The following is a 57,449-nucleotide window of genomic DNA, read 5'->3' as shown; positions in this document are numbered from 1 at the left end:
CACCTGCGGCAGCCGGCCCTGGACGTCCTTCCAGAGCCTGGTCAGCGACCAGGCGGCGTGCAGCGGGGTCCGGTCGTAGCCGAGCTCCACCGAGCCCGGCCGGGCGATGTCGTCGGCGATCCCCGGCAGGCTCGGCACCAGGTGACGCAGCACCGGCAGCAGCACGCTCGCGGGGTTGTCGGAGCGCACCGACGGGTTGACCAGCACCAGCCCGGAGACGGCCGGCCCGTGCAGCGCGGCCAGCCGCAGCGCCAGCGAGGAGCCCATCGACAGGGCGAGGACGAAGACCTGCTCACACTCGGCGGACAGCGCGAGCAGCTCGCGCTCCACCTCGGCGTACCAGTCCTCCCAGCGCGTCACCTGCATGTCCTGCCAACGGGTTCCGTGCCCCGGCAGCAACGGCAGCGAGACGGTGAATCCGGCCGCCGCGAGGTCCTCGGCCCACGGCCGCAGCGACTGCGGCGAGCCGGTGAAGCCGTGGCAGAGCAGGACGCCCACCGGACCGCCCCGGTGGCGGTAGGGTTCGGCACCGGGCAGCGGCGGCATGACGGGCTCCTTCGCGGGCGGGGACGCTGGAGGACGAGGACGCGGGGCCCGACGGGGTCGGCCGGGGGCGGCGCAGGAACGGCAGGCTGCGGGAACCCGATCGTCCCACGGGCCCGCCCACGTCGTACAGCCCCACCGGACGCCCCGCCGGGGCGGGGCGGGGCGCGGGCGGCCGCCGCGGGGCATTAGGATCGACCGGTCCGCATAACAGGAGGCCCGGGTTGTTCTACCGACTGATGAAGATGATCGTCGCGCCACTGCTTCGGATCTTCTTCCGGCCGTGGATCGAGGGTGAGGAGAACATCCCCGCCGAGGGTGCCGCGATCATCGCGAGCAACCACCTCTCCTTCTCGGACTCCTTCTTCTTCCCCGCGCTGATCAAGCGCCGGGTGACCTTCATCGCCAAGGCCGAGTACTTCAACACGCCCGGCGTGAAGGGCAAGCTGACGGCCGCCTTCTTCAAGGGCGTCGGCCAGCTGCCGGTGGACCGCTCGGGCGTGCGCGGCGCCGGTGAGGCGGCGATCCGCTCCGCGATCGCGGTGCTGGACCGCGGCGAGCTCTTCGGCGTCTACCCGGAGGGCACCCGCTCGCCCGACGGCAAGCTGTACCGCGGCAAGGTCGGCGGCCTGGCCCGCGTCGCGCTGGCCACCGGTGCGCCGGTGATCCCGGTCGCGATGATCGACACCGAGAAGGTGCAGCCGCCCGGCCAGGTGATCCCCAACTTCGGCATCCGCCCGGGCATCCGGATCGGCCGGCCGCTGGACTTCTCCCGCTACCACGGCATGGAGAACGACCGCTTCATCCTCCGTTCGGTGACGGACGAGGTGATGTACGAGATCATGCGGCTCTCCGGCCAGGAGTACGTCGACATCTACGCGACCGCCGCCAAGCGGCAGATCGCCGACGACAAGAAGCGCGCGGACGCCGAGCGCAAGGCGGTCCAGAAGGCCGAACAGGCCGCCGCCAAGGCCGAGAAGGCCGAGGCGGAGAAGGCCCAGAAGGCCCTGGAGCAGGAGCAGAAGGCCGCGGAGCAGGAACAGAAGGACAACGGGCCGGCCTGAGGCCCGCCGCCGGGGGAGGGGCAGGGACGATGACGGACGGCAGTAGGACCGGCGCGGTGGGCGGGGCGGTCGCGGCCGGCGGCATGTCCGTCGAACTGCCGCTCTGGCGCGCCATCTCCTTCTTCCGGGTCCTGGCGCTCGGCTACGCCCTGCTGCGCTTCCTCAACTCCTACCTGGAGTTCCTGCACCCCGTCGCGGGCTGGATCTACCTCGGTGCGCTGACGCTCTGGACGCTGGCCAGCACCCGCGCCTTCGCCGGGCCGCAGCGCTGCACCTGGTACGTGCTCGGCACCGACCTCACGCTCGTCGTCACCGGCATCGTGATGAGCGGCCTCACCGACTCCCCGGCCAGGATCAGCCACGGCGCGCCCACCCTGCCCACCATCTGGGCGGCCGGCACCGTGCTCGGCTTCGCGGGCAAGGGCGGCTGGCGCTGGGCGGCGGCGGCCGGTTCGGTGATCGGGGTGGCCAACATCCTCGGCCACGGCGGTCCGACCGGCGACAACATCCACAACATCGTGCTGCTGATGGTGACCGGCTGCGCGATCGGCTACGTGATCGAGCTCGCCCGGGCCAGTGAGGCGACCCTCACCCGGGCCCTCCAGGTGGAGGCGGCCACCCGCGAGCGCGAGCGGCTCTCCCGGGACATCCACGACGGCGTGCTCCAGGTGCTGGCGCTGGTCCAGCGCCGGGGCGGCGAGCAGGGCGAGGGCCGGGGCGGCGACTTCGCCGAGCTCGGCCGGCTGGCCGGCGAGCAGGAGCGCGCGCTGCGGGCGCTGATGAGCGGCGGCCCGCTGCCGGCCCAGCGCGCGGCCCTGGAGCCGCAGGACCTGCGAACCCTGCTCGGCCCGTACACGGACGAGCGGATCACGCTCTCCGCCCCCGGCACGCCGGTTCTGCTGCCCGCCCCGGCCGCCGGTGAGCTGGCCGCGGCGGTCGGGGCCGCCGTGGACAACGTCCGCAAGCACGCCGGCGCCGGGGCCCGCGCCTGGATCCTGGTCGAGGACGAGCCGGAGGCCGTGACGGTGAGCATCCGCGACGACGGCCCGGGCTTCGTCCCCGGGCGGCTCGGCGAGGCGGAGCAGGCCGGCCGGCTCGGCGTCTCCCAGTCCATCCGCGGCCGGCTGCTGGACCTCGGCGGCACGGCCGAGCTGTACTCGGTGCCCGGGGAGGGCGTCGAGGTGGAACTCCGCGTCCCGCGTCCCGAGGAAGGCCCCCGATGACCGACCAGCCGATGACCGACCAGCCGACGACCGGCGCGCAGGCCGAGCAGCCGGTGCGCGTCATGGTCGTCGACGACCACCCGATGTGGCGCGACGCCGTCTCCCGCGACCTCGCCGAGGCCGGGCTGGACGTGGTGGCGACCGCGGGCGACGGCGAGGAGGCCGTCCGCCGGGCCCGCGCCTGCGCCCCGCAGGTGGTCGTGCTGGACCTCAACCTGCCCGGGCTCTCCGGCGCCGAGGCCTGCCGTCAGGTGGTGGCCCAGGACCCGTCGGTGCGCGTCCTGGTGCTCTCGGCGAGCGGCGAGCACGCGGACGTGCTGGAGGCGGTGAAGTCCGGCGCGACCGGGTACCTGGTGAAGTCGGCCGGCCGGGACGAGCTGCTGGACGCGGTGCGCCGCACCGCCGTCGGCGACGCCGTCTTCACCCCCGGCCTGGCCGGCCTGGTGCTCGGCGAGTTCCGCCGGCTGGCCGCCGAGCCCGCCGCGCCGACCGCTCCCGCCGTCCCGCAGCTGACCGCACGGGAGACCGAGGTGCTGCGGCTGGTCGCCAAGGGCCTGTCCTACCGGCAGATCGCCGACCGGCTGGTGCTCTCCCACCGCACGGTGCAGAACCACGTCCAGAACACCCTGGGCAAGCTCCAGCTGCACAACCGGGTCGAGCTGGTCCGGTACGCGATCGAGCAGGGGCTGGACGACGAGATCTGAGCGGTGCGCCGCCGCCCGGGCGGCGGCGCACCGGCCGGGGGGCCTCAGCCGCGTACCGCCGCCGCCTCCCGGAGCAGCCCGGCGACGATGTCCACCCCGTCCCGGGTGAGGACCGACTCCGGGTGGAACTGCAGTCCGGCGAAGCCCGGGCCGCGCAGTGCGTGGACGTCGCCGGTCAGCGGGTCGCGGGAGACCTCGACGCCCCCGGCGGCCAGCCGGGCGGCGTCCTCGTCCGAGCAGCGCGCGGTGAACGTGTTGTAGAAGCCGACGGTGCGCTTCGTCCCGAACAGGTCGACGCTCTCCTGGGCGCCCTGGAACGGCACGGCCTTGCGGGCCAGCGGCAGCCCGAGGGCGTCCGAGAGCAGCTGGTGGCTGAGGCAGACGGCGAGCAGCGGCGCGGTGCGGGCACCGGAGCGGACGGCGGCCAGCGCGTCGGCGACGACCGGGCGGAGCACGGCCATCTTGGGGTCGTCCGCCGCGGCCGGGTCGCCCGGGCCGGGGCCGAGCACCAGCGGGCCGCGGTGGGCGGCGACGCGCTCCCGCAGGCCGGGCTCGTCGAAGCGGGCGACCGTGACCCGGTGGCCGAGCGAGGTCAGCAGGTGGGCGAGCATCGAGGTGAAGGTGTCCTCGCCGTCCACGACCAGGGTCGGCCCGGCCTCGGTGACCCGGGCCGGCTCCTGCATCCGCAGCCAGAACGGGGCCAGGTTGGCACGCCGGGCGTCCAGCGCCGCCTGGACGCGGTGGTCGTCGGCGAGCCGCGGGCCGGACCGCTGCTGGTGCCGGGCGGGCGCCGGCCGGGCGCCGATCGCGGTGAGCACCCCGGCGGCCTTGGCGTGCGTCTCGGCCACCTCCGACTCCGGGTCGGAGTGGCGGACCAGGGTCGCGCCGACCCGGACCACCAGCCGGCCGGTGGCCGGGTCGATGTCGGCGGCGCGGATGCAGATCGGGGAGTCCAGCTGCTGGCCGCCGCTGGCGGAGCGGCCGATCAGGGCGAGCGCACCGGCGTAGTAGCCGCGCCCGCCGCGCTCGTACCGGCTGATCACCCGGGTGGCGTTCTGCACCGGGCTGCCGGTGACGGTGGCGGCGAACATCGTCTCCTTCAGCACCTCGCGGACGTCCAGCGAGGTGCGCCCGCGCAGCTCGTACTCGGTGTGCGCGAGGTGGGACATCTCCTTGAGGCGCGGGCCGAGGACCTGGCCGCCGAGGTCGCCGACGGTGCACATCATCTTGAGCTCCTCGTCGACCACCATGGTGAGCTCCTCCAGCTCCTTGGGGTCGTGCAGGAAGTCGATCAGCGAGTCGAGGTCGGCTCCGGCGGCCGGATAGCGGTAGGTGCCGGAGATCGGGTTCATCACCACGGTCCCGCCGCTCTGCCGGACGTGGACCTCGGGGGAGGCGCCGACCAGGACGCGGTCGCCGGTGTGCACCAGGAAGGTCCAGTAGGCGCCGCGCTCCTGCTCCAGCAGCCGGCGGAAGAGCGAGAGCGCGAGCTCCGGCGAGAACCGGTCGAGCGTGGCGGTGAAGTCCCGCCGGATCACGAAGTTGGCGCCCTCGCCGCGCCCGATCTCGTCCTCGATCACCCGGCGGACGATGCCGGCGTACTCCTGGTCGTCGATGTCGAACGCACCGCCGGCGAGTGAGACCGGCAACTGCGGCAGTACGGGCATCAGTTCGGACAGCGGGAGGGCGTACTGCGAGGTGACGGAGAGGGCCTGCAGCGGGGTGGCGTCGTCGTGCGCCTCGAAGCCGCGCTCGCGGATCTGGCGGTAGGGGACCAGTGCGAGCAGGTCGTGCACCGGGCCGTCGGCCGGCACACCCTCGCGGACCGGCAGGTCGGCCAGCCGCTCGTACGCGCCGACGGTGCCCAGCAGGACCTCGACGGTGTCGGGGGCGAGGCGCGGGGTGCGGCGGTGCAGCAGGGCGAAGGCGGGGGCGTCCGGGCCGGTCAGTCGGGCGAGCAGGTCGGTGGCGGTGGTCACGGTGGCGGCTTCCTTCCGGGTGGAGGCGGGGTGCGGTGCTGTGGTTCCGCTCCCGGGAGGGCCGTCTGCTCATACGCCGACGGCCGCCCCGAGGGGCGGCCGTCGTGTTCGCTCAGGAACGCGCGATCTGTGGGCCACCCGAGGGGTCGGCCCACCACCAGGAGAAGGTGTGCGGCGTGTTCACGCGTCGAGACTAGCGGATGCGGCGGACCGGGTGAGGCCGGTCACGCGATTGTCCGGCATGTGTCTCACCCATCGGGCATCGGTCACAAATCGGTTGTCGCACCCCGTAGCCTTGGCCGTGTGACCGTGACGAATCCCCACCCCTGGCAGTCCCTGCCCGCGGCGCAGCAGCCTGAATGGCCGGACCAAGAGGCTCTGCGCAAGACCCTTGCGGAGCTCGCCTCCTATCCGCCGCTCGTCTTCGCCGGCGAGTGCGACCAGCTGCGCGCCCGGCTCGCTGCCGTGGCGCGTGGTGAGGCGTTCCTGCTGCAGGGCGGCGACTGCGCCGAGGCCTTCGACGGCGTGTCGGCCGAGCACATCCGCAACAAGCTGAAGACCCTGCTCCAGATGGCGGCCGTGCTGACGTACGCCGCCTCCGTGCCCGTGGTGAAGGTCGGCCGCATCGCCGGCCAGTACTCCAAGCCGCGTTCCAAGTCGACCGAGACCCGCGACGGCGTCACCCTTCCGGTCTACCGGGGCGACTCGGTGAACGGCTTCGAGTTCACCCCCGAGTCCCGCATCCCGGACCCGGAGCGCCTGAAGCGGATGTACAACGCGTCCGCCGCGACGCTCAACCTGGTGCGCGCCTTCACCACCGGTGGTTACGCGGACCTGCGCCAGGTGCACGCCTGGAACCAGGACTTCGTGCGCAACTCGCCGGCCGGCCAGCGCTACGAGCAGCTCGCCCGCGAGATCGACAACGCGCTGGCGTTCATGAACGCCTGCGGTGTCGCGCCGGAGGAGTTCAAGACGGTCGAGTTCTTCTCCTCGCACGAGGCGCTGATCCTCGACTACGAGACCGCGCTGACCCGCGTGGACTCGCGCACCGGCGAGCTGTACGACGTCTCCGGCCACATGGTGTGGGTCGGTGAGCGCACCCGGCAGCTGGACCACGCGCACATCGAGTTCGCCTCCCGGATCCGCAACCCGATCGGCGTGAAGCTCGGCCCGACCACCTCGGTCGACGAGGCGCTCACCCTGATCGAGAAGCTGGACCCGGAGCGCGAGCCCGGCCGGCTCACCTTCATCACCCGGATGGGCGCGGGCAAGATCCGCGAGCACCTGCCCACCCTGGTGGAGAAGGTCACCGCCTCCGGTGCGCAGCCGGTCTGGATCTGCGACCCGATGCACGGCAACACCTTCGAGGCCTCCAGCGGCCACAAGACCCGCCGCTTCGACGACGTGCTCGACGAGGTCAAGGGCTTCTTCGAGGTGCACCGCGCGCTCGGCACCCACCCGGGCGGCATCCACGTGGAGCTGACCGGCGACGACGTCACCGAGTGCGTCGGCGGCGGCGACGAGGTGCTGGTCGACGACCTGCACCAGCGCTACGAGACGGCCTGCGACCCGCGGCTCAACCGCAGCCAGTCGCTGGACCTCGCGTTCCTGGTGGCCGAGATGTACCGCGGCGGCCAGTGAGCCGCCGGGCCGCCGCGGCCCCGGCCCGGCCCGGTCGGGCCTGATCGGCGCTGGTCGGCCCTGATGTGACGAAGGCCCCTCCGGATTCGGGATTCCCGAGCCCGGAGGGGCTTTTTCACGCCAGGTTTGCCGGGTAAGGTGAGGCTTAGTGAGCTAAGGCAAGCCTTAGTCAAGATCCACTCCGCTGCACCCCCCCGGGAGAGACCGCGATGTACGTGTGCATGTGTCATGCGGTCACCGAGGCCCAGGTGAAGAACGAGATCGACGCGGGTGCCAACTCCCCGCGCCAGATCGCCAAGGGGTGCAAGGCCGGTACCGACTGCGGCTCCTGCGTCCGGCGCATCCAGGCCCTGCTGGGCGAGCACGGCGCGCGGCCCTGCCCGACCGCCCGGCTGGCCGCGAAGCTGGGGCTCGCCGACCCGGAGGCCGCGCCGTCGGAGGCCGCACCGTCGGAAGCGGTGCCGCTGGCCCCGGTCGCCCCGCTGCGCGCGGCCTGAGCGCCCGGGCGTCCGGCGGGGTCCGGAGCGCGGGACTGGCTCAGGACTCCGGCTGCTCGATCAGCTGGGCGAGGTAGAGCGCCTCCCCGAGCTTCTCCAGCAGTTCCAGCTGGGTGTCGAGGTAGTCGATGTGGTGCTCCTCGTCCTCCAGGATGGCCTCGAAGATGTTGGCCGAGGTGACGTCGTTCTTGGCGCGCATCACCACGATCCCGCGCTTGAGCCGGTCGATCGCCTCGACCTCGACCTGGCGGTCGGCCTCGAACATCTCCTTGACGGTCTGGCCGATCCGGACGTGGAAGAGCCGCTGGTAGTTGGGCAGCCCGTCCAGGAAGAGGATCCGGTCGGTGAGCACCTCGGCGTGCTTCATCTCGTCGAAGGACTCGTGCCGGGTGTACTTGGCGAGCTTGGTCCAGCCGAAGTTCTCCTGCATCTTGGCGTGCAGGAAGTACTGGTTGATGGCGGTCAGCTCGGCGGTGAGCTGCTCGTTGAGGAATTCGATGACCTCTGCGTCGCCCTTCATGGCGCTGCCTTCCTGCTGTGCGTCGGGGAACCCCGGCCGTGCCCGTGGCTGGAACGCATCCTGGCACCGCGATGGGAAGAAATTCCAGTAAGTTCACACTCACTACGACATGTGCCCGAATATCCGATTTGGACGGCTATTGGCCCGTACGGGCGGGCGCACGGCACCGGAAAGGGGCGCGCGCCGGGCGCTGTCCGCCGTCTGTCACCATGGACCCATGGGTCAGCCCGAACAAGAACCGATCCCGCCGTCTGACCCGAGGCTCCCTCCGGGACAGCGCCCGCAACGCGGCTGGCCCGCCCTGCACTACGGACCGGTGCCCCGCTTCAAGCCGCTGGCCTGGGAATTCCAGGTGTTCGGCGCGACCGCCTCGGCGGAGAAGCACAGCTGGGACTTCGCCGGCTTCAACGCCCTGCCGCGCACCACCGTCCGGGCCGACCTGCACTGCGTCACCAAGTTCTCGATGCTCGGCAACGACTGGACGGGCGTGTCGGCCGCGGCCGTGCTGGCGCAGGTGCCCCCGGCGCCCGACGTCACCCACGTGATGGTCTGGGCCGAGTACGGCTACAGCGCCAACCTGCGGCTGGCCGACTTCGCCGACCCGCGGACCGTCTTCGCGACCCACCGCAACGGCGAGCCGCTCACCGCCGAGCACGGCTTCCCCGTCCGCCTCGTCGTCCCGCAGCTCTACGCCTGGAAGGGGCCCAAGTGGGTCCGGGCGGTGGAGTACATGCGGGCCGACCGGCGCGGCTTCTGGGAGGAGCGCGGGTACCACAACCTCGCCGACCCCTGGCGGGAGCAGCGCTACTCCTACCAGGAGGAGCCGGGCGACGGGCCACTGCGGTAGCCGTCAGCCCCTGATGTTCTGGTTGAGGTGGAACAGGTTGCCGGGGTCGTAGCGCTGCTTCAGCTCCACCAGGCGGTCGTAGTTGCCCCGGTAGTTGGCCTCGATCCGGTGCTGGTCGTCGTGGTCCATGAAGCCGATGTAGCCGGCCTCGTCGGAGTGCGGGGCGAGCGCGGCGTAGTAGTCGCGCACCCAGGCCGTGTTCCGCTCGTTGTCGGCCGGGTCCGGCCAGACGCCGGCGATCACGGTGGCGAAGGTCGCGTCCCGGTGGGAGAAGGCCGTCGCGTCGGCGGGCACGCGGTGGCAGGCGCCGTTGATCGGGTAGAGGTGCACCGCCGAGTTGACCGTCGGCACCCGCGGCCCGTACTCCACGTGCGCGGCGATCGCCCCGTCGGTGAGCTCGGTCGCGAAGACGCCCTTCCAGTACTGCTGGAGTCCGGGCGGCAGCAGCGGGTCGAAGGCGGCGGCGAACGCCGGGTACGGTGCCGGGCCGACGCCCTCGGCCACCACCGGCGCCGCGTCCCGCAGCGCGGCGAGCACCTTCTCCGCCTCGGCCGGCGGCCCGGCCCAGCACGGGACCAGCAGGATGAAGGGGTCGCCGACCCGGTCCTCCGGCACGAACGGCAGCGGTGGGGCGAGGTGGAAGCCGGGGAAGAGGCCCAGCTGCTCGGGGGCGTCCCGGATGTACTCGCGGTAGAAGCGCAGCACGTCGGCCGCGTGCTCCAGCTCGTAGACGAACGGCCCGGCGACCACGTCGGCGACCGGGCTCAGCCGGAACTCGAAGGACGTCACCGCGCCGAAGTTGCCGCCGCCGCCGCGCAGCGCCCAGAAGAGGTCCGGCTCCTGCTCGGCGCTCACCGTGCGGAACCGGCCGTCGGCGGTGACCACGTCGGCCGAGATCAGGTTGTCGCAGCTCAGACCCAGTCCGCGGGCCAGGTGGCCGAAGCCGCCGTTGAGGGTCAGCCCGGCGATGCCGGTGGTGGAGATGATCCCCCCGGTGACGCCGAGGCCGAAGGCGTACCCCGCGGTGTTGAGGTCGCCCCAGGTGACGCCGCCCTCGCACTGCGCGGTCCGGCGCTCCGGGTCGATCCGCACGCCCCGCCGCGCGGAGAAGTCGATCACCACGCCGTCGTCGCAGGTGCCGAAGCCGGGCGCGCTGTGGGCGCCGCCGCGGACCGCCAGATCCAGCGTGTTGTCCCGGGCGAAGTCGACGGTGGCCATCACGTCGCCCGCGTTGGCCACCCGGACGATCACGGCCGGCCGGCGGTCCACCATGCCGTTGTAGACCCGGCGCGCCTCGTCGTAGCCCTCGTCCGCGGGGGTGATCACCGCGCCCCGCACGCGCTCCCTCAAGCCGTCGACGGTGGGTCCGCCCATGACGACCACATCCTCGTGGTACCGGCCGCCGCGCAGCCCCGTCCGGAGGTCCCGGTGCCGCAGCCTTCCCGGCTGTGGCGGGCGGGGCCGGGCAGGCCTGGTTCCACGCTACGCCGGGTGCGACCCGAGGGCCTGTCCGTCGGATCCGCCCCAGGGCCGGAAAACCCTCAGAGGAAGGGGAAGTTGACCGTCACCACGGTGTGCTGCGGCCGGCGTTCGCCGGCGGCGGGGGACTGGCTGGAGACCTTGCCGGTGCCGAACAGGTTGACACCGCTGCTCTGCATCGCGAACCCGGCGGCCTGGAGCGTCTTGGCGGCGTCGTCCTTGGACATCCCGGTGACGTCCGGGACGGCCACCATGCCCTTGCTGACCACCAGCGCGACCGGCGAGTTCTCCGGCAGCTGCTGCCCGGCCGCCGGGGAGGTGCTGATCACCGCGCCCTCCGGCACGGTGTCGCTGTACGTCTGGGTGACGTTGCCGCCGGCCAGCTGGGCGGCGGCCAGTGCGGCGACGGCCTGGTCGGCGGGCTTGCCGGCCAGCTCCGGCACGGCGATCCGCTTCGGGCCGCGGGAGACGGTGACGGCGACCGCGTCGCTCTTGCGGGCCCGGGCGCCGACCCCCGGGTCGGTCGAGACCACCTGGCCGGCCGGGACGGTCTCGCTGTACACCTCGCTGAACCGCCCGTGCATGCCCGCGCCGTCCAGGATCCGCTGCGCCTCGGCGCGGTCCTTGCCGAGCACGCCCGGCACCGTCGTGTACAGGGCGCCGGAGAGCGCGTACGTGGTGCCGCCGACCAGCAGCACCAGGGCGGCCAGCACGCAGGCCCAGACCAGCGGCTTGCGGGGGAGGCGGCTCCACGGGCCGGGGCGGCGGGTGCGCGCCGGCGGCGGCTCGTCGTAGGGGCGCGGCTCGGTGAGCAGCTGCTCCATCACGTCCGGCGGGACGTCCAGCACGCTGGTCCGCTCGACCGGCGGCGCGGCGTCCGGGCCGGGGGCCGCCGCGGAGACGGCCGCGTCGGTGACGCCGGGCCGGAGCACCGAGGTCGGCTCGTTGGCCGGGTACCGCGGGCTGTCCAGGGTGGAGGCGGGCGGTTCGGCGTCCAGCTGGGCCGGGGTGAGCGTGCGGCGCACCCGCTGGAGGGCGGCCAGCAGCTCGACCGCGTCGTACGGGCGGGCCTGCGGGTCGCGCGCGCAGGCACCGGCCACTATGGCGTCGAGCCCGGGGACGATGCCCGGCACGGTCAGCGAGGGCGCGGGGACGTCCTCGTGCAGGTGGCGGTACATCACCTGGACGGGGTTCTCGCCGGTGTGCGGGCGGTGGCCGGTGAGCATCTCGTACAGCAGGATGCCGGCGGCGTAGACGTCCACCCGCTGGTCGGTCTCGTCGCCGGGGCGGATCTGCTCGGGGGCGAGGTAGGAGACGGTGCCGAGGACGGTGCCGGAGGTCGCCGTGCCGGAGGTGGCCGCGCCGTCGGCGGCGTTCAGGACCCGGACCAGTCCGAAGTCGGCGACCTTGACCAGGCCGCCGTCGGTGATCAGCACGTTCTCGGGCTTCACGTCGCGGTGGACGAGCCCGGCCCGGTGGGCGGCGCCGAGCGCGGCGAGCACCGGCTCCAGGACGTCCAGGGCGGCGCGGATGGAGAGCGCGCCGCGGTCGCGCAGCAGGTCGCGCAGGGTCCGGCCGGGGACGTACTCCATGGCGAGGAAGACGACCCCGCCGTCCGCGCCCTGGTCGAAGACGTTGACCACGTTGGGGTGCGCGAGCCGGGCGACGGCCTTGGCCTCGCGGATGAACCGGCCGGTGAAGTCCTCGTCGCCGGCCAGCGAGGGGTGCATCACCTTGAGCGCCACGACCCGGTCGAGCCGGGTGTCGGTGCCGCGGTAGACGGTGGACATCCCGCCGGCGGCGATGCGCTGCCCGACCCGGTACCGGCCGTCGAGCAGGGTACCGATCAGGGGGTCGTGCAATGCCATGTCCGCCTTGTCCACCCGGCGAGTCTAGTGGCGCGTACGGGTGAGGGCCCCGGGAGACACCACTCCCGGAGCCCTCTGTGCCCGGCTTGTGACAAGCCCCCCGGGGGCTCAGAACGCCGGGCGCTCGCGGGTGTCGAGGTCGGCCCGGCCGGCCATCGCGGAGGAGGCCTCGGCGTGGAAGCGGCGCGGGATGCGGCCGGCCCGGTGCGCGAGCCGCCCGGCCTCGGCGGCGTACCGCATCGCCTCGGCCATCAGCACCGGGTCCTGGGCGCGGGTCACCGCCGAGGCGAGCATGACGGCGGCGCAGCCCAGCTCCATCGCCAGCGCGACGTCCGAGGCGGTGCCGGCGCCCGCGTCCAGGATCACCGGGACGTTCGCGCTCTCCACGATCAGCTGGAAGTTGTGCGGGTTGCGGATGCCCAGGCCGGAGCCGATCGGCGAGCCGAGCGGCATGATCGCCGCACAGCCGGCGTCCTCCAGCTTCCGGGCCAGTACCGGGTCGTCGTTGGTGTAGGGCAGGACGGTGAAGCCGTCGTCGACCAGCGTCTCGGCGGCGTCCAGCAGTTCGATCGGGTCGGGCAGCAGCGTCCGCTCGTCGGCGATGACCTCCAGCTTCACCCAGTCGGTGCCGAGCGCCTCGCGGGCCAGCCGGGCCGTCAGCACGGCCTCCCCGGCGGTGAAGCAGCCGGCCGTGTTGGGCAGGATCCGGATGCCGTTGCGGGTGAGCACGTCCAGGACGGAGCCCTGCGTGGTGGCGTTGACCCGGCGCATCGCCACGGTGGTCAGCTCGGTGCCGGAGACCCGCAGCGCCTGCTCCAGGACCTCCAGGCTGGGGGCGCCGCCGGTGCCCATGATCAGGCGCGAGCCGAAGGTGGTGCCGGCGATGGTGAGCAGGTCGTCAGCCATGGTCAGCCCCCCTGTACGGCGGTGAGGATCTCGATCCGGTCGCCCGCCGAGAGCTGCGTGAGCGGCCACGAACCACGGGGCACCACGGTCTCGTTGAGCGCGGCGGCGACGCCCGAGGCGGACCGGCTGAGGGTGGCCACCACCTCGGCGAGGGTGGTCGCGGCGGGCACCTGGCGGGGCTCGCCGTTGACGGTGAGGGGGATGTCGCTCATGCGGGGACCTTCGTCGTGGAGCCGGTGGGGGCGAAGCGGGTGGGGGAGAACGGCGCGGCGAGGTCCGGCGTCGTGCCGGTGGCCAGGTACCCGGCGACCAGGTCGGCGGTCACCGGGGTGAGCAGCACGCCGTTGCGGTAGTGGCCGGTGGCGGCGACCAGGCCGGGCAGGGCGGTCGGCCCGAGCAGCGGCGCGTTGTCCGGCGAGCCCGGGCGCAGCCCGGCGGAGGTCTCCACCAGCGGCAGTTCGGTGATGCCGGGGACCAGCTCGTGGGCGTCGCGCAGCAGCTCGTACACGCCGCCGGCGGTGACGGTGGTGTCGTACCCCTGCTCCTCGGTGGTCGCGCCGATCACCAGCTCGCCGTCCTCGCGGGGCACCAGGTAGAGGTGCTGGCCGCGGACCACCGCACGGACGTTGCGGGACAGGAAGGGCCGGTACGCGGGCGGGACGTGCAGCCGCAGGATCTGGCCCTTGACCGGGCGGATCGCCGGCAGCACGCCCTCGGGCAGCCCGGGCAGCAGATGGCTCTGCGGCCCGGCGGCCAGCACGACCTGATCGGCGGTCACGGTCGCGCCGGTGGCGAGCCGGGCGCCGGTGGCGCGGCCGCCGTCGACCACCAGGGCGGTGGCCTCGGTGCGGTGCAGCCGGACGCCGGCCCGCTCGCAGGCGAGGACGAGGGCCTTGGCGAGCCGTCGGCCGTCGACCTGGTGGTCGTCGGTGACGTGCAGGCCGCCGCGGACGCCCGGGGCGAGCATCGGTTCGAGCCTGCGGGCCTCGCGGCCGGTGAGCCACCGCGAGTCCAGGCCGAGCCGCTGGTGGAAGGCGTGCAGCTCGCGGAGCTCCTCGCGGTCGTCCGAGTCGAGGGCGACGGCGATCGTGCCGCACTGGCGGTAACCGGTGTCCTGGCCGCCGCTGGCCTCGGTGAGTTCGGCGGCGAAGGCCGCGTACCGCTCGTTGGAGGCCATGCCGAGGCGCAGCAGCGGCTCCTCGCCGTACTGGAGTTCGGTGACGGGCGCGAGCATTCCGGCCGCGACCTGGGCGGCGCCGCCGCCGGGCCGGGGGTCCGCCACCACGATGTCCTTCAGCCCGTGCTGGGCGGCGCGCCAGGCGACGGCGAGGCCGATGATGCCCCCGCCGATCACCAGCACGCCGGCGTGGGCGTCCGGTGCCGAGCGTGTCAAAGTCGCTGCTCTCCCTTCGCCGGTATGACCCGGATCAGGTTCGGACGGTCGCAGGCCGTGTCAGCCCGCCTCTCAGCCCGGTCCGCCGGGCTCCCGTGATGGTGCCCCCACCTTAACGCCGGGGGTCGGCGCCGCCGAAGGCGTGTACGAGGGGTGGGACGGCGCCCGGCGCCCCCGGCGGGCGCCAGTACAGTGACCGCGTGGCAGAGCTGAGCGGGACGGATCAGGTGGTCGTGGTCGGGGCCGGGCTGGCCGGGGCGCAGTGCGCCTCGGGCCTGCGGCGGGGCGGCTGGCAGGGGCGCATCGTGCTGGTGGGCGACGAGCCGCACGCGCCGTACGACCGGCCGCCGCTCTCCAAGGAGGTGCTGCTCGGCAAGGCCGACGCCACCACCCTGGACATCGACTTCCCGCACCTGGGCATCGAACTGCTCACCGGCCGCCGCGCCACCGGCCTCACCCCCGGCGTGCTGCACACCGACGGCGGCGACCTGCCGTACGGCGCCCTGGTGATCGCCACCGGCGCCGTCCCGCGCGTCCTGCCCGGCGCCGAGCGCGCGCACCTGCTGCACACCCTGGACGACGCCCTGGCCCTGCGCGCCCTGCTCCGCCCGGGCCTGCGCCTGGTGCTGGTCGGCGCGGGCTGGATCGGCGCCGAGGTGGCCACCGCCGCCCGCGCGGCCGGCTGCGAGGTGACCGTGGTCGAGGCGGGCCCGGCGCCCGTCCCCGGCGCGCTGCCCGCCGAGGTCGGCCGGGCGATGACCGCCTGGTACGCCGAGGCCGGGGTCGGGTTGCGCTGCGGCGCCGCCGTCGAGGCCGTCGAGCCCGGCGCGGTGCTGCTGGCGGACGGCTCGCGCCTGCCCGCGGACGAGGTGGTGGTCGGCATCGGCGCCCGCCCGGCGACCGACTGGCTGGCCGGCTCCGGCGTCAGGCTGGACGCGGCCGGCGCCGTCCTGGTGGACGAGGGGCTGCGCACCGCCCTGCCCGGCGTCTACGCGGCCGGCGACTGCGCGAGCTACCCCTCCGCCCGGACGGGCGCCCGGCTGACCGTCCAGCACTGGGACCACGCGCTGCAGTCCGGCGAGGCGGCGGCCGCCGCCGTCCTCGGCGCGGACCTGCCGTACGACCCGGTGCCGTACTTCTGGTCGGAGCAGTTCGGCCGGATGGTGCAGTACGCCGGGCGCCACGGCGACGGCGACGAGCTGCTCTGGCGCGGATCGCCGGCGGACGCCTCCTGGGCGGTGCTCTGGCTGCGCGACGGGGTGCTGCGCGCCCTGCTCGCCGTCGACCGCCCGCGCGACCTCACCCAGGGCCGCCGGCTGGTCGAGCGCGGCGCGGTGCTGGATCCGGCCCGGGCGGCGGACCCGTCGGTGCCGCTGAAGTCGGCCGTCGCGGGCTGACGGGCCGTCCCTTTGGTGCGCGGCGGGCCGCGGAGGTGGCAGTCTGGTGACGTGAGTGAGATCGAGAACAAGATTGAAGCCCTGGTCACCGACTGGATGTACCTGCCCGACATCTCGGAGCAGTGGGGGGTCCGGGTCACCGAGGTGCGTGACCTGGTCAAGAACGGCGGCCTGATCGCCGTCCGGCGCGGCCCGAACAGGTCGCTCCAGGTCCCGGCCGCGTTCATCGACGGTCAGGGGCTGGTCAAGCACCTGTCCGGCACCCTGACCGTGCTGCGCGACTGCGGGTACAACGACGAAGAGATCCTGGAGTGGCTCTTCACCGAGGACCCGTCGCTGCCGGGCAGCCCGATCCAGGCGCTCCAGGAGAACCGCGGCACCGAGGTGAAGCGCCGCGCCCAGGCGATGCTGATCTGATGGCCGCGGACACGCTGCGCCGGCGCCTCGCCGACGCCCGGCTCTACCTGTGCACCGACGCCCGGCGGGAGCAGGGCGACCTCGCCGAGTTCCTGGACGCCGCGCTGGCGGGCGGGGTGGACATCGTCCAGCTCCGCGACAAGGGGCTGGAGGCCAGGCAGGAGCTGGAGGCGCTGGAGGTCTTCGCCGACGCCTGCCGCCGGCACGGGAAGCTGCTCTCGGTCAACGACCGCGCCGACGTCGCGCACGCCGCCCGCCCCGAGGTGCTCCACCTCGGCCAGGACGACCTGCCGGTGCCGGCGGCCCGGGCGATCCTGGGCGAGGACGTGCTGATCGGCCGTTCCTGCCACGCCGAGTCCGAGGTGGACGCGGCGGTCGCCGAGCCCGGCGTCGACTACTTCTGCACCGGGCCGGTCTGGCCCACCCCGACCAAGCCCGGCCGGCACGCGCCCGGCCTCGGCCTGGTCTCGTACGCGGCGAAGCAGGTCACCGACCGGCCGTGGTTCGCCATCGGCGGCATCGACCTGGGCAACCTGGACGAGGTGCTGGCGGCCGGGGCGAGCCGGGTCGTGGTGGTGCGCGCCATCACGGCCGCGGACGACCCGCAGGCCGCCGCCGCGGCGCTGGCCCGGCGGCTGCGCCGGGGCTGACGCCGCGCGGGGCCGCCGCCGTTCCCGGGCTAGTCTCAGTACTTCCGGACGGTGGCGGCCTCGGCCAGCGCCAGCAGCACCTCGCGGGCCCGCGCGTCGGCCAGCGGCGCCGCCTCCAGTGCGGCCAGCGACTGCCGCATCAGCTCCTCGATGCGCAGCTCCACCAGCTCGGGCGCGCCGCTGCGCTCGACCAGCCCGCGCAGCCGGGCCACCTCCTCGGGCGCGAGGTCCGGCGCGCCGAGCCGCTCGTCCAGGTGGCGGGCGTCGGCGGCCGGGAGCCCGCGCATCGCGTGCGCGACCAGCAGGGTCCGCTTGCCCTCGCGCAGGTCGTCCCCGGCGGGCTTGCCGGTGACCGCCGGGTCGCCGAAGACGCCGAGCAGGTCGTCCCGGAGCTGGAACGCCTCGCCCAGCGGCAGGCCGAACGCCCCGTACGCCTCGACCAGTTCCGGCCGGGCGCCCGCGAGCAGCGCGCCGACCTGGAGCGGCCGCTCGATCGTGTACTTGGCCGACTTGTAGTGCAGCACCGTCTGCGCCCGGTCCAGTGCGCCCTCGTCGGTGGAGTCGCCGGCGACCGGCTCCAGCACGTCCAGGTACTGGCCGACCATGACCTCGGTGCGCATCAGGTCGAACACCGGCTTGGCGGCCAGCACCGCCGCCGGGTCCAGGCCCGAGCGCAGGAACAGCTCGTCGCACCAGATCAGCAGCAGGTCGCCGAGCAGCACCGCGGCCGAGGCGCCGTACTGCTCGCGGTCGCCGCGCCAGCCGCTGTCGCGGTGCAGGGCCTCGAAGCGGCGGTGCACCGAGGGCAGGCCGCGCCGGGTGTCGCTGCGGTCCATCAGGTCGTCGTGGACCAGCGCGCTCGCCTGGAGCAGTTCCAGGGCCGCCGCCGCGTTGGCGATGCCCTCGCCGGCCGCCGCGCCGCCTGCGCCGCGCCAGCCCCAGTAGCAGAACGCCGGGCGCAGCCGCTTGCCGCCGTCCAGCAGGAAGTCGCGCAGCGCCTCGGCCGCGGGCGCCAGCTGCGGGGAGATCTTCCCGAGCAGGGCCGCCTGGCCGTCCATGAAGCCGGCGAGGGCCGCGTTGACGCGCCCGCGCACGTCCTCCACGTCAATGGGGTTGGCCGGCCGGTTGCTGGACGAGGTCACGATGAGGCTCCGGAGGTTTGGCTGGGGGTGGGGCAAGCGTAGCCGGGCGGCCGGGAACAGCCGTACGGGCGAGGCCGCGGGCCCTCCCGGGAGCGGTCGTGGACGGAACCGGAATCCCGTCCACCATTTGTCTCAATAAATGGGACCGAGTTGTCCGTGCCCTTCGACCGACGGTTAACCTGCCAGCATGGCACTCGGAATCGCTTCCACCAGAACTGACCGCGCGCTGACGGTCCGCGAGCTTCTGGCGGCCGGCAAGCGATCCTTCTCCTTCGAGTTCATGCCCCCGCGCACCGAGGTCGGCGAGCAGCGTCTCTGGGACGCCATCCGCCGGCTCGAACCGCTCGACCCCAACTTCGTCTGCATGACGTACGGGGCCGGCGGCTCCTCGCGCGAGCGCACCGTCAACATGGTCGGCCGGATCGCCACCGAGACCACCCTGACGCCGGTCGCCCACCTGACCGCCGTCGACCACTCGGTCGCCGAGCTGCGCAACATCATCGGCCAGTACGCCGACCAGGGCGTGCGCAACGTCCTCGCGGTGCGCGGCGACCCGCCCGGCGACCCGATGGGCGAGTGGGTGAAGCACCCGCAGGGGGTCACCTACGCGTACGAGCTGGTCGAGCTGATCAAGGGCATCGGCGACTTCTGCGTGGGCGTGGCCGCCTCGCCGAACATGCACCCGCGCTCGACCGACTGGGACGAGGACATCCGGCACTTCGTGGCGAAGATCCGCTCCGGGGCCGACTACGCGATCACCCAGATGTTCTTCGAGGTCGACGACTACCTGCGGCTGCGCGACCGGGTCGCGGCGGCCGGCTGCGAAACGCCGATCATCCCGGAGATCATGCCGGTGACCAACGCCAAGCAGCTCGACCGCTTCCCGCAGCTGAGCGGTTCGGCCTTCCCGGCCGAGCTGGAGGCCCGGCTGCGGGCCGCCATCGACGACCCGGCGGCACTGCGCGAGGTCGGCATGGAGCACGCGACCGCGATGTCCGAACGCTTGCTTGCCGAGGGCGCCCCCGGCCTGCACTTCATCACGCTCAACCACTCGACGGCGACCCTGGAGATCTACCAGAACCTCGGTCTGCACCGGCGCTGAGCAGCGCCGCCGGCCCGGCCGGGCCGGCGGCCGCAACGGCCCGGAAGCGGTCGCCCTGGGCGGGAACGCGATGCGGTACCCGGGCCGTTGAACGGGTACAGTCGCCGCACACGCGCGGCGCGCGCGGGCACGCGACTGGAGGTAGCGCGCGGATGGGCATCGGATACCTGCTGCTGTACGCCGCGTTGGCGGTGGTGGCGCTCTGGCTGGTGGCCGAGCTGCTGCTGCAGAACCGGGCCCCGGTGCACTGGCGCGCCCTCGCCCTGGCCGGCTTCCTCGGGGTGCCCGCCGGGATGGCGGCCGACTCCGTCGTGGTGATCGGTGCGGGCGCGGCCCTGTTCGCGGTCGGCCAGACCCTCGTCACCCTCTCCGTGAAGCGCGGCTACGCGGCCGGCTGGTCGCTGCGCACCGCCGACGGCGGCCTGCCCGGCCCGCTCGCCAAGGTGCCGCTGCTCGGCGCGCTGACCGGCGGAGCGGTGGTGGCCACCGCGGTGGCGGCCGACCGGATCGGCACGGTCAGCGCGGTCGAGGAGAGCCCCGAGCCGGGGCCCGCGGACGAGGACGTCCCGGCCGTCGAGCAGACCGCGGCCTTCGAGATGCAGGAGATCGCCGCGGACGACGGCGTCTACGCGCCCGGCTACTACGAGCAGCAGCAGCCCCAGCAGCCCCAGCAGGCCCAGCCGGACCCGTACGCCGAGGCCTACCAGGCCGGCTACGACCCCGCCCAGCACCAGGCCGCCTGGGACCACAACGCCCAGCAGCAACAGCAGCAGTGGCAGACCCAGCAGCAGCCGGCCTTCGCCTACGACCAGGGCTACGGCGGCTACCAGCAGCAGGCCGTCCAGCCGGACCAGTACGCGGCCTACCAGCAGCAGCCCGACGCCTACGGCAGCTACCAGCAGCAGGCCGTCCAGCAGCAGTACGGCTACGACCAGCAGGCCCAGCAGCAGTGGCAGCCGCAGCAGGACCAGCAGCAGGGCATCCCGCAGCAGCCGCAGTACGACCAGTACGGCTACCAGCAGCAGAACACCTGGCAGCAGCAGGGCTGAGCCCCTGCGGCCCGGCCGGCCCGCGTGCGGCCGGCCGCCCCGGTCAGGCCGGGCCGATGAGGTTGGCCGCGATGCAGGCCGACATGCCGACCCGGGCCAGCCCGCCACCGGGGTGGGCGGCGCCGCCCACCAGGTAGAGGCCGGGGACGGGGGACTCGTTGGCGGACTGCAGCCAGCGCCCGTCGCCGCCGGCCAGGGCGGGGAGGGTGACGGCACCCATGAACGCACCGGTCTCCCGGAGGGTGTCCTCGGGAGTGCGGACCACCCGCCACAGGACGCGCTCGCGCAGGCCGAGCCCGGCCGCGTCGACGTGCTCCAGCAGGCGGTCCGCGTAGCGCTCGGCCAGGCCGGGCTCCGTCCAGTCGACGTCGCCCTGGGCCGGCACTGTCACGGTCAGCACCACGCTCTCGTGCCCGTCGTCCGGTCGCAGCGACGGGTCGTCGGGGCGCAGGACCTCGACCGTCGGGCGCTCGCAGAGGCCGGTGCTGAGCGTCAGGGCGTTCCATTCGGCCGCGGGGTCGGCGGCGTGCACCACGGTGCGGTGCACGGTGCCCTCCGGCCGGGCCCCGCGCAGGGCCAGCAGCACGCGGAACCGCCCCTTGGGCTCCTCGTTCTGCCGCGCCCACTCGTTCGGGTCGCCGCCGCCCGGCCACTCGGCGACGCGCCGGCGGAACAGCTCCCAGGCGTCCATCGAGGAGACCACCAGGTCGGCGTCGATCCGGCCGTCGGCGGTGTCGACGCCCACGGCGCGGCCGTCCTCGACCGCCACGGCGGTGACCTCGGTGCCGAAGCGGAACTCCACCTTGCGCAGCTCGCAGCGCCGGTACACCGCGTCGGCCAGCGCGCGGACGCCGCCCCTGACGTACCAGACGCCGAAGGACTGCTCCATGTACGGCAGCACGGTGGCGCTCGCCGGGGCGGTGTCCGGGTGGAGGCCGTAACGCAGCGCGTACTCGTTCAGCAGCGCGGTCAGGCCCGGGTGGCCGTCGAGACCGTGGGCGGCCACGCCGGTGAGCGTCCAGGGCGCGGGCCGCAGCAGCCGGGACAGCAGGCCCTTGCGGGGCGGCGCCGGGTACGGGTCGGTGTGCAGCGGCGTCGGGTCCGCCGGGAGCGGCTCCTCCAGCAGCGGGCGGCGGGTGGCCTCCCAGACCGTGCGGCCGTGGTTCATCACCTCGGCCCAGCGCGCGCCCGAGCCCGCGCCGAAGGCGGCGTCCAGCGCCTGGACCACGCCGCCACGGGAGGCGTTGGGCAGCACCAGGTCGGTGCCGTCGGGGAACAGGTGCCGGCTCTCCGGGTCGACCGGCGCCAGCCCGACCAACTGCTCCAACGGCTCCTTGCCGGTCTTCAGCGCGAGGTCGCGGTAGACGGCGGGGAGGGTGAGCAGCCCGGGGCCGGTGTCGAAGGCGAAACCGTCCCGTTCGTACCGGCCGACCATGCCCCCGTACGTCCCGCCCGCCTCGCAGACCGTCACCCGGTGTCCGAGGGTCGCCAGCCGGGAGGCCGCCGCGAGCCCGCTCATTCCTGCGCCGATGATGACGATCCGTGCCATGGGCCGATCCTATGGCTGCGCGGAGTACGCCCCCGCCGCCGGCTGTGCCCGGCCCGCCAGGCGGGCCGCCCTGCGCTCGCGGCGGCGGGCGCGGAAGCGGCGGATGCGGTTGACCGCGAACCGGACCAGCAGCAGGCCGGCGATCAGCAGGGCGGCGGCGATCGAGGCGGCCAGCCACGGGTGGAAGATCGCCAGGGTGACCAGGCCGGCCACCGAGAGGTCCTCGGCGAGGCTGACCGCGATGTTGCTGGCCGGCTCGGGCGAGGTGTTGACCGCCATCCGCAGCGAGGCCTTCACCAGATGGCTGACCAGCGCCGTGGTGCCGCCCACCGCGCCCGCGGCGACCTCGGGCAGCGAACCCGGCTCGGCGCTCGCGATCAGCGCGCCCACCGTGGCCCCGGCGATCGGGCGGATCACCGTGTGGACGGCGTCCCAGACGCTGTCCACGTACGGGATCTTGTCGGCCACCGCCTCCAGCAGGAAGAGCACGGCCGCCACGACCAGCACGTCGGTGCGCTCCAGCGCGGGCGGAACCGAGCCGGCCCCGGCGAACCGGCCCAGCAGGCCGAGCAGCAGCACCACCGCGTACGCGTTGATCCCGCTCGCCAGTCCGCTGGTGAAGATCAGCGGAAGGATGGTCATCCGTTCCTCCTCGGAGTGCCCGCCGGGACCGCCCGGCTCGCCGTACCGTACCGGGACGCCCGCGGCCCGCCCTCCGGTTCCCGGCCCGGGCGGACTGAGTACGGATACTCAGAAACACGGTTGAGTACCTGAGCGGATGGCCTCCGACCTGCGGAGACGGGAGAGTGGTGGCACCGGGACGGCGGCGCGTCGGGCGCTGCCGGACCGGTACGGCGGACAGGTGGGGTCCGCGCCGGTCACGGGGGGCCGGCGGACGCCACCGGCGGGTCCGCACCGGAGCCGGCCGTAGGCCGCGCACCGCCGACACGGGGCGGCGGAGCGGGGCCAGGGGGGACCGGCCACCGGGGACTGGGGGCGCCGACCACGGGGGACGGCGCTCCGGCGGGTGCGGGGCGGTGAGCGCGGGCCGACGGGGGAGCGGCCGGCGGGCGCCGCCCGCACGCACGTCCGGCGCCCGGGCGGACGGGCGACGCCTCCGGGCCGCGTTGTCAGTGGCTCCGTTCACGATGGAGACGCACGGACCGTCCGGCCCGTGCACTGCCTCGGAACGGGGGAGACCATGACCGTCAGCCGTCCTGAGCCCGTCACCGCCCGCCTCCACCACGCCGCCCACCGGCCGACGCCACAGCGGTCGGACGGCCACCAGCCCGGCGCCCACGCCCCCGCCGCCGGGGACGTCCACCCGGTGCTGCGCAGGGGCACCGCCCCGCCCGCCGCGCTCGACCTGCTCGCCGACGCACACCGCACGCTCACCCGGTCCCGCTCCCTGGAGGACCCGCTGGAGCGCTACGCCGCCGCCCACCTCGCCGCGCTGCGCACCGTGGCGGCGGTGCTCGCCGTCCGGGGCCGGCCGGAGAAGAGCCCCCGGCGGCGCCGGGCGATCCGCAGCGCCTGGGAGGTGCTCCCCGAGGTGGCGCCCGAGCTCGCCGAGTGGGCGGTCTACTTCGCGGCCGGGGCCCGCCGCCGGGCCGCCGCCGAGGCCGGGATCAGGGGCGCCGCCTCGGCCCGCGACGCCGACGACCTGATCCGCAACTCCGCGCTCTTCCTCCGCCTGGTCGAGCGGCTGCTCGGCCTGCACCCGGCGCCGCCCGCGCCGCGGCTCCCGCCGGACGACGGTGGCGCCGGCCACGCCCCCGGCCCCGGCGGCGGCCGGGGGAGGGCCTGAGGCGCCCGGGGCGGCCGGGGCGGCCCGTCCGGCGGCCCGCAGTGGCCCGCCTGCCGGCCCGGTCTAAGGTGGAGGCATCCTGATCGATCTGCACGTGCCGAGGAGTCCCGCCTTGTACCCGACGCGTCCCCGCAGCGCCCTGCGTACCGCCGTGGTCTGGGAGGTGGTGCGGGCAGCCCTGGAGAAGCGGGCGGCCGAGCTCGACCGGCCGGTGCTCGACGTGGTCGACACCGGCGGCGGCACCGGCAACTTCGCCGTGCCGGTGGCCCGGCTCGGCCACCGCGTCACCGTGGTCGACCCGAGCCCCGACGCGCTGTTCGCGCTGGAGCGCCGGGCCGCCGAGGCCGGGGTGACCGACCTGGTCCGCGCCGTCCAGGGCGACACCCAGACGCTGCCCGAGCTGGTCGCGCCCGGCACCGTCGACGCGGTGCTCTGCCACGGCGTGCTGGAGGTCGTGGACGACCCGGCCGAGGCGCTCGGCAGCCTGGCCGGCACCCTGCGTCGCGGCGGTTTCGTCAGCCTGCTGGCCGCCAACCGCAACGGCGCCGTGCTGGCCCGCGCGCTCGGGGGGCACTTCAACGACGCCCGGACGGTGCTGGAGGCCGCCGACGGCCGCTGGGGCGACACCGACCCGATGCCGCGCCGCTTCACCGGTGAGGAGCTCGACCGGCTTGCCGTCGCCGCCGGGCTGCGGGTGGACTCGGTGCACGGCGTACGGGTCTTCGCCGACCTGGTGCCGGGCGTCCTGGTGGACGCCGAGCCGGGTGCGCTGGACGCGCTGCTCAAGCTGGAGGAGGCGGCCGCCGAGCAGCCCGCCTTCCACGCCGTCGCGACCCAGCTCCACCTGCTGGCCACCCTGGTCTGACCGGGCGGTCCGCCGCCGTTCTCCGGCGGTCCTCCTCCCCCTCTCCTCCGAAGCTCCCCAGGTCCCGGCCGATTCCACCCGGTCGGGCACTTGTCCGGACCCCGCCGCGTTGAGCCCAGTGCGGCCGGGGACGGCCCGGAGTGGCCCGGCCCGTGCGTGGCCGACCACCCCGTAACGGGCCCGTGGACCGTATGATCTGGGTAAAGCCGGAAAGCATGACAGCCGGACGCTTGGGGCATATGGACGACACGGGCCCGGGCCCCCGCACAGGCGTCCGACCGCGTGTTCTCAAGGCTGATTGGACTTGCCTCCCCGACCGGGGCGGCGGACCGGTCGCACCCGCGACCGACGAGTAGGAGGACTCCGTGCCGCTCTCGGAGCACGAGCAGCGACTGCTCGACCAGATGGAGCGAGCGCTGTATGCCGAAGATCCCAAATTCGCGTCGGCGCTCGAGGGAACCGGGCTGCGCACCTACACCCGTCGCCGGGTCTATCTGGCCGTCGGCGGCTTCGTGGTGGGCATCGGCCTGTTGATGGGCGGCATGGTCGTCCCCGACCAGATCTGGGTCAGCGTCGTCGGCTTCCTGGTGATGCTGGGGTGCGCGGTCTTCGCCGTGACGGGCTGGCGCCGTGGACCGGCCGGCCAGGCGTCCGGGCCCCGTCCGGCCGCCACCCCGCGCCGCAAGGCCGGGATGATGGACCGGGTCGAGCAGCGCTGGCAGCGCCGCCGGGACGAGCAGACCGGCGGGTTCTGAGCCTGCGGCACGAAGGCTCAGGGCAACACGCCTCCGGGCACGGGGCCTGCGGGCCCCACCGCATGAACGCCGAGAGGGCGGGCAGTCGATCCGACTGCCCGCCCTCGGCGCATCCCGTCTCAGGACGCCGGGATCAGGACTCCGTCCCGTCCGTGCCGCCCCGGCGCCGCAGCCGGTCCCAGGCCCGGCGGACCGGACCGGTGACCGTGCCGGCCACCCGGGCCGCCCGCCGGCGGGCCGCGAGCCGCACGCCCAGCACCGCGTCGGAGAGCTTCCACCAGAGCTTGGCCGAGGACGGCGGCAGCAGCACCGCCCTGGTCCGCCCGGCCCGGCTCGCGCCGGCCCGCAGGCCGTCCCGGGCGGTCCGGACGTCCGCCGCCAGCGGCGCCGACACCCGGGCGGACCGGGCGTAGAGCACCCGCTCGGTGGCCAGCGCCACCCGGCCGGCGGCGGCCGCCGACGCCTCGTCCAGCTCGGCGGTCTCGGAGATCCGGCGGGCGGCGGCGCGCGGGGTGCGCGACTCGTCCGGCGGGATGCCGAGGTCCCAGGCGGAGTCGATCAGCTCGTCCCAGGCGGCCAGCACCTGCTCGTCGGTCAGCTCCGCCGGGCCGTCACCGCCGGGCCGGCGCTGGCCGCCCGCGCCGAGCCGCCGGCGGCGCAGCAGCGTCCGCCAGAGCATCGGGGTGAGCAGCAGCGCGATCACCACCAGGACCGCGGCCAGGGTGGACAGCACCTGCCAGGAGAGCAGCCAGGAATCCTCGTGGGCGCCGGCGGCCCCCTTCCGCTGGTCCCCGCAGTCGCCCGTCCGGCGCAGCTTCGGGTCGCAGTCGCTGCTGCTGGAGGGCACCGCGACCGGCGCGGTGCTCTGCGCGGCGGCGGTGGGCGCGGTGGTCGGCGCGCTGGTGGGCGCGGCGACCGGCTCGGTGTAGCGGGGAGCCACCCCGACGCCCTTGGTGGGCTCGAAGCGGGTCCAGCCGAAGCCCTCGAAGTACAGCTCGGGCCACGCGTGGTACATCAGCCCGTTGACCGAGTACAGGTCGCCGCCCTTGGCGTTGCCCGGCGTGAAGCCGACCGCGACGCGGGAGGGGATGCCCAGGGTGCGGGCCATCGCCGCCATGGTGGAGGCGAAGTGCACGCAGAAGCCCTTGCGGTTGCGCAGGAACTCCACGATCGCGTCGTTGCCGGTGCCGGACTTGATCTGGGTGGTGTAGGTGAAGTCGGGGCCGGTGAACCAGTCCTGGAGCGCCAGCGCCTTGTCGTACGCGGTGGACGCCTTGCTGGTGACCGCCTGGGCCTGCTGCCGGACGACGGACGGCAGGTCCCCGGGCAGGCCGGTGTAGTGCCCGGCGATCTGCGGCCGGGCGGGCAGCGCCTGGCGCAGCTCCTCGGCGGTGGGCCGGACGTCGTACGCGGTGACCTGGTAGTGCAGGCCCTTGATCGCCTTCTCCTTGCCGGCGGCCGGTTGGACGGTGCCGGTGAGGGTGTCCACCTTCCAGCTGCCGGGGTTCGGGACGGTGGCGTTCTTGGCCGGGTAGGGCATCGGCAGCCAGGCGGAGTCCAGGTTGTTGGTGACCTGGAAGTCGCCCGGGACCGTCGGGACGCCGAGGTCGCGCAGCCCCTCCGGGGGCGCGAAGGTGCCCTTGAAGTCGGTCGTGGCGGGGCTGCCCAGCTTCCACGCGGCGCCGTCGAACACGTCCAGCGAACCGGTGCGCAGGTAGGCGGTGTCCGCGAGGGTGCTGTCCATCCGGTAGGTGAGCAGCTCGATGTCGCTGGGCTTGGTCAGCGCGGACTCCAGGGTCACCAGCGGGTCGAGGCTGGTGACGCCCCCGGCGCCGGTGCCGGCCGCGGCGCCCTTGGGGCCGGTGTGGATCAGGCCGCCGTCCCAGCGCGGCAGGAACGCCGGTACCAGCAGCGCCAGCGCCAGCGCCAGGACGCCGACGCGCTGGCCGCTGAGGCTGAGCGTGCCGCCCTCGGCGCCGCGCGAGGTGCCGCGGAAGACCCGGCCCCAGCGGGAGACGCGGTCCTGGCCCTCGGCGAAGAGCAGGACCAGGTAGCCGACGGAGGCGAGCCCGAACCAGACCCAGCTGCCCCGGTCGCCCGCCAGTCCGTTACCGACGGAGTAGAGCGCCAGCAGCGGCAGTCCGGCCAGCGCCGAGCGCCGGTAGGTCACCGCGACGGTGTCCACGGCGATGGCGATCAGCCCGACGGAGGTGACCAGGATCAGCCGCAGGCCCGGGTTGGGCGGGGCCGGGATGGCGTACTCCCGGATGTCGTCCAGCCCGTTGCCGAGGACCTGGCCGAGGGTGCGCACCGACTCGGGGCCGGGCAGCATGCCGCCGAAGCGGTTGGTGGCGCTCGCGAAGCCGACCAGCAGCAGGACGAAGAGGACGAGCAGCTGCCCGAGCGGCACCGTCCAGCGGTAGAAGGGCGTCCGGCGCAGGCCCGCGCCGGACCCGGCGACCGCGACGACCACCAGCAGGGCGTAGACGATCCAGCTCTTGCCGGTGAGCAGCGGGGTCAGGCAGAGCGAGGCCAGGGCGGTTGCCAGCGCCGAGTACACGGTCAGTTTGGCCCGGGTGGTCACGCGCCGGCCTCTTCTCGGTAGGGGGAGGACGACCCGGCCGCGTCGGCGGCCTGCCACAGGTCGGGGACGGAGTCACCGGCGCGGACCGGCAGGACCGTCCAGCCGGCCTCGCGCAGCTGGCGGACTCGGGAGCGGAACTCGTCGCCGCCGGTGTCCGGGGCGAGCATCCGCAGGCCGGTCCAGGTGCCGGAGTCGAGCAGGAAGACCACGGCGCCGCCGGTGCGGTTGCGCAGCCGTGCCAGCCGGGCGGTCTGCGCCTCGTCGAGGTCGCCCAGGACGGCGACCAGCAGGCCTTCGCCCGCGGTCCGCAGTGGCTCCTCGGCACGGGAGAGCCCGCCGCCGTCGGAGAGGTCGACCACCGCGAGCGCGTCCAGGATCAGGCCGGAGGCGTCGGCCGCGGTGTTGCCGCCGCCGGCGTCCGGGCCGGGGACGCAGTGGCCGGTGTCGGTGAGCAGCCGGGTCTGGTAGCCGCGCTCCAGGAGGTGCACGGCGACCGAGGCGGCGCAGCCGACCGCCCACTCGAAGGAGGAGGCGGGGCCGCTGCCGCGGTGGCCGGTCTCGCGGGTGTCGAGCAGCACGGTGGCGCGGGCCTTCTGCGGCTGCTCCTCGCGGCGGACCATCAGCTCGCCGTACCGGGCGGTGGACTTCCAGTGCACCCGGCGCAGGTCGTCGCCGTGCCGGTACTCGCGCAGGATGACGTCGTCGTCCCCGGCCAGGGCCAGGGTGCGGGTGCGGCTCTCGCCCTGGCCGACCCACTCGCCGCTGAGCCGCACCTGCGGCAGGGCCTGGACCTGCGGCACCACGGTGAGCACGTCGGAGGCGGAGAACGAGCGGTTCAGCTCGCACATCCCGAACGGGTCGGAGAGCCGCAGCTGGAGCGGCCCGAGCGGGTAGCGGCCGCGCAGGTCGGAGCGGACCCGGTAGGACACCTCGCGGTTGCCGCGCGGCTCGATCCGGTCCAGCACGAACCGCGGGCGCGGCCCGAGCACGTACGGGACCTTGTCCTCCAGCAGCAGCAGGCCGGTCGGCACCCGGGAGACGTTGTCCACCCGCAGGTGGACCCGGGCCTCCTGGCCGGCCACGGCCCGCCGGGGGGAGAGCCGCCGGCCGCTGGCCACCCGGTAGCGGGTGTTGGCCAGCAGCACCGCGGCGGCCAGCGGCAGGGCCGCGAGCAGCACGCCGACGCGCAGCAGCGCGTCCTGGTCCAGCACGTAGGAGCAGACCACCGCGGTGACCCCGGCGGCGAGGAAGGAGCGGCCCCGGGTGGTGAGGCCGCGCAGGCCGGCGCGCAGGCCCGACGGTGCGTCGGACGGCCCCACCTCAGCCCCTCCGGACGGCCGGGCCGCCCTGCGGGCGCGGCAGCGGCAGACGGGCGACGAGGTCGGCCACGATCTGCTCGGACGTGCGGCGGCTGAGCTGGGTCTCGGCGGTCGGCATCAGACGGTGGGCGAGCACCGGGACGGCCAGACGCTGGATGTCGTCCGGGGTGACGTAGTCGCGCCCGTCCAGCGCGGCGGCGGCGCGGGCGGCCCGCACCAGGTGCAGGGTGGCGCGCGGCGAGGCGCCCAGGCGCAGCTCGTGGCTGGTGCGGGTGGCGCCGACCAGGTCGACGGCGTAGCGGCGGACCGGGTCGGCGATGTGGACGGTGCGCACCAGGTCGACCAGCTTGAGGATGTCGGCGGCGTGCGCGACCGGCTGGAGGTCCTCCAGCGGGCTGGCGCCGGCGTGCACGTCGAGCATGGCGAGCTCGGCCTCGGGGCTCGGGTAGCCCATCGAGATCCGGGCCATGAAGCGGTCCCGCTGGGCCTCGGGGAGGGCGTAGGTGCCCTCCATCTCGACCGGGTTCTGGGTGGCCACCACCATGAACGGCGAGGGCAGCTCGTAGCTGGTGCCGTCGATGGTGACCTGGCGCTCCTCCATCGACTCCAGCAGCGCGGACTGGGTCTTCGGCGAGGCGCGGTTGATCTCGTCGCCGACCACGATCTGGGCGAAGATCGCGCCCGGGCGGAACTCGAAGTCGCGCTGGTGCTGGTCGAAGATGTTGGTGCCGGTGACGTCCGAGGGCAGCAGGTCGGGCGTGAACTGGATGCGTCGCACGGTGCAGTCGACGGACCGGGCCAGCGCCTTGGCCAGCATCGTCTTGCCGACGCCGGGCACGTCCTCCAGCAGCAGGTGGCCCTCGGCGAGCAGCACGGTCAGGGCGATCCGGACGGCCTCGGGCTTGCCCTCGATCACGCTCTCGATGTTGGCCCGCACCCGGTCCACGACGGCGGCGAGCTCCGGCAGGCCGACCGGGTGGTGGTAGCCGGGCGTCGGCTGATCGCCTCCCGTACGACCTTCGAGACCGGCCTGATCGTTGTAGCTCGTCACCCGTACGCTCCCTGGCACGCTGCGCCCACCTCACCCCGAGGCCGGCCCCCACCCCTGCTTGACGCGGCCCCTCCAGGAGCGGTTCCGCGCGGGAACCGGTGCCGGGGGACGGCCTGCGGCCTGGCCGCCCCAGGTGGTTCGGGGTCAGACCGGCAGGCGCATTCTCCCCCGGGCGGTGGCCAGAAGTCACCATCCGGCGGGGAAGCGCCGGGGGAAGGGGGAGGGATGCGCCGGGGAGGCGGCACCCGGGTGCGACGGGAACGCCGCGGCGTGGCCCGGACGGCGCTGGCCGGGCCGGCGGCGGTGCCGGGGAGCGGGGACGGGGTCAGGAGATCTCGCGGAGCAGTCCGGTGTGGACGTCGAAGACGAAGCCGCGCACGTCGTCGGTGTGCAGCAGGAACGGCGAGGTGCGCACCCGCTGCATGGACTGCCGGACGTCGCCGTCCAGGTCGACGAAGGCCTCCACCGCCCACTGCGGGCGCTGGCCGACCTCCAGCTCCAGCTCGCGTCGGAAGTCCTCGGTGAGGCCGAGCAGGCCGCAGCCGGTGTGGTGGATCAGTGCGACGGAGCGGGTGCCGAGGGCGCGCTGGCTGATGGTGAGCGAGCGGATGGTGTCGTCGGTCACGACGCCGCCGGCGTTGCGGATGACGTGGGCGTCGCCCAGTTCGAGGCCGAGTGCCGCGAACAGGTCGAGGCGGGCGTCCATGCAGGCGACCACGGCGATCTGCTGGACCGGGCGGGCGTCCATGCCGCCGTCGCGGAAGGTCACCGCGTACTCGCGGTTGGACGCGACGAAACGGTCGATGATGGTCGGGTGGGTGGCGTCGGCAGCGGCGGTCGGCGTGGGCCGGTCGGGAGTCACTGTCATACCGGAGACGTTAGTGCGATTCTCCCGTCCGTGGTGGGGTCAGTGGCTACAGAGCAGGTGGCTGTGATCGAGTGCATATCCACAACCCGACGGCCCTGGAGGTCGTTCCGTCCGGATATGTCCGCCCCGTGCGGGTGCCGGGAGGGCCGGGCCCAGGTACCGGGACGACGGGGCGGGGGTTCCGGGAGGGTCACGGGGGCACTGCCGGGACGGACGGGGCGCGCGAGGCCGCCGCGCGACCCCGGGAGACGGTGTCGGCGGGCCGGCGGGAAGGCCGCGACCTGCGGTGATCCGTACCGCCGCCCGGGTGGTGCGCCGGAGCGGGCCATTGACTGGCGGGGTCCGCGCGATAGAGTTGCGGCGCAGTGGAGCACACCCGCCGGAGCCCGTCAACCGGGCCTTTCCGGCCGGTGCGGCGGCCGACGCGGCCCGTGGCCTCCACCCGCTCCGTGCCACCTGGCGCACCTTCCCCGGTGCCGGGCGGTCACGACCTTCCCCAGAGCGGGCGGGGACCACGGGCCGCGTCCCGGCCCGGGCTGCTCCCCCCAGGCGCCGGTTCCGGTGCGCAGTGGGCCAAAATGGTCGGAGCTCCCGGACATCGGGCTGCTCCGCACCGAGGAAGGGCGCCACCGCGCATGACCACCAATGATCCGGCCCCCAAGCACGTCCCCGTGATGCTGCAGCGGTGCATGGACGCGCTGGCCCCGGCCATCTCCCAGCCGGGGGCCGTGGTGGTGGACGCCACCCTCGGCCTCGGCGGGCACAGCGAGGCCCTGCTGACCCAGTTCCCGGAGGTCCGGCTCGTCGCGGTGGACCGTGACCCGGCGGCGCTGAAGCTCTCCGGCGAGCGGCTCGCCCGGTTCGGCGACCGGGCGACCCTGGTGCACGCCGTCTACGACGAGATCCCCGAGGTGCTGGAGCGCCTCGGCATCCCCGAGGTGCAGGGCGTCCTGTTCGACCTCGGCGTCTCCTCGATGCAGCTGGACGAGGCCGAGCGCGGCTTCGCCTACTCCCAGGACGCCCCGCTCGACATGCGGATGGACCAGACCCGCGGCCTGAGCGCGGCCGAGGTGCTGAACACCTACACCCACGGCCAGCTGGCCCGGATCCTCAAGGTCTACGGCGAGGAGCGGTTCGCCGGGAAGATCGCCTCGGTGATCGTGCGCGAGCGCGAGAAGGAACCGTTCACCACCAGTGCGCGTCTGGTCGATTTGGTGCGCAACGCCATTCCGGCCGCCACCCGCCGCACCGGCGGGAACCCGGCCAAGCGCACCTTCCAGGCGCTGCGGATCGAGGTCAACGGCGAGCTGGAGGTCCTGGACCGGGCGATCCCGGGAGCACTGGACGCCCTGGCGCTGGGCGGTCGGATCGTCGTGATGTCCTACCAGTCGCTGGAGGACCGCCTGGTCAAGCAGTACCTCGCCGCCGGGGCGACCAGCACCGCCCCGCCGGGGCTGCCGTTCGTCCCCGAGGAGCACCAGCCCTGGCTGAAGCTGATCACCCGCGGTGCCGAGCTGGCCACCGAGGAGGAGATCGAGGAGAACCGGCGCGCCGCGCCCGTGCGGCTGCGGGTGGCGGAGAGGATCAGGGACCGAAGCACCACCCGGGGCTGACCAGGCCGGGGCGGTCCGAAGGGCGGAGGAGACAGCGTGGGGCCGGTGGCCGGAGGCGGGGCGGGGGGCGCGGTGCTCCCCGGGCAGGGCGGCAGGGCGCGGATCACGGTCCGCCCCGGGCGGCGCCCGGTACGGGGGCGGACGCCGTTCGCGGTCCTGGTGGTGGTCCTGCTCGCGGCCGGGCTGCTCGGCCTGCTGGCGCTGAACACCGCGCTCAACGAGGGCTCCTTCGAACTCTCCAGGCTCCAGCGGCAGACCACCGTGCTCACCGACGAGCAGCAGGGCCTCCAGCACCAGATCGACCAGAACTCCGCGCCGGACGCGCTGGCGCGCCGGGCCACCGAGCTGGGCATGGTGCCGGCCGGCGGGATGGCCTTCCTGGACGTCCCGAACGGGGGCAAGGTGCTCGGCACGCCCGCTCCGGCGCAGGACGGCCAGCCGGTGAAACGGTCCACCGCGGAGCCGTGGCCGGGGAAGCCGCAGCCCTCGCCGAGCGCCCAGCCGAGCGCCGCCGCGCCGACGGCCCCCGCGGGCGGCGGCGACACCACCGTCCAGATCAACCCCGCCGTCCCCGCGCCGCGGCCGGCGCCGACCGCGACCGGGGGTGCGGGCCGATGAGCAAACGGAACGAGCGGACCGGGCAGGGGGCGTACGACGCGCCCGCCGGGCGCAGCGAGGTGGGGGCATGAGCACGCCACGACAGCCGTCAGGCGGAGGCGGCACCGGCCGCCCCAGGCCCGCCGCCAAGGGCGCCGCGCCGCGCCAGGCCGCGCGCGGCCAGTCCGGCAAGGCGCAGCCCGGCAGGCAGCAGCCCGCCAAACCGCAGCCCGCGCGCTCGCAGCAGCCGCCCAAGGCCCAGCCGGGGAAGGCACCGGCGGCGAAGGCCCAACCTGCGAAGGCCCAGCCCGCGAAGCAGCCGGCCGCGGACCGGGCGGTCCGCAGCCGGCAGGGCGAGGCCCCCCGGACGCCGCAGCAGCGCCGCCCGGCCGCCCGCCCGCCGGTCCACGGCCAGGCGTCCGGCCGGCCGCGCCCGAAATCCCGCCCGCCGCAGCGCCCGCAGTCCAAGGCGATCCGGCTGGCCGATCCGCGCCGCCGGCTCCGGGTGGTCACCGTGGCGCTCTCCCTGGTGTTCTCGGTCTTCGCCGGCCGCCTGGTCCAGCTCCAGCTGCTGGACTCCGACGCGCTCGCCGCCGACGCCAACACCAACCGCTACCTGGACATCCCGATCACCGCCGAACGCGGCTCGATAACGTCCGCCGACGGCGTGGCCCTGGCCACCACCGTCGACGCGTACGACATCACCGCCGACCCGGCGATGTTCACCCCCGGCGCGGCCGGCATCCCGGACGCGCCCGAGCAGGCGGCCGCGCTGCTCGCACCGATCCTCGGCCTGCCCAAGGAGCGGATCGCCGCAGACCTGCACACCCCCAAGAGCCGCTACAAGCGGCTCGCCGCCCAGCAGACCCCGGACGTCAAGAACCAGATCAGCGACCTCAAGTCGACCCTGGAGAAGCAGGCCAACTCCCGCTCCTGCGTGGCCCAGCGGCGCCTGCTGAACAAGCCCGTGGACGAGGGCGGGCGGACCAGGCTGGACAACGAGTGCTTCAACCCGCTGGCCGGGGTCTTCAACCGGGACACCCAGAAGCGGGTCTACCCCTCGGACGGGCTGGCCGCCAACCTGGTCGGCTTCGTCAACGCCGAGGGCGAGGGCGCCGGCGGCCTGGAGTCGCAGTACCAGAAGGTGCTGGCCGGCAAGGAGGGCCACAGCAGCTACGCCCAGTCCGGCGGCCGGCTGGTGCCCACCGCCGGGGGATCGCTGGACCCGGCCGTGCCCGGCACCGACCTGCGGCTGACCATCAACCGGGACATCCAGTGGGCCGCCCAGCGCGCCATCACCGACCAGGTCGCCAACGCCGGGGCGGAGAAGGGCTACGTCGTCGTCCAGGACGTGAAGACCGGCCAGGTGCTGGCGATGGCCACCTCGCCCGGCTTCAACCCCAACGACCTCAGCACGGCCAAGTCCTCCCAGCTCGGGAACGCGGCCCTGCAGGACGCCTACGAGCCCGGCTCCACCGCCAAGCTGATGACCATGGCCGCCGTGCTGGACACCGGCAAGGCCACCTGGGACACCAAGGTCACGGTGCCGGGCCGGCTCCAGCGCGCGGACGTCAACTTCCAGGACGACGTCGACCACGACACCTGGTACCTGACCCTCGCCGGGGTGCTCGCCAAGTCCTCCAACATCGGCACCATCGAGGCCTTCGAGACGCTCGGCGCCGACCAGCCGGAGGCCAACCGGGTGCTCGACGGCTACCTCCACAAGTTCGGCGTCGCCCAGCCCTCGGGCCTCGGCTTCCCCGGCGAGACCGCCGGGAAGCTGAAGAAGCCGGAGGACCTGGTGGCCTCGGAGAAGTACAACATCACCTTCGGCCAGGGCCCGATGACCCTCAACGCCCTGCAGGCCACCTCGGTCTACTCCACCATCGCCAACGGGGGCGTCCGGGTGGCGCCGAGCGTCGTCCAGGGCACCACCTCGCCGGACGGCAAATACACCCCGGCCGCACCCGGGGCGCAGACCCGGGTGGTCAGCGAGCAGACCGCCAAGACCCTCACCGAGATGCTGGAGTCGGTGGTCACCGACGAGCAGGGCACCGGCGGCAAGGCCGCGGTCCCCGGCTACCGGGTGGCCGGCAAGACCGGTACCGCCAACCGGGCGGCGGCGAACGGGAAGGGCTACGACGGCTACACCGCGTCCTTCATCGGCTTCGCGCCCGCCGACGCACCCCGGGTCACCGTCTCCTGCGTGATCCAGAAACCGGTCAACGGCCACTTCGGCGGCCAGCTCTGCGGTCCGGTGTTCAAACAGGTGATGGAGTTCACCCTGAAGACCCTGCAGGTCCCGCCGAGCGGCAGCGAGGCACCCAACCTGCCCGTCGACTGGAAGCCGTGATCGACCATGAGCCACCAGCAGACCGGGCGGGACGACGGCACGGCACGGGCCCGGTTTGGCCCTGGGCACCCTTCGGCGGATAGCCTTCCCGCCGTGCCGAAACCCGATCAAACCACCGTGACTCCGCCCCGGCCCGCCCGGGCCCAGGCCCAGCCGCTCGCCGGGCTGGCCCGTCTGCTCGGCCTCGCGCCGGTCGAGGGGGGCCCGGTCACCGGTGTCACCCACGACTCCCGCGCGGTGCGCCCGGGCGATGTGTACGTGGCCTTCCCGGGCGCCAACCACCACGGCGCGGCCTTCGCGGCCCAGGCCGCGGCGGCGGGCGCGGTGGCGATGCTCACCGACCCCGCCGGCGCCGAGCTGGCGGCCGGCACCGGCCTGCCGCTGCTGGTGGTCGACCGGCCGCGGGCCCGGATGGGCGAGCTGGCCGCCGCCGTCTACGGCCGGCCCTCCGAGCGGCTGCTGATGATCGGGCTGACCGGGACCAACGGCAAGACCACCACCTCCTACCTGGTCGAGGGCGGCCTGCGCGGCGCCGGGCGCAACCCCGGGGTGATCGGCACCGTCGAGATGCGGGTCGGCAGCGAGCGGATCAAGAGCGAGCGGACCACCCCCGAGGCCACCGACCTGCACGCGATCCTCGCCGTGATGGGCGAGGCCGGCGCGGACGCGGTGACCATGGAGGTCTCCAGCCACGCGCTGGTCTTCGGCCGCACCGACGGCGTGGTCTACGACGTCGCGCTGTTCAACAACCTCACCCCCGAGCACCTCGACTTCCACCCGGACATGGAGGACTACTTCCAGGCGAAGGCCCGGCTCTTCCAGCCCGGCAAGTCCCGCCTCGGGGTGGCCAACCTGGACGACCAGTACGGGCGCCGGCTGGTCGCCGAGGCGGAGATCCCGGTCACCTCCTTCTCCGCCACCGGCGCGCCCGAGGCCGACTGGCGGGCGGTCGACGTCCAGCTCGGCCCGGTCGGCTCGACCTTCCGGGTGCTCGGCCCCGACGGCGCCGAGGCCGACGCGGCCGTCCCGCTGCCGGGCCCGTTCAACGTGGCCAACGCGCTGGCCGCGATCACCCTGCTGGTCACCGCCGGACTGCCGCTGGAGCAGGCCGTCGCCGGGATCGCGGCGGTGCCCGGTGTGCCGGGCCGGCTGGAGCGGGTCGACGCCGGACAGCCGTACGTCGCGGTGGTCGACTACGCCCACAAGCCGGACGCCCTGGAGGCCGTCCTCGGCTCGCTGCGCGAGGTCACCAAGGGCCGGCTGCACGTGGTGATCGGCTGCGGCGGGGACCGCGACCCGCACAAGCGCGCCCCGATGGGCGCCATCGCCGCCCGCCTGGCCGACACCGCCCTGCTGACGAGCGACAACCCGCGCAGCGAGGACCCGCTGGCGATCCTCGCCACCATGCTGACCGGCGCCGCCTCGGTGCCGGAGTCCGAGCGCGGCGCCGTCCTGGTGGTGCCCGACCGTGCCGAGGCGATCCACCTCGCGGTGGCGCGCGCCCAGGCCGGGGACACCGTGCTGGTGGCCGGCAAGGGCCACGAGCTCGGCCAGTACGTACGAGACGAGATCCGCCCCTTCGACGACCGGGAGGTGCTGCGCGAATCCATCACGCAGACCACGGCCGCCCGGGGCGACCGAGGAGTAGAGCAGCAGTGATCGCACTGACCCTCGCCGAGGTGGCCGCAGCAGTCGGGGGCACCCTGGACGGCGCCGACCCCGGAACCCAGGTGACCGGTCCGGTCGAGGTCGACTCGCGGAAGGTGCGCCCCGGCGGCCTCTTCGCGGCCTTCGTCGGCGAGCACGTGGACGGCCACGAGTACGCGACCACCGCGGTCGCGGCGGGCGCCGTCGCGGTGCTCGCCTCCCGCCCGGTCGGCGTTCCCGCCGTCCTGGTCGACAGCGTGGTGGACGCGCTCGGCAAGCTGGCCCGCGCCGTGGTCGCCCGGGCCGAGGCCACCACCGTGGTCGCGCTGACCGGCTCGGCCGGCAAGACCAGCACCAAGGACCTGATCGCCCAGCTGCTCCAGCGCCACGGCGAGACCGTCTACCCGCCCGGGTCGCTCAACAACGAGATCGGCCACCCGATGACCGCGCTGCGGGTCGAGGCCGGCACCCGGCACCTGGTGATGGAGATGGGCGCCCGGCACAAGGGCGACATCGAGTACCTCACCTCGATCACCCCGCCCCGGATCGGCCTGGTGCTGAACGTCGGCACCGCGCACGTCGGCGAGTTCGGCTCGAAGGAGGCGATCGCCGAGGCCAAGGGCGAGCTGGTCGAGTCGCTGCCGGCGGACGGTGCGGCGATCCTCAACGCCGACGACCCGCTGGTGCGCGCGATGGCCTCCCGGACGAAGGCGAGGGTGGTCCTCTTCGGGGAGTCGAAGGAGGCCCACGTCCGGGCACAGGATGTTCGCCTGGACTCCACCGGACGGCCATCGTTCACGCTGACCACCCCAGCCGGTTCCGCACCGGTGAACCTGCGCCTGTACGGTGAGCACCACGTCTCGAACGCCCTCGCCGCCGCTGCGGTGGCGGTGGAGCTCGGGATGTCCGTCGACGACACCGCCGAAGCACTGAGCGAGGCGGGTGCGCTGTCCCGCTGGCGCATGGAGGTCGTCGACCGGGCCGATGGTGTCACCGTCGTCAACGACGCCTACAACGCGAACCCCGACTCGATGCGGGCCGCGCTGCGGGCGCTGGTCTCGATGGGGGGCCGCGGCCCGGAGCGCCGCCGGACCTGGGCGGTGCTCGGCGAGATGCGGGAGCTCGGCGAGGAGAGCCTGGCCGAGCACGACGCCATCGGGCGGCTCGCGGTACGGCTGGACGTCACCAAGCTGGTGGCGGTCGGCGGTCGCGAGGCGGCCTGCATGGAACTGGGCGCGAGGAACGAAGGTTCGTGGGGTGAGGAGTCGGTGCTGGTGTCCGACGCGGACGCGGCGGTCGAGCTGCTGCGCAGTCAGCTGCTGCCGGGGGATGTGGTCCTGGTGAAGGCCTCCCGCTCGGTGGGGCTGGAGAAGGTTGCCGAGGCGCTGCTCGCGGACGGTGCGGCCGCCTGATGAAGCAGATCCTCTTCTCCGGCATGATCGGCCTGGTCCTGTCGCTGCTCGGCACCCCGGCCCTGATCAAGCTGCTCGCCAAGCAGGGCTACGGCCAGTACATCCGCGACGACGGCCCCAAGGCGCACCACAGCAAGAAGGGCACGCCCACCATGGGCGGCATCGCCTTCATCCTGGCGACGGTCATCGCCTACTTCGCCACCAAGGCGATAACGGGCGAGACCCCGACCGCCTCCGGGCTGCTGGTGCTCTTCCTGACGGTGGGTCTGGGCCTGGTCGGCTTCCTCGACGACTACATCAAGGTCGTCAAGCGCCGCTCGCTCGGCCTGCGGGCGAAGGCCAAGCTCGTCGGCCAGTCCGCCGTCGCCCTCGTCTTCGCGGGGCTGGCGATGCAGTTCGCCGACGACCGCGGTCTCACCCCGGCCTCCCAGCACCTGTCGTTCGTCCGGGACTTCAAGTGGTCCATCGGGCCGGTGCTGTTCGTGATCTTCGCCTACTTCATGATCGCCGCGATGTCGAACGGCGTGAACCTGACGGACGGTCTGGACGGTCTGGCGACCGGCGCCTCGGTGATGGTCTTCGGCGCCTACACCTTCATCGGCGTCTGGGAGTACGGCCAGAGCTGCGCCTACGCCATCTCGGCCACCGCCAACTGCTACGACGTGCGCGACCCGCTGGACCTCGCGGTGGTCGCCGCCGCCCTGATGGGCTCCTGCTTCGGCTTCCTCTGGTGGAACACCTCGCCCGCCAAGATCTTCATGGGCGACACCGGCTCGCTCGCCCTCGGCGGCGCCCTGGCCGGCCTGGCGATCTGCTCCCGCACCGAGCTGCTGCTCGCGCTGCTCGGCGGCCTCTACGTGGTCATCACCCTCTCGGTGATCATCCAGGTCGGCTCCTTCCGGATGACCGGCAAGCGCGTCTTCAAGATGGCCCCGCTGCAGCACCACTTCGAACTCAAGGGCTGGACCGAGGTCCTGATCGTGGTCCGCTTCTGGATCATCCAGGGCCTCTGCGTGGCCGTCGGCCTCGGCCTCTTCTACGCGGGATGGGTGACCGGATGACCAACCCCGACTGGGCCGCACTGCCGGTCACCGTCGCCGGCCTCGGCGTCTCCGGGATCAGCGCCGCCCGCGTGCTGCACGGCCTCGGCGCCCACGTCACCGTCGTGGACGGCGGTTCGAGCGAGGGCCTGAAGGCCCGCGCCGCCGAGCTGACGGCCCAGGGCATCACCGTGCGCCTCGGCGACGGCGACAGCCTGCCCGAGGGCACCCGGCTGATCGTCACCTCGCCCGGCTGGCCGCCCAGCAGCCCGCTGTTCGCCGCCGCCGACGCGGCCGGCATCGAGGTCTGGGGCGACGTCGAACTCGCCTGGCGGCTGCGCAGGCCGCTGCCGGCCACCGGCGAGCCCGCCCCCTGGCTGGCCGTCACCGGCACCAACGGCAAGACCACCACCGTCCAGATGCTCGCCTCGATCCTCACCGCCGCCGGCCGGCGCACCGCCGCCGTCGGCAACGTCGGGGTCTCGGTGCTGGACGCGGTGCTCGCCGACGAGCCGTACGACGTGCTCGCGGTCGAACTCTCCAGCTACCAGCTGCACTGGGCGCCCTCGCTGCGCCCGTACTCGGCGGCCGTCCTCAACCTGGCGCCGGACCACCTGGACTGGCACGGCTCGATGGAGGCGTACGCCGCCGACAAGGGCCGGATCTACGAGGGCAACGTCGTCGCCTGCGTCTACAACCTGGCCGACCCGGCCACCGAGGCGCTGGTCCGCGAGGCCGACGTCGAGGAGGGGTGCCGGGCGGTCGGCTTCGGCCTCGGGGCGCCCGGCCTGTCGAACTTCGGCGTGGTCGACGGCCTGCTGGTGGACCGCGCCTTCGTGCCGGACCGGGCCAAGAGCGCCGCCGAGCTGGGCTCCGTCGAGGACGTCAACCCGCCGGCGCCGCACAACATCGCCAACGCGCTCGCCGCCGCCGCCCTCGCCCGGGCGTACGGGGTCGACCCCAAGGCCGTCCGCGAGGGCCTCCGGGCCTTCCGCCCGGACGCCCACCGGATCGCCGAGGTCGGCGTGGTCGACGGCGTCACCTACATCGACGACTCCAAGGCCACCAACACCCACGCCGCCGCGGCCTCGCTGGCCGCGTACCGGCCGATCGTCTGGATCGCCGGCGGCCTGGCCAAGGGCGCCACCTTCGACGACCTCGTCCAGGGCGCGGCCGAGCGGCTGCGCGGCGCGGTGCTGATCGGCGAGGACCGCGCGCTGGTCCGGGAGGCCCTGGCGCGACACGCGCCGGATGTCCCGGTCATCGAGGCCGCCGAGGGCCAGACTGGCGCGGTGGCGATGACGGAGGTGGTCCGCGCGGCCGCCTCACTCGCCCGCTCGGGGGACACGGTGCTGCTGGCCCCGGCCTGCGCCTCGATGGACATGTTCACCAACTACGGCGAGCGCGGCGACCTCTTCGCGGCGGCGGTCCGGGGGCTGGCGGGCAGCTGACGGCCCCCGGCCGAGCGGGCCCCGGGGCCGCGGCCGGGAGGCGGGCGGGGCGAGGACGGAGGAGAGCGGGGCGTGGTGGCGGGGCAGGGCAGGGCGGGCGGTACCGGTGCGCCGGAGAAGGGCCCGGCCGATCCGTGGCGGGTGATCTCGGCCACCACGACCGCCTACAAGTCGGCCGGGCCGGTGGCCCGCGTGCAGGCCTTCCGGGCCCGCCTGCGGTACACGCTGGACCGGCCGCTCACGCCCTATCTGCTGATCATCGGCTCGACGCTGCTGCTGGTGGTGCTCGGCCTGCTGATGGTCTTCTCCGCCTCGCAGATCCTCGCCCTGGGCCAGCACCGCTCGGCACAGTTCTACTTCCTCAAACAGCTGGTCGCGGCCATGCTCGGCCTCGTCCTGCTGATCGGCTTCGCGTCCGTCCCGGTCGCGGTGCTGCGGGTGATCGTCTACCCGGTGATGCTCGGGGTGATCGGCGCGCTGGCGCTGGTCGCCATCCCCGGCGTCGGGGTGGAGGTCAACGGCAACCGGAACTGGCTGGACCTGGGCTTCTTCCAGTTCCAGCCGTCCGAGTTCGCCAAACTCGCACTGGTGCTCTGGGGCGCCGACCTGCTCGCCCGCAAGCAGCGCAACGGCACCCTCGACCAGTGGAAGCACCTGCTCGTGCCGCTGGTGCCCGGCGCCCTGCTGCTGCTCGCGATGATCATGCTCGGCGGTGACATGGGCACCTCGATGATCCTGGTGGCCATGCTGTTCGGCCTGCTCTGGATGGTCGGCGCCCCGCTGCGGCTCTTCGTGGCCACCCTCGGCGTCGCCGTCGTGGTGTGCACCGCCCTGGTGGTGACCGTCCCGCACCGGGCCGAACGGCTCTCCTGCATCGGCGTCACCAAGCTCGACCCGGCCGGCGCCTGTTTCCAGGCCCTGCACGGGGTCTACTCGTTCGGGCTCGGCGGTCTCTTCGGCTCCGGACTCGGCGCCGGCGTCGAGAAATGGGGCCAGCTCCCGGAGGCGCACACCGACTTCATCTTCGCCGCGACCGGCGAGGAACTGGGCCTGGTGGGGACGCTGTCGGTGATCGGTCTCTTTGCGGCACTAGGCTACGCGGGTATCCGTGTGGCCATCGGTACGAAGGACCCCTTCGTCAGGTACGCCGCGGGAGCCGCCACCACGTGGATCATGGCGCAGGCCGTGATCAACCTCGGGTCGGCGCTGGGACTGCTGCCCATCGCGGGCGTCCCGCTCCCGCTGTTCTCCTACGGCGGTTCCGCCATGCTGTCGGCCATGTCCGCGATCGGTGTGCTGCTCTGCCTCGCACGCAGCACCTCGGGCGCGAAGGCGGCCCTGGCCGCCCGGAGCAAGAACTCCCGGATCAGGAGACGACTGGCCCGGGTGCTGCCACGACGACGAACCACAGCGCGCCCGGCCCCGGTGCCGGCGCGCAGGGAGCGGTGAATTTCGGTGCATGTCGTACTCGCCGGCGGGGGGACCGCCGGTCACATCGAGCCGGCCCTCGCCCTCGCGGACGCCCTCCGCAGGCACGACCCGTCCATCGGGATCACCGCCCTGGGCACCGAACGCGGCCTGGAGACCCGGCTGGTACCCGAGCGCGGCTACCAGCTGGAGCTGATCCCGGCCGTCCCGCTGCCCCGCAAGCCCACCCCCGAGCTGATCACCGTCCCGGGCCGGCTGCGCGGCACCGTCCGGGCCGCCCAGGAGATCATCGAGCGGGTCAACGCGGACGTGGTGGTCGGCTTCGGCGGCTACGTCGCGATGCCGGCCTACCTGGCCGCCAAGCGGGCCGGCGTGCCGATCGTGGTGCACGAGGCCAACGCCCGGCCCGGCCTGGCCAACAAGATCGGCGCCCGGTACAGCGACTTCGTCGCCGTCTCCACGCCGGACAGCAAGCTGCGCGACTCCCGGTACATCGGCATCCCGCTGCGCCGGACCATCGCGACGCTGGACCGCAACGCGGCCCGCCCGGAGGCCCGGCACTACTTCGGCCTCGACCAGCGCCTGCCCACCCTGCTGGTCTCCGGCGGTTCGCAGGGCGCCCGCCGCCTCAACGAGACCGTCACCGCGATCGCGCCGCGGCTCCAGCAGTACGGCGTGCAGATCCTGCACGCGGTCGGCCCGAAGAACGAGCTGCCGCAGGTGGACGACATCCCCGGGATGCCGCCGTACCGTCCGGTCCCGTACGTCGACCGGATGGACCTCGCGTACGCCGCCGCCGACCTGATGCTCTGCCGGGCCGGTGCCATGACGGTGGCCGAGCTGGCCGCGGTCGGCCTGCCTGCCGCCTTCGTCCCGCTGCCGATCGGCAACGGCGAGCAGCGGCTGAACGCCCAGCCGATGGTCAAGGCCGGCGGCGGCCTGCTGGTCGACGACGCGGAGCTGACCCCGGACTGGGTGCTGCAGAACGTGCTGCCGGTCCTCACGGACCCGCAGAAGCTCTGGGACATGAGCCGGTCCGCCGCCGAGTTCGGCCGCCGGGACGCCGACGAGCTGCTGGTCGGCATGGTGTACGAGGCGATCGAGGCAGCCCGGGGCGGCCGCCGTCGTGGCTGACGGCCGGCTCGCCGACCCCCTGGACGAGGAGCTGGAGGCCGGGGAGTACGCTCCCCGGCTCCGGCTCTCCCGGCGGGGCGTCGTGGTGCTGGGTGCGCTCGGCGCCCTGGTGCTCGGCGGGCTGGCCTGGCTGGTGTTCCTCTCGTCGGTGCTGGACGTGCGCAGCGTCTCGGTGCAGGGCGTGCAGGACGACAAGCTGACGGCCGACCAGGTCCGCGCGGCGATCGGCACGGTCGGCGACGGCCCGCTGGCCCGGGTGGACCTGGCCGGCGTCGAGCGGCGGGTGAAGGCGATCCCGCGGGTGGCCGGGGCCGAGGTCTGGCGCGGCTGGCCGCACACCCTCCAGGTGAAGATCGTCCAGCGCAGGCCGGTCGCCGTCGTCAAGGAGGAGGACGGCCGGTTCACCCAGGTCGACGCGGGGGGCGTGAGCTTCGCCACCGAGTCGGCCGCCCCCGAGGGGGTGCCGGTGGTGGAGTTGCGGCTCGGTCAGCCGGCCCGGGACGCGGATCAGGTGATCTCCCGTTCGCAGCTGGTGCAGGGCGCGGTGACGGTGGCCGCCGGCCTGCCCGAGGAGGTCCGGCAGCGGGCCGGGTCGGTGCTGGTGCACTCCTACGACGACATCCAGTTGCAGCTCAGCGGGGGTGCGACGGTGCGCTGGGGGAGTCCGGAGCAGACCGATCGCAAGGCCCGGGTCCTGGTGGCGCTGCTGCATCAGAAGGGTACGAACTTCGATGTGAGCGCTCCGGAGGCGCCGGCGGTGTCCGGATGATCCGGTAGGTTCTCTGTCTGGGGGAGGGGTTGACGCGGGTTTCGTGTCGGCCCGACCCTTGGTGGTCACCCCGGTTTCATAAGCCGGTTGATGATCACATAGGCTCAAAAGAAAAAGGGAAGCTCGGCGTGTTCGTTGAAACACGTGCCCGGGGCCACCTAGTGTCCTGTGTCACCAGACTGTGCTTCCTGGTGATGTGACGGGGGCACAGGACTAACCCTAAAGGTCAAGTTTAGGGTTGGGGTCGGCGGTCGGCATTTCAGACATTCAGTCAGAAACCAGGCTCCCTACCCATCGACATCCGTCGGAACGGCACCCCACCGGGAGCCGGGCCGACCCGGAAATTCGAGGCGAGAGGCCTTCGACGTGGCAGCACCGCAGAACTACCTCGCAGTCATCAAGGTCGTCGGTATCGGCGGCGGTGGTGTCAACGCCATCAACCGGATGATCGAGGTCGGTCTCAAGGGCGTCGAGTTCATCGCGATCAACACCGATGCGCAGGCCCTCCTGATGAGCGACGCCGACGTCAAGCTCGATGTGGGCCGTGAACTCACCCGGGGCCTCGGCGCCGGCGCCAACCCCGAGGTCGGCCGCAAGGCCGCCGAGGACCACCGCGAGGAGATCGAGGAGGTCCTCAAGGGGGCCGACATGGTCTTCGTGACGGCCGGCGAGGGCGGTGGTACCGGCACGGGCGGCGCGCCGGTCGTCGCCAACATCGCCCGCTCGCTCGGCGCGCTGACCATCGGCGTGGTCACCCGCCCGTTCACCTTCGAGGGCCGCCGCCGGGCGAACCAGGCGGAGGACGGCATCGCCGGCCTGCGCGAAGAGGTCGACACCCTGATCGTGATCCCCAACGACCGGCTGCTGTCCATCTCGGACCGCCAGGTCAGCGTGCTGGACGCGTTCCGCTCCGCCGACCAGGTGCTGCTCTCGGGCGTCCAGGGCATCACCGACCTGATCACCACCCCGGGTCTGATCAACCTCGACTTCGCCGACGTCAAGTCCGTGATGTCGGACGCCGGCTCGGCGCTGATGGGCATCGGTTCGGCCCGCGGGGAGGACCGCGCCAAGGCGGCCGCCGTGATGGCGATCTCCTCGCCGCTGCTGGAGGCCTCGATCGACGGCGCCCGCGGTGTCCTGCTCTCCATCTCCGGCGGCTCCGACCTCGGCCTGTTCGAGATCAACGAGTCCGCCCAGCTGGTCAGCGAGGCCGCGCACCCCGAGGCCAACATCATCTTCGGTGCGGTCATCGACGACGCGCTCGGCGACGAGGTCCGCGTCACCGTGATCGCCGCGGGCTTCGACGGCGGCCAGCCGCCGGCCATCGTCCGCGACCCGGTGGTCAAGGCCGGCCAGACGGCCCCGGCCGCGGCGCCGGCCCCCGCCCCCGAGCGTCCGGCGAGCCGGCCCTCGTACGGGAGCATCGGCTCGGTGACGGCCCGCCCGGAGGGTGAGACGGCCGGCGCGCCGCGCCCGTCCGAGGCCCCGGCCACCGCGACCGCCGCCCCGGTGCCTCCGCAGGTGCAGCCCGCGCGGCAGCCGTTCGTGGAGAGCCCCGCCGAGGAGCTCGACGTCCCGGACTTCCTTAAGTGATCGATCGCACGTCCCGCAACGGTGCTCACTTCGCCTTCACCACCCGGTGGGGCGGGGTGAGCACTTCGCCGTACGGGGAGCTGAACCTCGGCGGCGCGGTGGGGGACGACCCGGCCGCCGTCCGGGAGAACCGGGCGATCGCGGCCCGCTCGCTGGGCCTCGACCCGGCGGACGTGGTCTGGATGAACCAGGTCCACGGCGCGGAGGTCGCCGTGGTCACGGAGCGCCAGCCGGCCGGGGAGGCCCCGGTGGTGGACGCGGTGGTCACCGACCGGCCGCTGGCGCTGGCGGTGCTGACCGCCGACTGCACCCCGGTTCTGCTGGCCGACCCGGCGGCGGGCGTGGCGGGGGCGGCCCACGCGGGCCGGCCCGGGCTCGCCGCGGGCGTGGTGCCGGCGGTGGTCGCGGCCATGGTCGGGCTGGGCGCCGAGCCGGGGCGGATCACCGCCGCGATCGGGCCCGCGGTCTGCGGCCGCTGCTACGAGGTGCCGGCCGCACTGCGCGCCGAGGTCGCCGGGCTGGTGCCGGCCGCGTACGCCGAGACGTCCTGGGGCACTCCGGCCCTGGACCTGCCGGAGGGAGTGGCGGCCCAGCTGGCCGCTGCGGGAGTCACCGAGTTGGTGCGATCATCGGTCTGCACCCTCGAATCTTCCGATCACTACTCCTACCGCCGCGAGCAGCGCACGGGCCGGCTCGCGAGCTACGTCTGGTTGGGCTCTGACATCTCATGACGAACGACATCTACGGACCGTTCCCGGGCAGCCCCGAGTTCCTCGACGCCCTGACGGAGGGCCAGCGGGCCAGGTACGAGCAGCTCGGCACCAACCTCGACGTCGTCGAGCGGCGGATCTCCGACGCCTGTGCGGCGGCCGGGCGGGCGCGTGACGAGGTGAAGCTGGTCGTCGTCACCAAGACGTACCCGGCCGAGGACACCGCGCTGCTGGCCGCGCTGGGCGTCACCGACGTCGCGGAGAACCGCGACCAGGATGCCGCCCCCAAGGCGGAGCTGTGCGGAAACCTTCCGCTGGCCTGGCACTTCGTCGGCCAGCTGCAGACCAACAAGGTCCGCTCGGTGGTCCGGTACGCGAACCACGTGCACTCGGTCGACCGGCTGCGGCTGGTCGGGTCGCTCTCCGCGGCGGTGGGGGCGTCCGGGAGGCCGGAGCTGGGCTGCCTGGTGCAGGTCGCGCTGGAGAAGGAGCACGGCGAGGGCGAGGGCCGGGCCGGGGTCGCCCCGGCGGACGTCGAGGCGCTGGCCGGGGCGATCGCCGACGCGCCCGGGCTGCGGCTGGACGGTGTGATGACCGTCGCCCCGCTCGCCGGACCGCTCGCCGGAGACCCGGCCCGGGCGTTCGGGCGGCTGGCGGAAATCGCAACCGCCGTACGGGCGGCCCATCCGGCTGCCACCATGGTCTCCGCAGGAATGAGCGGCGACCTGGAGCAGGCCGTTGCCGCCGGGGCGACACACGTGCGCGTCGGAACGGCGGTACTCGGAGTGCGGTCACCCCTCGGGTAACGTCACCGGGTAGTAGATCAGACTGCAGGACAAAATAGGACAGAAACTAGCAGCTTTCCAGAGCGCTAGCCAACCGTGGATCGCAGCTCCGCGGCCCCCACCCACGACTTCTGACCGGCCGTCGGCCTGACGGGCGGTCGTGGGCGGACCGCGGAATCCGCAGGCGGGGCCGTACGGCCTGGCCGCCGGTGAGGAGCGGGTCCACCACAAGCGGAGGAGACAGGAGCATGGCCGGCGCAATGCGCAAGATGGCGGTCTACCTCGGCCTCGTGGAGGACGAGACGTACGACGGTCAGGGGTACGACCCCGACGACGACTACGACGCGGACCCCGAGCCGATCCGCACCGGGCGGACGGAGGACATTCCCCGGCCCGCCGCTCCGGCGCCCGCCCCGGTCTCCTCGATCACGCCGCAGCCCGTACCGGCCGCGGTCCCGATCCGGCAGGAGACTCCGAGGATGGCCCCAGTGTCGTCCATCACACCCGAACGCCGCCACAACCTGGAGAAGAGCGCCCCGGTGATCATGCCCAAGGTAGTGAACGAACGAGAGCCCTACCGCATCACCACGCTGCACCCGCGGACCTACAACGAGGCCCGTACCATCGGGGAACAGTTCCGTGGCGGGACGCCGGTGATCATGAATCTGACCGAGATGGACGACACCGACGCGAAGCGCCTCGTAGACTTCGCCGCTGGACTCGTCTTCGGTCTGCACGGCAGTATCGAGCGCGTGACGCAGAAGGTGTTCCTGCTGTCGCCTGCTAACGTCGATGTCACGGCGGAGGACAAGGCTCGGATCGCCGAGGGTGGGTTCTTCAACCAGAGCTGACCCGGCCACGACTTTACGTGTGGATCTGATCGACAGTGAGTTAACGACAGGCAGCAGGGCCCAAGGGCCGGGACGACAGGGGAGAGGGAAGCGCGATGGGGATCGTGTGGGCGGTGCTCTACTACGCGCTGACCGTCTTCCTGGTGTTCCTGCTTGTGCGGCTGGTGATGGACTGGGTGTTCCAGTTCGCGCGTTCGTGGCGGCCCGGCAAGGCCATGGTCCTGGTCCTGGAGGCCACGTACACTGTCACGGATCCGCCGCTCAAGCTTCTTCGGCGGTTCATCCCGCCGTTGCGTCTCGGGGGCGTGGCGCTCGACCTGTCCTTCTTCGTACTGATGATCATTGTGTATGTCCTGATCTCGCTTGTGCGGCCCTAGTCGTAGGTGAGCGATGCGACAGGATGCCGGTGTGCCGACGATCACGTTGAGGTGAAGAGATGCCATTGACCCCCGAGGACGTTCGGAACAAGCAGTTCACGACCGTCCGCCTGCGCGAAGGCTATGACGAGGACGAGGTCGATGCCTTCCTCGACGAGGTCGAGGCGGAGCTGACCCGCCTTCTCCGCGAGAACGAGGACCTGCGCGCCAAGCTGGCCGCCGCGACCCGTGCCGCCGCGCAGAACCAGGCCAACATGCGCAAGGAGCCGCCGCAGGACTCGCGTCCCGGCGCCCCCGTGCCGGCCGCCATATCCGGCCCGCCGGTCCCCGGGCAGCAGCAGGGCCCCGGTCCGCAGCAGATGGGCGGCCCCGGCGGCCCGCAGCAGATGGGCGGCCCGCAGCAGCAGCAGCAGATGGGCAACCAGCCCCTCGGCCTGCCGTCCGGCGCCCCGCAGCTCCCGGCCGGCCCCGGCGGTCCGCAGCAGATGGGCGGCCCGCAGCAGCAGATGAACCAGACCATGGGCGGCCAGCAGCAGCTGGTCCAGCCGATGGGCGGCCAGATGCTCCAGCCCATGGGCGGCCCCGGTGGCCCGCAGCAGATGGGCAACCCGATGGGCCAGGGCATGGGCCAGCAGCAGATGCAGCAGATGGGCGGCCCCATGGGCGGCCCGCAGCAGCAGATGGGCGGCCCGCTCGGCGGCCCGATGCAGCAGCAGCAGGGTCCCGGTGGCGACAGCGCCGCCCGTGTCCTGGCGCTCGCCCAGCAGACCGCCGACCAGGCGATCTCCGAGGCCCGTTCCGAGGCCAACAAGATCGTCGGCGAGGCGCGCAGCCGGGCCGAGGGTCTGGAGCGCGACGCCCGGGCCAAGGCCGACGCCCTGGAGCGGGACGCGCAGGAGAAGCACCGCGTCGCGATGGGCTCGCTGGAGTCCGCGCGTGCCACGCTGGAGCGCAAGGTCGAGGACCTGCGGGCGTTCGAGCGTGAGTACCGCACGCGTCTGAAGTCGTACCTGGAGACCCAGCTGCGCCAGCTGGAGTCGCAGGCGGACGACTCGCTCGCCCCGCCGCGCATCCCGGCCACCGCGTCGCTGCCGCCGGCCGCGTCGTCGATGGCTCCGGCCGGTGCGTCCACGATGGGCAGCGGTGCGCCGAGCTTCGGTGGCAACCAGCCGTCCTTCGGTGGCAACCAGCCGTCGTTCGGCGGGCAGAGCTCCTTCGGCGGCAACTCCGGTGCGCCGAGCTTCGGCGGGCAGGCGTCGGGCGGCAACTCCGGTGCCCCGCAGATGCAGCCGGCCGGGATGACGCAGCCGATGGCCGCCGTCCGTCCGCAGCCTCCGCAGCCGATGCAGCAGGCGCCGGCGCCGATGCGCGGGTTCCTGATCGACGAGGACGGCGACAACTGAGGTTGTAGCCGGGTATTTCGAGGGCGCCCCCTCTGTGACCTCCGGGTCACGGTGGGGGCGCCCTCGTTCGTGCGTGCGGGGCAACGGCGAAGCCGCCGCCACCCCGGGCGGGGTGGCGGCGGCTTCGGTCGTCCGGTCAGGCCTTGCGGAGCTGGAAGGCGAGGCCGAGGCCCTCGTCGGTGAAGGTCTCGGACTCCCAGTCGGCGGCACCGGCGGCGAAGTCGGTGGCCAGGACCTCCTCGGCGACCAGGGGGCCGTGCTCGGCGATGGCCTCCGCGGTCTCCTCGCCGCTGGCGCGCCAGCGCAGGACGATCCGGTCGGCGACGTCCAGGCCGGAGTTCTTCCGGGCCTCCTGGATCTGGCGGATCGCGTCGCGGGCGATGCCCAGGCGCTTGAGCTCCGGGGTGATGGCCAGGTCGAGGGCGACGGTGGCGCCGGACTCGTTGGCGACGGCCCAGCCCTCGCGCGGGGTCTCGGTGATGATCACCTCGTCGGGCGAGAGGGGGATCCGCTCGCCGTCCAGCTCCACCGAGGCGGAGCCGGTGGCCCGCAGGTCGGCGGCGAGGCGGGCGGCGTCGGCGGCGGCGACCGCCTTCGCGACGTCCTGCACGCCCTTGCCGAAGCGCTTGCCCAGCGCGCGGAAGTTGGCCTTGGCGGTGGTGTCGACCAGCGAGCCCCCGACCTCCGCCAGCGACTCCAGGGCGGAGACGTTGAGCTCCTCGGCGATCTGCGCGCGCAGGTCGGCCGGCAGCTCCTCCCAGCCCTGGGCCGCGACCAGCGCCCGGGAGAGCGGCTGACGGGTCTTCACACCGGACTCGGCGCGGGTGGCCCGGCCCAGCTCGACCAGGCGGCGGACCAGCGCCATGTGGCGGGAGAGGTCCGCGTCGATCAGCGCCTCGTCCGCCTCCGGCCAGGTGGCCAGGTGGACCGAGGCCGGGGCGTCCGGGGCGACCGGGACGACCAGGTCCTGCCAGACCTGCTCGGTGATGAACGGGGTGAGCGGGGCCATCAGGCGGGTGACCGTCTCCAGCGCCTCGTGCAGCGTGGCGAGCGCGGCGGCGTCGCCCTGCCAGAAGCGGCGGCGGCCGCGGCGGACGTACCAGTTGGAGAGGTCGTCGACGAAGCCGGAGAGCAGCTTGCCGGCGCGCTGGGTGTCGTACGCCTCGAAGGCCGCGTCGACCTCGCGGACCAGGGTGTTCAGCTCGGAGAGCACCCAGCGGTCCAGCTGCGGGCGGTCGGCCGGGGCCGGGTCGTTCGCCGAGGGGGCCCAGCCGGAGGTGCGGGCGTACAGGGCCTGGAAGGCGACGGTGTTCCAGTAGGTGAGGAGGGTCTTGCGGACCACCTCCTGGATGGTGCCGTGGCCGACCCGGCGGGCCGACCAGGGCGAGCCGCCGGCCGCCATGAACCAGCGGACCGCGTCGGCGCCGTGCTGGTCCATCAGCGGGATCGGCTGCAGGATGTTGCCCAGGTGCTTGGACATCTTGCGGCCGTCCTCGGCCAGGATGTGGCCCAGGCAGACGACGTTCTCGTAGCTGTTCCTGTCGAACACCAGCGTGCCGACGGCCATCAGCGTGTAGAACCAGCCACGGGTCTGGTCGATCGCCTCGGAGATGAACTGCGCCGGGTAGCGCTTCTCGAACAGCTCCTTGTTCTGGTACGGGTAGCCGTACTGGGCGAACGGCATCGAGCCCGAGTCGTACCAGGCGTCGATCACCTCGGGCACCCGGGTGGAGGTGCCGCCGCAGTCGCGGCAGGCGAAGGTGACGTCGTCGATGTACGGGCGGTGCGGGTCGAGGCCGCTCTGGTCGGTGCCGGTCAGCTCGGAGAGCTCGGCCAGCGAGCCGACGCAGGTGAGGTGGCCCTCCTCGCAGCGCCAGATCGGCAGCGGGGTGCCCCAGTAGCGGTTGCGGCTCAGCGCCCAGTCGATGTTGTTGTTCAGCCAGTCGCCGAAGCGGCCGTGCTTGACCGTCTCCGGGAACCAGTTGGTGGCCTCGTTCTCGCGGATCAGCGCGTCCTTGACGGCGGTGGTCCGGATGTACCAGGACGGCTGCGCGTAGTAGAGGAGCGCGGTGTGGCAGCGCCAGCAGTGCGGGTAGCTGTGCTCGTACGGGAGGTGGCGGAAGAGCAGGCCGCGCTCCTTGAGGTCCGCGACCAGGGCCTCGTCGGCCTTCTTGAAGAACTGGCCGCCGACCAGCGGGACCTCGGGGGCGAAGGTGCCGTCGGCCAGCACCGGGTTGACCACCGGCAGGCCGTACTTGCGGCAGGTCGCGAGGTCGTCGGCGCCGAAGGCGGGCGACTGGTGGACGATGCCGGTGCCGTCCTCGGTGGTGACGTAGTCGGCGTTGAGGACGTAGTGCGCGTTCTCGATCTCGACCAGGTCGAACGGGCGGCGGTAGGCCCAGCGCTCCATCTCGGCGCCGGTGAAGGACTGGCCGGTGGGCTCCCAGCCCTCGCCGAGGGCCTTGGCCAGCAGCGGCTCGGCGACGACCAGCCGCTCCTCGCCGTCGGTGGCGACCACGTAGGTCACCTCGGGGTGGACGGCGGCGGCGGTGTTGGAGACCAGGGTCCACGGGGTGGTCGTCCAGACCAGCAGCGCGGCCTGGCCGGCCAGCGGGCCGCTGGTCAGCGGGAACCGGACGAAGACCGAGGGGTCGACCACGGTCTCGTAGCCCTGGGCCAGCTCGTGGTCGGAGAGGCCGGTGCCGCAGCGCGGGCACCAGGGGGCGACGCGGTGGTCCTGGACCAGCAGGCCCTTGTCGAAGATCTGCTTGAGCGACCACCACACGGACTGGACGTAGGACGGGTCCATCGTCCGGTAGGCCTCGTCGAGGTCGACCCAGTACCCCATGCGGGTGGTGAGCTCGGTGAAGGCGTCGGTGTGGCGGGTCACCGAATCGCGGCACTTGGCGTTGAACTCGGCGATGCCGTACGCCTCGATGTCCTGCTTGCCGGAGAAGCCGAGCTCCTTTTCGACGGCCAGCTCCACCGGGAGGCCGTGACAGTCCCAGCCGGCCTTGCGGGCGACGTGGTAGCCCTTCATCGTCCGGTAGCGGGGGAAGACGTCCTTGAAGACGCGGGCCTCGATGTGGTGGGCGCCGGGCATTCCGTTGGCGGTCGGCGGGCCCTCGTAGAAGACCCACTCGGGGCGGCCCTCGGACTGTTCGAGGCTGCGCTGGAAGACCTTGTTGTCCTGCCAGAACGACAGGATCCGGTGCTCCAGGGCGGGCAGGTCGACCTGCGCGGGAACGGGGTTGTAGACCGGGGCCGCGCGCAGCGCGTCGTCGGAAGGGTGGTGGTGGGTGGCGGGTTGGGGGGTCATCGCGGGCGTCTACCTCCGGCGGATGCGTGGACTGGATCCGACGGAGGGACGAGACGGCGAGCCGCCCCGCGGTACCACCCTCCTTGGCCGCGATGCTGCCTGCGGCCCTCTTGTTTGGGCTTGCTGCCGGGTCTAGTGGGCCGCTGCGTGCTGCCTGGGCCGTTCTTCCGGCGGCTCCGGGGTGATCTTCCCGCCGTGCACGCCCCCGGGCTCACACCGTCCCCGGGTCGCTGGTGGCTGCGTACGTCGGTACTCGTCCCATCTGCGCCTTGCAGGCCCAGTGTATCGGCCGCCGCAAGTCGGTTCTTCCCGTCGCGGGGCCCGCGTTCCGCCGGTGCCCCGCCCCTGGCCCGCCGGCGTGCCGACCGCCCCTTCGACCGCCGTCCGACCGTTCTGCGGCCGGTGCCGGAGCGGCTCGTCAGGGTGGTCGGCGAGGTGGTTAGGAGGGGGTGATCTGGGCACAACACTGGTCAGCGCGCGGGGCGGGGCGGCTGTGGCGGCTGCCTGGGTGGGATCATGGCGAGGTGCCGGTATGTCATGTTGTGACCGGTTTTGATGGGGATTATCGTTCCGGCACTGGAGGCCGCCGGGAACCGGCGGCTCAATTCGTTCGTAAATGGGGTCGAAGCCATGGCTGAGAAGGCAACCGGCGCGGGTACCGCCACCAAGCGGGCACGCAAGGCCGTGGCAGGCGAACCAGGGGAGGGGACCGTGACCACTACCGCACGGCACAAGACCAGCAACGACACCACGCTCGTGGCCCCCGGCCGCACCCGCACCCCGGCCGCCGCCGCGGCCCGCGGCGGCGGTGCGGAATCGGTGGACCCGGCCGAGCTTCCGGTCCGCCCGGGCGAGGACCCGTGGACCTCCGAGGAGGTCCACGAGCTGCACGCCGAGCTGATCGGCGAACTGGAGCGGCTGCAGAACGAGATCGACGCCGCCGAGGCCGCCATCACCGGTCTGATGCGTGACTCCAACGACGGAGCCGGCGACGACCAGGTGGACGCCGGTACGAAGAACATCTCGCGGGAGAGCGAGCTGGCCCTCGCCAACAACGCGCGGGACAGCCTCGCCCAGACCGAGCACGCCCTGGTCAGGCTGGAGGGCGTCGGCTTCGGCATCTGCGAGTCCTGCGGCCAGGCCGTCGGAAAGGCCCGCCTCCAGGCCTTCCCCCGGGCGACGCTCTGCGTCCAGTGCAAGGCCAAGCAGGAACGCCGCTGACCGGGACGACGCGGGGGGTCGGGCTTGCCGTACGCTCGACCCCGTAACGTCGCCCGACCGGCCCGTCCCGGCGACCAGCGGCCCACTCTCCCCCCGCCCTCGACCGGGGGGACTCCCATCGGCAGCGGAGCGGATCATCAGTACGCAAGGTTCCCCCCAGACGCGGGACGAAGCCGTCCCCATCCCCGCGGAAGCCGTGGAGGAGGCCGTGGCCGAGCCCGGTGAGGTGACCGCCACCCCGGCGGAGCAGGAGACGCCCAGGGGCCGGCGCCGGATCGGCGTCCTGATGACCGTCGCGCTCGTCGCCTTCCTGATCGACCTGGGCACCAAGCTGCTGGTCGTCGCCAGGCTGGAGAACCACGCGGCGATCAAGGTGGTCGGCGACGTGGTGACCTTCCAGGTGATCCGCAACTCCGGGGCCGCCTTCGGCATGGGGCAGGCGCTGACCATCGTCTTCACGGTGATCGCCGCCTCCGTCATCGTGGTGATCTGGCGGATCGCCCGCCGGCTGTACAGCCTCCCGTGGGCGATCGCGCTCGGGCTGCTGCTCGGCGGCGCCCTGGGCAACCTCACCGACCGGCTGTTCCGTGCGCCGAGCGCCTTCCGCGGCCACGTGGTGGACTTCATCTCCGTCCAGCACTTCGCGGTCTTCAACCTCGCCGACTCGGCGATCGTCTGCGGCGGCATCCTCGTCGTCCTGCTCTCCTTCCGCGGCAGCAACCCGGACGGCACCGTCCACCAGCAGCCGGAGAAGAGCGGGAAGGCCGGCGGCCGGGGCGAGTAGGCCCGGCCGGGGGGAGTGCGGGCCGGGCCGCAGGGGCGAGGGGCGGCGTCCGCGTCCGGCATACTCGTACGGGTGAGTACCGCAGCGCAGATCCGCAGCCTCCCCGTTCCCGACGGCCTGGAGGGCGAGCGCCTCGACGCCGCCCTCGCCCGGATGTTCGGCTTCTCCCGGACGAAGGCCGCCGAACTGGCCGCCGACGGCAAGGTGACGCTCGACGGCGCCGTGGCCGGCAAGTCGGACCGGGTGACCGCCGGCTCCTGGCTGGAGGTCGAGATCCCCGCCCCCGCCGCGCCCGTGCAGATCGTCGCCGAGCACGTCGAGGGCATGCGCATCGTCCACGACGACGAGGACATCGTGCTCGTCGACAAGCCGGTCGGCGTCGCCGCGCACCCCAGCCCCGGCTGGACCGGCCCCACCGTGATCGGCGGCCTGGCCGCGGCCGGCTACCGCATCTCCACCTCGGGCGCCGCCGAGCGCCAGGGCATCGTGCACCGCCTCGACGTCGGCACCTCCGGCCTGATGGTGGTGGCGAAGTCGGAGCGCGCGTACACCGACCTCAAGCGGCAGTTCCACGACCGGGTGACCGAGAAGAAGTACCACACCCTCGTGCAGGGCCACCCGGACCCGATGAGCGGCACCGTCGACGCGCCGATCGGGCGCCACCCCAGCTCGGACTGGAAGTGGGCGGTCACCCGCGACGGCAAGGCGTCCGTCACCCACTACGACCTGATCGAGGCCTACCGGGCCGCCTCGCTGCTGGACATCAAGCTGGAGACCGGGCGCACCCACCAGATCCGGGTCCACATGTCCGCGCTGCGCCACCCCTGCGTGGGCGACCTCACCTACGGCGCCGACCCGACGCTGGCCAAGCGGCTCGGCCTGACCCGGCAGTGGCTGCACGCGGTCTCGCTGGGCTTCGAGCACCCGTCGGACGGCGAGTGGGTGCAGTTCGCCAGCGAGTACCCGGCGGACCTGCGCAAGGCGCTCGACATCATCGCTTCCGAGAGCTGAGAGAACCGGGGACGGGGGAGGAGCAGGATGGGCACGGTCATCAGGGTGGCCGAGGGCGAGGCGGACCTCGCGCTGGTGCACGGCGTCCGGCGCGAGGTGTTCATCGTCGAGCAGGGGATCGCCGAGGAGGAGGAGTGGGACGACCTCGACCCGACCTCGGAGCACCTGCTGGCGGTCGGACCGGCGGGTGAGCCGCTCGGCACCGCCCGGCTGATCCACGGCGAGCAGGCGCTGAAGCTGACCGGCGGGATCGCGGGGCGGGTACTGCTCGGGCGGCTCGCGGTCGTGAAGGCGGCGCGCGGGACGGGGCTGGGCGCCGACCTGGTGCGGGCGGTCGAGGCGGCCGGCCGGGACCGCGGTGCGCGCGAGGTCGAGCTCCACGCGCAGGTGCAGGCACTCGGGTTCTACGAGCGGCTCGGGTACGCGGCGGAGGGGCCGGTCTACGACGACGCGGGGATCCCGCACCGGACGATGACGCGGCTTCTCTAGGACTCCGGACGGTCCGCGCGGACGGTCGGCCGGTGCTCCGGACGCGGGCCGTCCGGGGATTCCCGGCGTCGACGGTCGGGAGCGGATGATGGGTGACGGCGGTGGGGGGGGGTTGGGGGGGCAACCCCCGTGGCCGGCCCGGGGCGGGGGGGGCCGCCCCCGCCCCGCCCGGCCGCAACACGGGGGGGGGGGGGGGGCGGCCGGCCCCGCCCCCCGCGGCCGGTGACAGACCGCGGTGGTATC

At 73.7% G+C, this 57,449-nt stretch carries 50 protein-coding genes and 1 riboswitch (1 of these 51 running past the window's edge); of the genes, 34 read left to right on the top strand and 16 right to left on the bottom strand.

Features of this window, described 5'->3' with window-relative positions:
- On the bottom strand, positions 1-546 hold the 5' portion of the coding sequence (locus tag ACFC1F_RS06495) for an alpha/beta hydrolase (RefSeq protein WP_376156089.1). It extends 249 nt beyond the left edge of the window; 546 of the gene's 795 nt are visible here — the first part of the coding sequence; the start codon lies at positions 544-546; its stop codon lies beyond the left edge, outside the window.
- Between the two features lie 236 nt (positions 547-782).
- On the opposite strand from ACFC1F_RS06495, the gene ACFC1F_RS06490 reads away from it, so the two are divergent.
- From ACFC1F_RS06490 to ACFC1F_RS06480, 3 genes are read left to right on the top strand one after another with little or no spacing between them, the layout of a single operon-like run.
- A complete protein-coding gene (locus tag ACFC1F_RS06490) occupies positions 783-1,607 on the top strand; it encodes a 1-acyl-sn-glycerol-3-phosphate acyltransferase (protein WP_209412101.1) in 825 nt (274 codons plus the stop codon).
- 29 nt (positions 1,608-1,636) lie between these two features.
- Positions 1,637-2,830, top strand: a complete 1,194-nt coding sequence (gene macS, locus ACFC1F_RS06485; RefSeq protein WP_376156087.1) for a MacS family sensor histidine kinase — start codon at positions 1,637-1,639, stop codon at positions 2,828-2,830.
- A gap of 11 nt (positions 2,831-2,841) precedes the next feature.
- Positions 2,842-3,534 carry a response regulator gene (locus tag ACFC1F_RS06480; protein ID WP_376156124.1) on the top strand — a complete coding sequence of 231 codons (693 nt, stop codon included), beginning with the start codon at positions 2,842-2,844 and terminating at the stop codon, positions 3,532-3,534.
- 44 nt (positions 3,535-3,578) lie between these two features.
- On the opposite strand, the gene ACFC1F_RS06475 is transcribed toward ACFC1F_RS06480, so the two are convergent.
- Entirely contained in the window at positions 3,579-5,513 is a 1,935-nt protein-coding gene (locus ACFC1F_RS06475) for an anthranilate synthase family protein (protein WP_376156086.1), read from the bottom strand.
- 303 nt (positions 5,514-5,816) lie between these two features.
- Here ACFC1F_RS06475 and ACFC1F_RS06470 point away from each other — a divergent pair, with 303 nt between their 5' ends.
- The gene (locus tag ACFC1F_RS06470; RefSeq protein WP_376156084.1) at positions 5,817-7,154 is read left to right on the top strand and encodes a class II 3-deoxy-7-phosphoheptulonate synthase; all 1,338 of its coding nucleotides are present in this window, start codon (positions 5,817-5,819) and stop codon (positions 7,152-7,154) included.
- A 221-nt stretch (positions 7,155-7,375) separates the two neighbouring features.
- Entirely contained in the window at positions 7,376-7,651 is a 276-nt protein-coding gene (locus tag ACFC1F_RS06465) for a bacterioferritin-associated ferredoxin (RefSeq protein WP_376156082.1), read from the top strand.
- Positions 7,652-7,691: 40 nt separating this feature from the next.
- Here the strand turns inward: ACFC1F_RS06465 and bfr are convergent, their stop codons facing one another.
- Positions 7,692-8,171: a bacterioferritin gene (gene bfr, locus ACFC1F_RS06460; RefSeq protein ID WP_148645493.1), complete on the bottom strand. Its 480-nt coding sequence runs from the start codon at positions 8,169-8,171 to the stop codon at positions 7,692-7,694.
- A 217-nt stretch (positions 8,172-8,388) separates the two neighbouring features.
- Between bfr and ACFC1F_RS06455 the strand changes: the two genes are divergently transcribed.
- Positions 8,389-9,018: a sulfite oxidase-like oxidoreductase gene (locus ACFC1F_RS06455; protein ID WP_209411930.1), complete on the top strand. Its 630-nt coding sequence runs from the start codon at positions 8,389-8,391 to the stop codon at positions 9,016-9,018.
- A 3-nt stretch (positions 9,019-9,021) separates the two neighbouring features.
- On the opposite strand, the gene ACFC1F_RS06450 is transcribed toward ACFC1F_RS06455, so the two are convergent.
- From ACFC1F_RS06450 to thiO, 5 genes are all read right to left on the bottom strand, one after another.
- Entirely contained in the window at positions 9,022-10,392 is a 1,371-nt protein-coding gene (locus ACFC1F_RS06450; protein WP_376156080.1) for an FAD-binding oxidoreductase, read from the bottom strand.
- A 167-nt stretch (positions 10,393-10,559) separates the two neighbouring features.
- Positions 10,560-12,380: a Stk1 family PASTA domain-containing Ser/Thr kinase gene (gene pknB, locus ACFC1F_RS06445; protein WP_376156079.1), complete on the bottom strand. Its 1,821-nt coding sequence runs from the start codon at positions 12,378-12,380 to the stop codon at positions 10,560-10,562.
- A gap of 93 nt (positions 12,381-12,473) precedes the next feature.
- Positions 12,474-13,271, bottom strand: a complete 798-nt coding sequence (locus tag ACFC1F_RS06440; RefSeq protein WP_376156077.1) for a thiazole synthase — start codon at positions 13,269-13,271, stop codon at positions 12,474-12,476.
- A 2-nt stretch (positions 13,272-13,273) separates the two neighbouring features.
- The gene (thiS, locus tag ACFC1F_RS06435; RefSeq protein ID WP_209411934.1) at positions 13,274-13,483 is read right to left on the bottom strand and encodes a sulfur carrier protein ThiS; all 210 of its coding nucleotides are present in this window, start codon (positions 13,481-13,483) and stop codon (positions 13,274-13,276) included.
- A complete protein-coding gene (gene thiO, locus ACFC1F_RS06430; protein ID WP_245204680.1) occupies positions 13,480-14,664 on the bottom strand; it encodes a glycine oxidase ThiO in 1,185 nt (394 codons plus the stop codon). The genes thiS and thiO overlap by 4 nt, the downstream gene beginning before the upstream one ends.
- Positions 14,659-14,771, bottom strand: a riboswitch (TPP riboswitch). It overlaps the preceding gene by 6 nt.
- A gap of 93 nt (positions 14,772-14,864) precedes the next feature.
- Between thiO and ACFC1F_RS06425 the strand changes: the two genes are divergently transcribed.
- The 3 genes from ACFC1F_RS06425 to thiE are packed head-to-tail and all read left to right on the top strand — an operon-like array spanning position 14,865 to position 17,128.
- Positions 14,865-16,061: an NAD(P)/FAD-dependent oxidoreductase gene (locus tag ACFC1F_RS06425; RefSeq protein ID WP_376156074.1), complete on the top strand. Its 1,197-nt coding sequence runs from the start codon at positions 14,865-14,867 to the stop codon at positions 16,059-16,061.
- A gap of 51 nt (positions 16,062-16,112) precedes the next feature.
- Entirely contained in the window at positions 16,113-16,478 is a 366-nt protein-coding gene (locus ACFC1F_RS06420) for an Rv2175c family DNA-binding protein (protein WP_209411936.1), read from the top strand.
- Positions 16,478-17,128 carry a thiamine phosphate synthase gene (gene thiE, locus ACFC1F_RS06415; protein WP_376156073.1) on the top strand — a complete coding sequence of 217 codons (651 nt, stop codon included), beginning with the start codon at positions 16,478-16,480 and terminating at the stop codon, positions 17,126-17,128. The genes ACFC1F_RS06420 and thiE overlap by 1 nt, the downstream gene beginning before the upstream one ends.
- A gap of 35 nt (positions 17,129-17,163) precedes the next feature.
- Here thiE and ACFC1F_RS06410 read toward each other — a convergent pair whose 3' ends face one another.
- Positions 17,164-18,270, bottom strand: coding sequence for a polyprenyl synthetase family protein (locus ACFC1F_RS06410; protein ID WP_376156072.1), 1,107 nt, complete (start codon positions 18,268-18,270; stop codon positions 17,164-17,166).
- Positions 18,271-18,457: 187 nt separating this feature from the next.
- On the opposite strand from ACFC1F_RS06410, the gene metF reads away from it, so the two are divergent.
- Both metF and ACFC1F_RS06400 read left to right on the top strand, forming a co-directional pair.
- Positions 18,458-19,372 carry a methylenetetrahydrofolate reductase [NAD(P)H] gene (gene metF / locus ACFC1F_RS06405; protein ID WP_209411938.1) on the top strand — a complete coding sequence of 305 codons (915 nt, stop codon included), beginning with the start codon at positions 18,458-18,460 and terminating at the stop codon, positions 19,370-19,372.
- A gap of 152 nt (positions 19,373-19,524) precedes the next feature.
- Positions 19,525-20,421: a hypothetical protein gene (locus tag ACFC1F_RS06400; RefSeq protein ID WP_376156070.1), complete on the top strand. Its 897-nt coding sequence runs from the start codon at positions 19,525-19,527 to the stop codon at positions 20,419-20,421.
- 43 nt (positions 20,422-20,464) lie between these two features.
- On the opposite strand, the gene ACFC1F_RS06395 is transcribed toward ACFC1F_RS06400, so the two are convergent.
- A complete protein-coding gene (locus ACFC1F_RS06395; RefSeq protein ID WP_376156068.1) occupies positions 20,465-21,970 on the bottom strand; it encodes a phytoene desaturase family protein in 1,506 nt (501 codons plus the stop codon).
- A 9-nt stretch (positions 21,971-21,979) separates the two neighbouring features.
- Positions 21,980-22,612, bottom strand: a complete 633-nt coding sequence (locus ACFC1F_RS06390; protein ID WP_209411941.1) for a DUF4126 domain-containing protein — start codon at positions 22,610-22,612, stop codon at positions 21,980-21,982.
- 559 nt (positions 22,613-23,171) lie between these two features.
- Here ACFC1F_RS06390 and ACFC1F_RS06385 point away from each other — a divergent pair.
- The 3 genes from ACFC1F_RS06385 to ACFC1F_RS06375 all read left to right on the top strand — a co-directional run bounded on the left by ACFC1F_RS06385 (position 23,172) and on the right by ACFC1F_RS06375 (position 25,397).
- Entirely contained in the window at positions 23,172-23,777 is a 606-nt protein-coding gene (locus ACFC1F_RS06385) for an SAV_6107 family HEPN domain-containing protein (RefSeq protein ID WP_376156067.1), read from the top strand.
- A 112-nt stretch (positions 23,778-23,889) separates the two neighbouring features.
- Positions 23,890-24,642, top strand: a complete 753-nt coding sequence (locus tag ACFC1F_RS06380; RefSeq protein ID WP_376156065.1) for a methyltransferase domain-containing protein — start codon at positions 23,890-23,892, stop codon at positions 24,640-24,642.
- Between the two features lie 365 nt (positions 24,643-25,007).
- Positions 25,008-25,397: a DUF3040 domain-containing protein gene (locus ACFC1F_RS06375; RefSeq protein WP_376156063.1), complete on the top strand. Its 390-nt coding sequence runs from the start codon at positions 25,008-25,010 to the stop codon at positions 25,395-25,397.
- Positions 25,398-25,530: 133 nt separating this feature from the next.
- On the opposite strand, the gene ACFC1F_RS06370 is transcribed toward ACFC1F_RS06375, so the two are convergent.
- The 4 genes from ACFC1F_RS06370 to ACFC1F_RS06355 form a co-directional block, all read right to left on the bottom strand.
- The gene (locus ACFC1F_RS06370; RefSeq protein ID WP_376156062.1) at positions 25,531-27,981 is read right to left on the bottom strand and encodes a transglutaminaseTgpA domain-containing protein; all 2,451 of its coding nucleotides are present in this window, start codon (positions 27,979-27,981) and stop codon (positions 25,531-25,533) included.
- Positions 27,978-29,300, bottom strand: coding sequence for a DUF58 domain-containing protein (locus ACFC1F_RS06365; RefSeq protein WP_307853070.1), 1,323 nt, complete (start codon positions 29,298-29,300; stop codon positions 27,978-27,980). Before ACFC1F_RS06365 ends, ACFC1F_RS06370 begins: the two co-directional genes overlap by 4 nt.
- Position 29,301: 1 nt before the next feature.
- Positions 29,302-30,267, bottom strand: coding sequence for a MoxR family ATPase (locus ACFC1F_RS06360; RefSeq protein ID WP_209412108.1), 966 nt, complete (start codon positions 30,265-30,267; stop codon positions 29,302-29,304).
- Positions 30,268-30,676: 409 nt separating this feature from the next.
- Positions 30,677-31,219 (bottom strand): carbonic anhydrase, encoded by a 543-nt coding sequence (locus ACFC1F_RS06355; RefSeq protein ID WP_209411945.1) that lies wholly within the window; start codon positions 31,217-31,219, stop codon positions 30,677-30,679.
- A gap of 635 nt (positions 31,220-31,854) precedes the next feature.
- Here ACFC1F_RS06355 and rsmH point away from each other — a divergent pair.
- The 16 genes from rsmH (at position 31,855) to ACFC1F_RS06275 (ending at position 50,382) form a co-directional block, all read left to right on the top strand.
- Entirely contained in the window at positions 31,855-32,832 is a 978-nt protein-coding gene (gene rsmH, locus ACFC1F_RS06350; RefSeq protein ID WP_376156059.1) for a 16S rRNA (cytosine(1402)-N(4))-methyltransferase RsmH, read from the top strand.
- Positions 32,833-32,868: 36 nt separating this feature from the next.
- Positions 32,869-33,450, top strand: coding sequence for a cell division protein FtsL (locus tag ACFC1F_RS06345; RefSeq protein WP_376156057.1), 582 nt, complete (start codon positions 32,869-32,871; stop codon positions 33,448-33,450).
- A 67-nt stretch (positions 33,451-33,517) separates the two neighbouring features.
- Entirely contained in the window at positions 33,518-35,782 is a 2,265-nt protein-coding gene (locus ACFC1F_RS06340; protein WP_376156056.1) for a penicillin-binding transpeptidase domain-containing protein, read from the top strand.
- 6 nt (positions 35,783-35,788) lie between these two features.
- The gene (locus ACFC1F_RS06335) at positions 35,789-37,441 is read left to right on the top strand and encodes a UDP-N-acetylmuramoyl-L-alanyl-D-glutamate--2,6-diaminopimelate ligase (RefSeq protein WP_376156054.1); all 1,653 of its coding nucleotides are present in this window, start codon (positions 35,789-35,791) and stop codon (positions 37,439-37,441) included.
- Positions 37,438-38,841, top strand: coding sequence for a UDP-N-acetylmuramoyl-tripeptide--D-alanyl-D-alanine ligase (murF, locus tag ACFC1F_RS06330; RefSeq protein WP_209411949.1), 1,404 nt, complete (start codon positions 37,438-37,440; stop codon positions 38,839-38,841). The genes ACFC1F_RS06335 and murF overlap by 4 nt, the downstream gene beginning before the upstream one ends.
- Positions 38,841-39,902 carry a phospho-N-acetylmuramoyl-pentapeptide-transferase gene (mraY, locus tag ACFC1F_RS06325; protein WP_376156052.1) on the top strand — a complete coding sequence of 354 codons (1,062 nt, stop codon included), beginning with the start codon at positions 38,841-38,843 and terminating at the stop codon, positions 39,900-39,902. The genes murF and mraY overlap by 1 nt, the downstream gene beginning before the upstream one ends.
- Positions 39,899-41,332, top strand: coding sequence for a UDP-N-acetylmuramoyl-L-alanine--D-glutamate ligase (murD, locus tag ACFC1F_RS06320; RefSeq protein ID WP_376156050.1), 1,434 nt, complete (start codon positions 39,899-39,901; stop codon positions 41,330-41,332). Before mraY ends, murD begins: the two co-directional genes overlap by 4 nt.
- A gap of 141 nt (positions 41,333-41,473) precedes the next feature.
- Complete coding sequence (gene ftsW / locus ACFC1F_RS06315) at positions 41,474-42,781, top strand: putative lipid II flippase FtsW (protein ID WP_148645970.1); 1,308 nt, start codon at positions 41,474-41,476, stop codon at positions 42,779-42,781.
- A 6-nt stretch (positions 42,782-42,787) separates the two neighbouring features.
- Positions 42,788-43,894, top strand: coding sequence for an undecaprenyldiphospho-muramoylpentapeptide beta-N-acetylglucosaminyltransferase (gene murG / locus ACFC1F_RS06310; protein ID WP_148645515.1), 1,107 nt, complete (start codon positions 42,788-42,790; stop codon positions 43,892-43,894).
- Positions 43,887-44,663, top strand: a complete 777-nt coding sequence (locus ACFC1F_RS06305; RefSeq protein ID WP_376156048.1) for a cell division protein FtsQ/DivIB — start codon at positions 43,887-43,889, stop codon at positions 44,661-44,663. Before murG ends, ACFC1F_RS06305 begins: the two co-directional genes overlap by 8 nt.
- A gap of 366 nt (positions 44,664-45,029) precedes the next feature.
- Positions 45,030-46,256: a cell division protein FtsZ gene (gene ftsZ / locus ACFC1F_RS06300; protein ID WP_209411953.1), complete on the top strand. Its 1,227-nt coding sequence runs from the start codon at positions 45,030-45,032 to the stop codon at positions 46,254-46,256.
- Entirely contained in the window at positions 46,253-46,987 is a 735-nt protein-coding gene (gene pgeF, locus ACFC1F_RS06295; RefSeq protein ID WP_376156047.1) for a peptidoglycan editing factor PgeF, read from the top strand. Before ftsZ ends, pgeF begins: the two co-directional genes overlap by 4 nt.
- Entirely contained in the window at positions 46,984-47,772 is a 789-nt protein-coding gene (locus tag ACFC1F_RS06290) for a YggS family pyridoxal phosphate-dependent enzyme (protein ID WP_376156045.1), read from the top strand. The genes pgeF and ACFC1F_RS06290 overlap by 4 nt, the downstream gene beginning before the upstream one ends.
- 227 nt (positions 47,773-47,999) lie before the next feature.
- The gene (locus tag ACFC1F_RS06285; protein ID WP_350544118.1) at positions 48,000-48,602 is read left to right on the top strand and encodes a cell division protein SepF; all 603 of its coding nucleotides are present in this window, start codon (positions 48,000-48,002) and stop codon (positions 48,600-48,602) included.
- A 95-nt stretch (positions 48,603-48,697) separates the two neighbouring features.
- Complete coding sequence (locus ACFC1F_RS06280) at positions 48,698-48,979, top strand: YggT family protein (RefSeq protein ID WP_148645520.1); 282 nt, start codon at positions 48,698-48,700, stop codon at positions 48,977-48,979.
- Between the two features lie 59 nt (positions 48,980-49,038).
- A complete protein-coding gene (locus ACFC1F_RS06275) occupies positions 49,039-50,382 on the top strand; it encodes a DivIVA domain-containing protein (protein ID WP_209411957.1) in 1,344 nt (447 codons plus the stop codon).
- A 136-nt stretch (positions 50,383-50,518) separates the two neighbouring features.
- On the opposite strand, the gene ileS is transcribed toward ACFC1F_RS06275, so the two are convergent.
- Positions 50,519-53,701, bottom strand: coding sequence for an isoleucine--tRNA ligase (ileS, locus tag ACFC1F_RS06270; RefSeq protein ID WP_376156042.1), 3,183 nt, complete (start codon positions 53,699-53,701; stop codon positions 50,519-50,521).
- A gap of 711 nt (positions 53,702-54,412) precedes the next feature.
- Between ileS and ACFC1F_RS06265 the strand changes: the two genes are divergently transcribed.
- The 4 genes from ACFC1F_RS06265 to ACFC1F_RS06250 all read left to right on the top strand — a co-directional run bounded on the left by ACFC1F_RS06265 (position 54,413) and on the right by ACFC1F_RS06250 (position 57,206).
- A complete protein-coding gene (locus ACFC1F_RS06265; RefSeq protein ID WP_307853072.1) occupies positions 54,413-54,922 on the top strand; it encodes a TraR/DksA family transcriptional regulator in 510 nt (169 codons plus the stop codon).
- A gap of 136 nt (positions 54,923-55,058) precedes the next feature.
- Complete coding sequence (gene lspA / locus ACFC1F_RS06260; RefSeq protein WP_376156121.1) at positions 55,059-55,706, top strand: signal peptidase II; 648 nt, start codon at positions 55,059-55,061, stop codon at positions 55,704-55,706.
- 72 nt (positions 55,707-55,778) lie between these two features.
- Complete coding sequence (locus tag ACFC1F_RS06255; protein ID WP_209411961.1) at positions 55,779-56,717, top strand: RluA family pseudouridine synthase; 939 nt, start codon at positions 55,779-55,781, stop codon at positions 56,715-56,717.
- 27 nt (positions 56,718-56,744) lie between these two features.
- Positions 56,745-57,206: a GNAT family N-acetyltransferase gene (locus tag ACFC1F_RS06250; protein WP_376156040.1), complete on the top strand. Its 462-nt coding sequence runs from the start codon at positions 56,745-56,747 to the stop codon at positions 57,204-57,206.
- Positions 57,207-57,449: the final 243 nt, after the last annotated feature.

Origin of the sequence: Kitasatospora sp. NPDC056181 (assembly GCF_042266225.1) — a bacterium.
Classification (GTDB): Bacteria; Actinomycetota; Actinomycetes; order Streptomycetales; family Streptomycetaceae; genus Kitasatospora.
This window is presented reverse-complemented; position numbering and strand designations above follow the sequence as displayed.

Coding starts and splice junctions, on each gene's coding strand:
- bfr (WP_148645493.1), bottom strand. CDS start 8,171: ATGAAGGGCGACGCAGAGGTCATCGAATTCCTCAACGAGCAGCTCACC.
- ACFC1F_RS06440 (WP_376156077.1), bottom strand. CDS start 13,271: ATGGCTGACGACCTGCTCACCATCGCCGGCACCACCTTCGGCTCGCGC.
- ACFC1F_RS06335 (WP_376156054.1), top strand. CDS start 35,789: ATGAGCCACCAGCAGACCGGGCGGGACGACGGCACGGCACGGGCCCGG.
- ACFC1F_RS06490 (WP_209412101.1), top strand. CDS start 783: ATGAAGATGATCGTCGCGCCACTGCTTCGGATCTTCTTCCGGCCGTGG.
- ACFC1F_RS06355 (WP_209411945.1), bottom strand. CDS start 31,219: ATGACAGTGACTCCCGACCGGCCCACGCCGACCGCCGCTGCCGACGCC.
- thiS (WP_209411934.1), bottom strand. CDS start 13,483: ATGAGCGACATCCCCCTCACCGTCAACGGCGAGCCCCGCCAGGTGCCC.
- ACFC1F_RS06280 (WP_148645520.1), top strand. CDS start 48,698: ATGGGGATCGTGTGGGCGGTGCTCTACTACGCGCTGACCGTCTTCCTG.
- thiE (WP_376156073.1), top strand. CDS start 16,478: ATGGCCGCGGACACGCTGCGCCGGCGCCTCGCCGACGCCCGGCTCTAC.
- ACFC1F_RS06340 (WP_376156056.1), top strand. CDS start 33,518: ATGAGCACGCCACGACAGCCGTCAGGCGGAGGCGGCACCGGCCGCCCC.
- mraY (WP_376156052.1), top strand. CDS start 38,841: ATGAAGCAGATCCTCTTCTCCGGCATGATCGGCCTGGTCCTGTCGCTG.
- ACFC1F_RS06480 (WP_376156124.1), top strand. CDS start 2,842: ATGACCGACCAGCCGACGACCGGCGCGCAGGCCGAGCAGCCGGTGCGC.
- ACFC1F_RS06285 (WP_350544118.1), top strand. CDS start 48,000: ATGGCCGGCGCAATGCGCAAGATGGCGGTCTACCTCGGCCTCGTGGAG.
- ACFC1F_RS06385 (WP_376156067.1), top strand. CDS start 23,172: ATGACCGTCAGCCGTCCTGAGCCCGTCACCGCCCGCCTCCACCACGCC.
- ACFC1F_RS06275 (WP_209411957.1), top strand. CDS start 49,039: ATGCCATTGACCCCCGAGGACGTTCGGAACAAGCAGTTCACGACCGTC.
- murD (WP_376156050.1), top strand. CDS start 39,899: ATGACCAACCCCGACTGGGCCGCACTGCCGGTCACCGTCGCCGGCCTC.
- ACFC1F_RS06290 (WP_376156045.1), top strand. CDS start 46,984: ATGACGAACGACATCTACGGACCGTTCCCGGGCAGCCCCGAGTTCCTC.
- ACFC1F_RS06400 (WP_376156070.1), top strand. CDS start 19,525: ATGGGCATCGGATACCTGCTGCTGTACGCCGCGTTGGCGGTGGTGGCG.
- ACFC1F_RS06390 (WP_209411941.1), bottom strand. CDS start 22,612: ATGACCATCCTTCCGCTGATCTTCACCAGCGGACTGGCGAGCGGGATC.
- metF (WP_209411938.1), top strand. CDS start 18,458: ATGGCACTCGGAATCGCTTCCACCAGAACTGACCGCGCGCTGACGGTC.
- rsmH (WP_376156059.1), top strand. CDS start 31,855: ATGACCACCAATGATCCGGCCCCCAAGCACGTCCCCGTGATGCTGCAG.
- macS (WP_376156087.1), top strand. CDS start 1,637: ATGACGGACGGCAGTAGGACCGGCGCGGTGGGCGGGGCGGTCGCGGCC.
- ACFC1F_RS06465 (WP_376156082.1), top strand. CDS start 7,376: ATGTGTCATGCGGTCACCGAGGCCCAGGTGAAGAACGAGATCGACGCG.
- ACFC1F_RS06455 (WP_209411930.1), top strand. CDS start 8,389: ATGGGTCAGCCCGAACAAGAACCGATCCCGCCGTCTGACCCGAGGCTC.
- ileS (WP_376156042.1), bottom strand. CDS start 53,701: ATGACCCCCCAACCCGCCACCCACCACCACCCTTCCGACGACGCGCTG.
- ACFC1F_RS06395 (WP_376156068.1), bottom strand. CDS start 21,970: ATGGCACGGATCGTCATCATCGGCGCAGGAATGAGCGGGCTCGCGGCG.
- ACFC1F_RS06250 (WP_376156040.1), top strand. CDS start 56,745: ATGGGCACGGTCATCAGGGTGGCCGAGGGCGAGGCGGACCTCGCGCTG.
- ACFC1F_RS06450 (WP_376156080.1), bottom strand. CDS start 10,392: ATGGGCGGACCCACCGTCGACGGCTTGAGGGAGCGCGTGCGGGGCGCG.